We start from the raw sequence: 57671 nt of genomic DNA, 5'->3' as shown, positions 1-57671 counted from the left end.
TTATTCCTGGTAGTCGATAGTAAACTGCCATAAATATCAATACCAGAATTAAACCAGCCACTCCAGCAATAATGCTACGGCGAATGCTGTCTTGTCCGAGAGTAGCACCCACAGTGCGATTTTCTACTACTTCTACAGGAAACGGCAGAGAACCACCTTTAATTTGAATTGCTAAATCGCTAGCACTTTCAACATCAAAGTTTCCTGTAATTACCGCTCTACCGCCAGCAATACCAGTACTGGCAAACTCTGGTCCCACGACTGGGGAACTAATTAGTTCGTCATCTAAAAATATGCCAATACTGCGACCAGTACCAGCAAGGTTTTTGGTCAGTTCGGCAAATTTCTTGCCCCCTTCATCGTCAAAATTAATCGCCACTTCCCAACGATTGCCAGTGGCATCGGGTTGCGGGCGAGCATCTTTTAAACTAGTTCCCGTTAAACCTACCGATTGAAATAATTCGGCAATTGCCTGGTTAGACTGGCGTAAAGATTCCCTTAGTTTGGCTATCTCGGCTTGATTTTCTGCTGCTAGCTCTTGGGAATTTAAAATAGATAGCTGTAGCTGCTGTTGCTGTCTGACTTGAGATTCAGCAGCTAATTCTCCTTCAGTTCCTGGCTTTTGCTCTTTAAATTCTAATTTTGCCGTTCCTTGCAAACGTCTTTCGGCGGTTTCTGGGTCGCTTTCTCCTGGTAGCTGAATCGAAATTTTATCATCCCCTACAGTTTGTACGGCAGTTTCCGAGACACCAAATTCATTGATGCGATTTTCCAAAACTCGCTGTACGGCTTTTAAATCGTCTGGTTTTATTTCTTGTACTTCAGGAGTCGGTTTGACACGAATGGTTAACTGCGCTCCTCCTCTAAGGTCTAAACCCAACTGAGGTGGAATGGTTATTAAGGTAGCGATCGCCGCTGCCACCAACACCAAAATTAAAATAATATAGGTCTGTTGTTTTTGCATATACTCTCACCTACCCTAATTAAGTGCTATCATAAACCTTTTTGTTCCTGATTGTTCCTGAGAAAAGCGTATAGGGCTGAGGCTTAAGAATCGTCAAAAGCAATGAACCAATCTTTAGCTAACTCCAAGCGATCGCCGCTAGTATCTAGTTTACTTCTTAATAAGTTATTAATTTTTTGCCTGTTAATCGTAGGTGCGATTATAGTCTTATTCCCTTTAGGAATAGTTTTGGTTACTTCTTTTTCTACGCCTCAATCTACTAATGAGGCTATTACTTTAGACAATTACCGAGAAGCCTGGACTAGAGGAAAGTTTTTACTAGCTTTTGCTAATTCTACCCTGGTGGCTTTAGCCGTAACTGCGGGTCAAATTATTACTTCGGCTTTGGCAGGGTATGCTTTGGCTAGATTGAAGTTTTGGGGTCGGGAAGGAATTTTACTATTAGTTTTAGCTACTTTAGTCATTCCCTTTCAGTTATTGGTAATTCCCATATTTGTAATTTTAAAGTGGGGGCATTTAATTAACAGTTATTGGGCTTTAATTTTACCGACAACAGCCAATGGCTTTGGAATTTTTTTGATGCGTCAGTATTTTGCTAGCATTCCTATAGAGCTAGAAGAAGCCGCAACTATTGACGGTGCTAATCGCTGGCAAATTTTAACTCGTATTATGCTGCCCTTATCTCGTCCTGCTTTGATAACTTTATTTCTATTTACTTTTATTGGCGAGTGGAACGATTTATTTAAACCTTTAGTATTTACTACTCGACCAGAGTTAAGAACCGTACAGTTAGCTCTATCAGAATTTCAAGAACAGTTTACTAATAATTGGTCGCTATTAATGGCAGCAGTAGTTATCGCTACTGTTCCCGTTTTGACCTTATTTTTAATCGGACAGAAACAGTTTATTCAGGGTATTGGTACTACGGGAATCAAAAATTAGTCTCAAAAATATTTTAAAAGCGATCGCTTAGTAGTCGAATTGACCACAAAAATTACTGTGATTGCTGTATGGTGGAATTGCCAACGTCGATCGCTCGTAGCAGTAGAAAATTGATTACCGTCCTCAAGGCAATAATTGCCGCTAATTGCGCGATATCATTCCAGTCGGGAGCGATCGCAGTTTTGAGAATACTCGACCCAATTAGAAAACTCAGTCCTAAAGAAAAAGAATAGCCCATTGCCAGACGACTAGATTGAAAAGCAGTTGCCGCACCAGCAATAAAAAAAACATTTTGAGCGTAAATTACAAAACCTTTAGCAATACCGACAACAATACATAACAATGCTAGTAGTTGAGAAAGAATAATTCCCCAGCCATAAAGAGTCGGTACTAAATTTTCCATACTTGATTATTAAGGGAGCGACAAAGATCGTTAGTTAAATAGCGATCGCTAAATTTTAAAGTTAGTTTTACCTGGAGAAATTTAAATTTCCCAAAAACAATCTTATATTAGTTAATAAAATTGCACTATATTTGCCAGCCTAATTACTTAATCAATTGTGAACTTTCGCCATCTACCAGAAACTATCGCTTATGTTCGTATCACTCAACAATCTTTTCCGTTGGGCAAAATCGAAGGAGAGGTTCAGGCTGCTGAATATCAGTGGCAGTTTCAATGGCATTTTTGCCAAAAGCAACTATTGGTTCGACCTTCTTTGGGTAAGGCATTAATTAAAGAACCACTCGAACGTTTTTTAGAACGCTCTGATTATCAATTAGAAGCTGGTAGTGACTATACATTTACAGTTAGATCTAAAATCTAACTATTTATTAGCTTGGCAAACCCAAATAACGCTCGATTAACAAAATAGCGACAATATCGTCTACAGGACGGGGGGGAAGCCGCATTCCTTTGGGAATTAGTTTTTGCAGTCCTTGAGGAGGATATATACTCCAGTAGCGATCGCGTGCTTCTAAAGTACTATTTTTTTCATCTACTGCTATAACTTCGATCGCCTCAGACAGATTGGCTTCGATGTCGTGCTGCCAACTTTTGGCGGTAGTTCCATTACCAATAACTATTGTGATGATGGAAAATTGCTGACATAAGCGATCGATAGTAGCGATCGCTAATGATGATTCAATTACCTGATGATAAACTATGCGTCCGTTAGTTTCTGTTACGGCAATACCGCACTTGTCTCTTCCAGGATCGAACCCCAATAAATAGTTATCTGCGTTCAAAAGTCACCAACCTAATTACAGCACTTCTCGGTCGCATTAAGTATACTTTGGTTTAGTCAGGCAAAAGGCAAAAGGCAAAAGGAGCGGCGACCCCGCGCCGTCTTACGGCGCAAGGGAACGCGCCGCGATGCAAAAGGCAAAAGAAATTTAACCTATCTTTTCTAAGTTGGAATTTGTACTTAAGCGATCTGCAAACCGCTGTATTTATTTGCGATCGAGTTTATTTAAATATTGAAAGTCGTAAAGAAATAAAGTCTTGCGATCGTAGTTGATATTTTCTCAATCTATAAATTTTAAAATATTTTGCAGTTGAAAGTTGGTAACTCTCTTGGTGCAACCATTTTTATAGTGGTTTTGAAGATGGAAGGTTTAGCAATGAATACTGAAACTATAGTTCCAGTTATCGGGTGGCTTACCTGTCAGAAACTTTAGAAATTATGTCTCCCAGTCGCAGTCACGAATTAGACAAACAAGCGATCGCTATATATAAATAAAATCTAATTATCATTGCAATAAAACATCAGGCAATTTCTTTTTGTTTGGGATTATTGCGCCATAAGTTAGGGGTAGTTCCATGCAAACTTTTAAACTGACGAATAAAATAACCCGTATCTAAATAGCCAGTTTTGCGAGCAATTTGGGTTACGGAGCGATCGCTATTAAGCAGTAGTTTACGAGCTTTATCCATGCGTCGCTCGATAATCCATTGTTTGATCGTACGTCCAGTTTTTTGACGTACTAAATGAGTTAAATAAGCAGGAGAATAACCGAGTGTAGATGCTACTTCTTTAAGTTCTAATGGTCGATGATAATTTTCCTCGATAAATTCAAATACTTTAGTTATTTTGATACACTCAGGCAAATTATGAGATTCAAAAAAACTAGAATCAGCAGCATTGAAACGAGAATTATGCCATCGCTGTAATTCTTCTGTTCTTTTTAGTCTGGTTTTAATTGCAGATATCAGACGATCGACGCTACAGGGTTTAGTTAGATAATCTTCCGCTCCCAAATTCATTCCAAATCTACGATCGAACATCGTGACTTTAGCGGTTAAAAAAATAATGGGAATTGCAATAGTAGACAGCTGTTGTCGTAAAGCTGAAAGTACTTCATATCCGTCCATTTCGGACATCATAATGTCACAAACAATTAAATCTGGATGATGCTTTTGGGCTATATCCAAACCTGCCCTACCATTGTCTGCTTCAAACGCCTTAAATCCTTCAAACTTAAGACAGTTAAGCAAAACTTTTCTCGTTTGTGTTTCATCTTCTATGACTAAAATAGTCTTCATGTTTAGTTATCTTTTTTTAACCAAACTCAAATCTGTTACTTCTAATAAATACTCGAACTGAGCATCGAGTAGTAACAAAAGCTACCGTTATATCAAAAGTCAAAAGGAGCGGCGACCCACAGGGCGGATACGCCCAAAGACGCGACTAAGCGTCGCTTGCCTCTTTCAGAGGCTGTTCGGCGAAAGACGCAAGGGAATGCGCCGCGATTTAAAAGTTAAAAATTAAAAGTAAAATGACATCGCGATCGCATCGACAAACCGATATCGAACTCGCTAACTTACGTCGTCAACATCAACTCATCCTCGATTCTGTAGGAGAAGGGGTTTACGGCTTAGATTTGGAGGGCAATGTTACTTTTGTCAATCCTGCGGCGGCGGCGATAATTGGTTGGGAAATGGAAGATTTAATTGGCAAGTCGATGCACGCGGTTTTGCATCATTCCAAAGGCGATGGTGCTGAGTATCTTAGCAAAGACTGTCCGATTTATGCTGCTTTTAAAGATGGTGCAGTGCATCGAGTCGAAAATGAAGTATTCTGGCGCAAAGATGGCACTAGTTTTCCCGTAGAGTATATCAGCACTCCCATGCACGATGAAAAAGGTAAGTTAGTAGGGGCAGTAGTTACTTTTCGCGATATTACCCAACGCAAACTTAGTGAAAATATTCTCCAACAGACTAATGAAGAACTAGAGCAAAGAGTGAGAGAGCGAACCTCGGAGTTGAGTAGAGCCAATCAACAACTAAAACATCTTAATGAAGTTCGCTCTCGTTTTGTTTCAATGGTATGTCACGAATTTCGCAATCCTTTAAACAATATTGCTTTTTTAGTATCTTCTTTAAAACGCTACGATCGCCAGCTGGCTAATAGAGAAAAAATCGAGTATCTGTCAGATATTGAGATTAATATCGAACGCATGACCCAAATGACCGATGAATTGTTGGTAATTGGCAAAATAGATACCGAAAGAATCGATCTTCAAGTTTCTCAACTAGATTTAGTTGAATTTTGTCGAGAATTAGTAACAGAATTTCAGCAAACTAACCGCGATCGCCAGATTGAATTTACAAGCGATCGTACCAAACTTGAAGCGGCAATAGATAGTCGATTATTAAGGTCGATTTTGACTAACCTTTTGGCTAATGCAGTAAGATATTCATCGAGCGAAGGATTAATTCAATTCAAATTCTCATCAACTAAAGAATATATAAATTTAACAATTAGCGATCGCGGCATTGGTATTCCCCCTGAAGATTTGCCCAAAATTTTTGAACCCTTTCATCGTGGTAAAAACGTCAGCAACATTCCAGGTACGGGCTTGGGATTAAATATAGTCAAAAGATTTGTCGAGCTTTTAAACGGTAAGATAAATGTCATTAGTAAAATCAATCGCGGTACTGAAGTTATCATTCAGATTCCCTTCAAATAGATCGAGCAACAATAGAAAAAAAGCTTTCTCTGTCAATTTATGGTGACTTCTAGTTACAACTCCATTATCTGGGATACCGCCAAAATATTTTTCTATTGATTCTTTGAACGACTCTTTTGTCATTTGGGTAAACATCTTTATTTACCGATTTATTCTACTTTTCTGTTTGATGCGATTACCCCGAAAAGCGATCTAGCAAAGAGATTGCAACATATTTACAATAAGATATAAGCAAATGTACCAAATCAGTTAGAAATTAATGCAAGATTTTTTTGAAAATGTCTCTCGCTACCCTCGCTATTTAATTAGCGTTGTTTTAGGAATATTCTGGGCTTTTTTTAAAAGCTTAAAACCATTTTTACGCAATCCTGCAACAGCGATCGCTCTAGTCGGTCTGGCTGTGGCAAGTTTTGCGTTTCTCTATTTTACTTTAAAAGCAATGTTGGGTTTGAGTTAACCTTACTCTAGTTTGAACGAATATGATCCCTCTTAATGACGAAAACCCGACTTATACCACTCCGATTGTAGTTTATGCCTTAATTGCAATTAACGTAGTGGTTTTTCTTAATGAAATGACGCTAGGTTCGCAGTTAGATAGTTTTTTTCAACTCTATGCGGTAATTCCCGAAGAACTGACGGCTAGCTTTAGTGGAACGCCCCCAAATCAACCAGTTCCAGAAATAGTAACTTTAATTACCTCTCAATTTTTACACGGTGGATTCTTGCACATTGCGGGTAATATGCTGTTTCTCTGGACTTTTGGCAACAATATTGAAGATGATTTGGGGCATATTAAATTTTTAATCTTTTACCTGGTTTGTGGTGTTTTAGCTGGTTTGACTCACTGGTTTTTTGCGATGCAGTCTGCCGTTCCTACTGTTGGGGCTAGTGGCGCGATCGCTGGTGTAATGGGAGCTTATATAATTAAGTATCCTCATGCCAAAATTCTTACTCTGCTGCCTTTAGGATTTTTTATTACCACCATTCGCATTCCTGCCGTTTTCTTTTTAGGATTTTGGTTCGCCCAACAGGCTATTAGTAGCGTCGCTTCATTAGGCGTTGAAGATGCTATGAGTGGTGTTGCTTATTGGGCGCACGCTGGGGGATTTATTTTTGGGGCGATTTTAGGTCCTTTAATGGGTTTAATGAGCGATCGCCGCAGGTAGTTTAAGTTGCAAATAACAAATTTTTGGTAATGACAATTGGTATCTGGGTTTTAGGCGATCGCCTGTCTCAACAGCAGACAGCTTTAAAAAAATATGAGGGTAAGAAACAGGAAGTTGCGGTGATTTTAATTGAATCTAGCAACTATGCAAGGCAGCGTCTCTATCATCGGCAAAAATTAGTTTTAGTTTGGTCGGCAATGCGACATTTTGCTGAAGAATTGAAACAAGATGGTTGGCAGGTTACTTATGCGATCGCGGTAGATTTTATTACACCCCTGCAAGAATGGATTAAAGCCAAGAAAATATCTGAATTATCTCTAACCGAACCAAGCGATCGCTCGTTTACTGAGTTTGTCAAATCTTTAGAACTAAATTGCCAGCTAAAATTACTGCCCGACAATCATTTTTTATGGACTAAAGCAGAATTTCAAGCATGGGCAGATCAAGGTAAAAGATTGCTTATGGAGGATTTTTATCGAGAGGGCAGAAAGCGATTTAAGATTTTGATGGCGGGTAAAAAACCCGTTGGTGGCAAGTGGAATTTTGATAAACAAAACCGTCAACCACCAAAGCAAAGTTTAACTACTCCCGATCCCATAACTTTTAAACCCGATACAATTACTCACGAGGTTATAGATTGGGTAAATGCCAAAGAATTTTCTAATTATGGCGAAATTGAGCCGTTTAATTGGGGAGTTACCAGACAACAAGCCCTACAGGTTTTAGAACATTTTATTACTAAATGTCTGACTAACTTTGGAGCCTATCAAGATGCCATGATAACGGGCGAACGTACCATGTGGCATAGTTTGATTTCTCCCTATCTCAATCTGGGTTTACTAGAACCCGCAGAAGTTATCTCGGCAGTAGAAGCAGCTTACTATCGACAGGAATTACCCCTAAATAGCGTTGAAGGCTTTATTCGTCAGGTGTTGGGCTGGCGAGAATACATGAACGGTATCTATCATTACATGGATGCAAACTATGGCGATCGCAACTGGTTCGAGCATCATCATTCCCTACCAGATTTTTTTTGGGATGCTAATGCCACCAATATGAACTGTCTGCATCAAACTCTAACTCAGATTGAGGAGACTGGTTATGCCCATCACATTCAAAGATTGATGGTTTTAAGCAACTTTGCCCTAATTGCTGGTATATCTCCTCAAGAGATCGAAAACTGGTTTCACAGTGCCTTTATCGATGGCTATGACTGGGTAATGCAGACTAACGTTATCGGTATGGGTCAATTTGCCGATGGGGGCGTTCTGGCATCTAAACCTTATGCAGCTTCGGCAAACTATATTAATAAAATGAGTGACTATTGCAGCGATTGCAGCTATAATCGCAGCGATCGCACTGGTGAGAAAGCCTGTCCGTTTAATTTTTTCTATTGGGATTTTCTATCACGTCATCGCGATCGCCTAAGTTCTCTAGGCAGAATGAATTTGGTTTTGAGTCATCTCAAACGCATGTCTTCAGAGGAATTAGCGCAAATTCAAACTCAGGCTGAAACTTGGTGGCAGCAGCAAAAGTAAAATTTTATACCGCCAACTTCTAAAATTACAAGAAATCATTACAATCGCAAAAATTATCATTTCTTATTTTTAAAGATAGTTTATCTTGTCAATTCCCCACCATTTCCACAAACTATTTGAAAGTTTTCCACATTTTACCCAGACTTTTCCACAGGCAATGACGAATTAAACGGCTTTCGATCGCAAATGGGGGAATTTTTAAAGTTGCCACTTTGCACCATGACAAGCCAGTCTTTTGTAAAGTTGTGTAACAAAAAACGGTTCTTGTTACCTATTGTTTCGTCAAACGGCACAGCTTTTCCAAATTTTGTTTACGTTTTGTATCATTGACAAACCTACCCCTTTTAAGAGGAAAATAATTCGACAGACAAAAAATTACCAGCTTGGTTTGTCACTTTCCCCAGTAGTCGCTAATAATTCAACTGTCAAAGTCATGGGGTTTTTAGTTGGCGAACAAAGGGGGTAGATCGATAAAAACAGCGTAAATAAACCATTAAATCGAACAACACCCAATTATGAATCCAGCAGTCAGCATTTTGACAGAAATTCCTGAAGAATTACACAAATCTTTGAAAAATTATCTTGAAACCCATCCTAGTTGGGATCAAGACCGCGTTTTTGCTGCGGCTCTATCTTTGTTTCTGCTGCAAAACAACGGCGAACAGACTAGTGAAAGTTCTCAAAACTACCGCGCCTGTGCCAGAGTATATTTAGAAACACTGTTTCAGCAATCTTATTAGTAGGTCGAAATTCCCTGCATAATTTACTTACACAATTTTTCATTCTGTGACTCCTGAAAGCCCAAACAAACTAGTTATTCCCGAATTAATCGTAGGTTTGGGAAATCCAGACCCGAAATACGACAAAACCAGGCACAATATTGGCTTCGAGGCGGTCGATACCTTGGCTAATGCTTGGCAGATGTCTTATAAAGAAAATCGCCGCTTTCAGGGGTTGTTTGCTGAAGGATTGACACCAGCAGGAACTAAAGTTCGTTTGCTCAAACCCCTTACCTACATGAACCGCTCTGGGCAAGCTGTCAGAGCGGTAATGGATTGGTATAAGATCGAGCCGCAATCGGTATTAGTAATCTACGATGATATGGATTTGCCCGTGGGTAAACTGCGTTTACGCCTAACTGGTTCGGCAGGCGGGCATAACGGGATGAAGTCAATTATCGCTCACCTTAATAGTCAAAATTTTTCTCGTTTGCGCTTGGGAATTGGCAGATCGGATGGCAAAAAAGAAACTGTAAGTCACGTCTTAGGTAAGTTTGCTTCCCAAGAAACCGAAGTTATTGAAGAAATTCTCTACACATCGATAAAAGTAGTTGAGTCGAGCTTAAAAGAAGGAGTAGAAAAAGCTATGAGTCGCTACAATGGGGTTTCAGTATTCTTAGAATAGTATTAACTATTCGTTACCCTAAGCTTTAAGTAATTTTTCTGAGAGAGTTGCTATGACTCTTTTAAAAGGTGCGGTGTCATCTAAAATTCTCACTAGTATTAATGCTCCTTGAATCTGAATAATTGCATCTTGCGATCGCAATTGAGCTTGCTCTGGTTCAAATCCCGCTTCAATTAATACTTTAGCCAGGGTATCGATCCAAATTTGCAATAACTGTTTAACTTCCTGATGAAATAAGTTATCTGCCTCACCAAAAGACATAATTGCTAAAAAACAACTATTGTTGCCTTCACTGTAAAACTCGTTCAGGCTTTGACACATTCTGTCGATCTTTTCGTTGGGTTTGCCCAAATCTTTTAAGGGCTTTAAAACGGTTTTACTAAAAGAACTGCCAATATAGTTTAAGACAGCAGCAGCTATTGCTTCTTTGCCTTGAGGAAAGTAATGGTAAAGACTGGCTTTACCCAAACCTGTAGCTGTAGAAAGCATTGATAGAGTAGTTCCTTCATAGCCGTACTGTCTGAAAACAGGAATAATTTTGGCGATCGCTTTTTCTTTAGACATAAATAAACATTTTAACTATTGACTTTGTACCGAACGTTCGGTACAGTAATGAATAATATTGGTATTAAAATTAGCCAACTATGAAACTCTACGATCTAAAGCTTTCGGGAAATTGCTATAAAGTACGATTGTTTCTATCGTTACTAAAGATTAAATACGAACTGATTCCAGTCGATTTTATGGCTGGAGAGCATAAATCGCCTGAGTTTTTGCAGTTAAATCCCTGGGGACAGATTCCAGTACTAAAAGATGATAGTTTAGTTTTAAGAGACTCGCAGGCAATTTTAGTTTATCTAGCCAGAAAATATGGCGGTGAAACCTGGCTACCCAGCGATGCAGCAGAAATAGCACAGGTAGTTCAATGGTTGTCAACCGCAGCTAACGAAATTGCTCGCGGTCCTAATGATGCTAGATTAAACAAAAAGTTTGGCTTTAATATCGATTTACAAGCAGCACAGCAAAAAACAGAATCAATTTTAAACATCATCGAACCACATTTAGATCGACATCACTGGTTAGCATTAGATCGTCCTACTGTTGCCGATATAGCCTGCTTTCCCTATATTGCTCTAGCACCAGAAGGCGACGTGATGTTAGATAAATATCCCGCAATAAATCGATGGTGCGATCGCATCAAACAATTACCTGGTTTTATTACCATGCCTGGAATTGAAAGTAATTAGTTCAAATTAACTTAGATAAATATCATGAGGCGAAAATTTACCGAAATAGCCTTTACCCCTGGAGTCAAAACCGCTCAAACTCAGTATGGCTCGCGGGAAATGTACGAAAATTTTGTCAAACAGGGTATTACGGAAGATATTTTGACAGAGAAAGAAACCGAATTTATTCAATCGAGAGACAGTTTTTATCTGGGAACTGTTAGTAGTAACGGCTATCCCTACATTCAATTTCGCGGTGGTGCGCCAGGTTTTTTGAAAATTATCGATAAAAAGACTTTGGGGTTTGCCGATTTTAAAGGTAATCTGCAATATATCAGCGCTGGCAATTTAATAGACAACGATCGCATTTTTCTATTTTTAATGGACTATGCTAATCGTCGTCGCTTAAAGATTTGGGGACGAGGAAAAGTAGTAGATGCAAATAATGCTTCAGAATTATTAGGAAAGTTGGCAGTTCCAGACTATCCAGCAGAAGTCGAACGAGGGATTTTAATTAAAATTGAAGCTATGAGTTGGAACTGTCCGCAACATATTCCCCGTAAGTATTCAGAAGCGGAAGTAGCAGCCAAAATTGCGCCATTACAAGCCAGAATCAAAGAATTAGAAGAACTACTGTACGGATAAGGCAGTGCTTTGCCTCTACAAACTTCAAATTATTCCCTGGTTTTTCCCGATCGCCAAATAAACTAACTACACTAGTTTTAGTTCCGCGATCTCGAATGACACTATGACCGAATCTATTTTGATTATCGATGATGAAGAAGATGTTAGAGCGATCGCTCAAATGGGTTTAGAAATGGCAGCAGGATGGCACGTAATAACGGCTGGKTCGGGRAAAGAAGGATTACAGCTGGCTGAAAGCAAACAGCCCAACGTAATTTTACTAGATTTAATGATGCCCGATTGGGACGGTAAAGAAACTTTGAAACAGTTAAAACTCAATCGAAATACAGCAAAGATTCCCGTGATTTTGATGACTGCAAAAACTCAATCGGCAATTGCTGTAGAATTAAAACAACTAGATTTAGCTGGTGTAATTATCAAACCTTTTCGTCCTTTACAATTACCAGAAAAAATTCACAAAATTTTGATGTAGACTCGTGTAGCTAGAAGAGGCTGTTTAGTGATTTTGGCATCTGTAATTAAAAGAATGCCTTTTCCTCAAGGCAGCTTTATTCCCGATTTTTCTCCTGCTCCTGGATAAATATTAAAAACCTACCCCTGAAAGCAGGGCGTTAGCCCCTTGCGTGCTGGCTAAAAGCTTTTTTAACCTGGAGGCCAACTTAAGCGGCGACCCCCTAAAATATGTAGATGCAGGCGATCGACACTTTGCCCTGCTTGTTCGCCATTATTTATTACTACACGGTAGCCATCAGCTAAATTTTCTTGCTCTGCTACCTTTTTAGCTGTCATCAATAAATGACCCAATAAGGCGGAATCTTCGTTAGTAGCTTCTGATAAACGAGGAATTAGCTGCTTGGGAATCACTAAAATATGAGTGGGTGCTTGAGGATTGATATCTTTGAAAGCTAATGCCAGATCGTCTTCATAGACTATATCGGCAGAAATTTTGCGTTGAATAATTTTGCCAAAAATATCGCTCATAAACTAAATATTTTAATACTAACAGGCTAATTGTAGAACTTTGCACGACATTAACAGAAAATTGTTTGATAAATTAATTTTTGTTGCCAATTAACAAATAAGTAGTTTGTTTTTGGTTAGTTTGCAATTAAAACTAAGAAATGGAGACAGCCCGTGTTTGAAATCATTGCGATCGCAGCTTCAGCGGGCGGATTAAACGCTATCATTCAGGTATTGTCTCATTTACCAGCCAACTTTCCTGCCAGTATAGTTGTCGTCCAGCACCTCGACCCTAACAGCCGCTCTTTCATGGCGGATATTCTCAGTCGGCGTATTTTACTCTCGGTCAAACAGGCAGCAGAAGGCGATCGCCTGGAAAAAGGCAAAGTTTATCTCGCACCGCCCAACCACCATCTACTCATCAATCCCGACGGCACGCTTTCTTTGAGTCAATCGGAACTAGTTCATTTTGTACGACCCTCGGCAGATTTACTTTTTGACTCTGTAGCTGCTAGTTATAGAGATCGGGCGATCGCCGTAGTGTTAACGGGTACTGGTAAAGATGGCTTTATGGGAATTGAAGCAATTCATAAAATGGGAGGGATAGTTATCGCTCAAGATAAAAAAACTTCCAGTTATTTTGGAATGCCTGATGCAGCAATTAAGACGGGAATGGTAAACTTTATTTTGCCTTTACCCGAAATAGCCGATAAGTTGGTTGAATTGGTGATGGGGGAGAATTAGGCAAGAGGCTTTGAAATCCTAATTTCAAGGATTTAATAATTTGGCAAAAAGGAATGAAAATTGCTGAAAAATGTTATTTTCTTACAGCTTTTTCCAAAATTGGTTTCAGCTATCAATAAGCTTTCAAGTTAATTTACGCAAGCATCCAACGAATTTTGTTCGTTAGACGCTCGCATTTAAATTTTCGCCTTGCCTTCTGCCCTCTTCTAAAAGGTAAAGGTTGTTCTCAACGCACCGATAATAATGTCGTCATTATCGCTGTCTTGATTGGGGCTGACCAACCAAACTACACCAGGAGTAATAGAAATATTATCGTTTAGCTGATATTTGTAGAATGCTTCTACGTGCAGGGGAATGTCGTCTTCAACCTCCAAACCGCTATCGAGGTTGAGATCGTTAACGTAAGGTTCTGCACCAACTACGATTGCTGCCAGACTACCTTCTTTAACCAAGTCGGAGACAACTACCGCTCCTGCGTAGTTAAAAATTTCGGCATCGCCATCTTCTAAAATATCGGCATCGGTATAGCTAAACCAACCTCGAACGCTAAATGTGGTAGAAACATCGAACTGAAACTCTCCACCAAAGGAGTTGGTAGTTACAGGAGAATCATCTACCCCCAAACCGCGAAAGTTTGCAGCATTGGTTCCCGTACCGCCCCAAAGAAAAGAACCTCTAAAGGGTGAGGTATCGTATCCTCTAACATAGGTGGCACCTACTTTTAATGCTTCAAAGGGCTTGAAGACTAGCTGTCCTAAAGCCGAATAGCTACCATTAAATAAACCGTTGCCGTCTTCGGGATCGCTGGCAGTGGGGGCAATGTAGCCTGCTGAAATTTCAAATTTTTCACCCAGAGTATAATTTAGTCCCAAACCTGCCGAACCACCATCAATGCCCTGGCGATAAATGGGGTTACGTTCGGCAAATCTAGTCAAAGCACCATTGGCACCACCACCAACGTCTAAGCCTTCGTTAAAAGTTTCAGCATAGAAATGGTGCGCTCCCAAACTTGCCATAGTTGTAACCTGTAGATTTCCTTCTAACATCGGAAATACATAGTGCAGGCGATCGATGGTAATGTTGTTATCTGCTTGTCCATCAAAAGCAAAACGTCCTTCTCTAGTTCCCGTTTCATCCTGGAAAGAGTTATCAATATTCCCCGCAGTTAAGCGTGTAAATAATTTGTCTTCTCCTGTAAAGCTACTAACTAACTGTAAACGAACCCGATCTGTAAACACTACTTCAGAATCTAAATCGTCGTTGAGTACGCCGTCTTCATTAAGATCGGCAGCGGCACTATCACCAAAAGCGTTAGCTATAGTAAAAGCTACTTCACCTTGTAAAATGGTTGTGGTAGAAAAAGCGTTATCTTCTAAGAAAGCAGTTCTATTTTCTAGATTGTCGAGTCTGCCGCCCAAGCTTGCTAATTCCGCTTCAAATTCTTGAGTCAGACGACTCATAGTATCTAAATCTTCTTGACTTACCGCTCCAGAAGAAGCAATCAAACGCTCGATTTGAGTCAAACAAGCGTTCAAACCCGCAGCAAACTCATAGCGTGTTAGAGCCTGACTGCCACGATAGGTTTGATTGGGATAACCTGCAATACAGCCGTAGCGGTCTACCAAACTACGTAAGGCTTCATATGCCCAATCTGTAGGAGAAACATCTCGTAACTGATTGACGTTGGTAACTTGTTTTAAAGAAGGATCGATATCTGTTTCTAGTGCATTTTTTTCTTCCAAAGAATTATCGTCAGAAGCAGGATATTCAACGTAATTAGAAATTGCATCGGGATCGGATAAATCGACTTCCTGAGCCAATAGGGGAGCGGAAGCTAAGAAGACGGCACTGCATATTGCTGAAGTTTTCAGCCAGGCTAAATTTTTAATTAGAGTCATTATTTTTCAATCCTCACACCAAAAAGGATATTGTTAGTACAAAATAGATTTTTTTGAGGTTTTTGTTAATCGCAAAAAATCTAGTAGTTTATAGTTCTATCTATTGATTTATTGTTTTGTATTACTTAATACAATATTTTGGTTTTTTAGCGCTTTTGATGTAATAAAAGAATTGATATTATGCGTTTAATTAATATTTATAGATATAGCAGTATGCTTTGTGGTTAAAACACAAAATCATCAATGAGCAATTATCTCTCCTTAAAAGAAGAGATTTATTTAGATATTTTTTTTAAAGCCGCGATCGCGTGTAATCTAATTAGTTTATTGTTATTTTGAGTCAATTCATTTAATATCGGCGCAGCTTCAGAATGTTTTAATTCACCCAAAGAATTAGCCAGCAGTTGTTTTAACTCTGGCGAGCTACTTTGTCTTCCTTTTAGCTGCCAAAAGTCGATTAGTGTTCGTGCAGATTTACCAGTTAAATTAGACTTTGTAATTCTTCCTAAAACATTAATGATTTCTAAAGAGACTAATTCTAGCTCGACATTAGCAGAAATTTCACTATTAATTAAACTTTCACGCAAACAGTCAATCGCTAATTCAGTTTCGCTCCAAGCTAGGGCACGCACTAAATCTAACTTCAGACTTACAGGCGTATTGACAGATTTCAAAGGAGTAAATAAAGCTTGTACTGCCGAGTCGCTTTTCATTCTTCCCAAAGCTATAGCAGCGCGACTGCATACTTCTAAATTAAAGTCGTACAGTAAAGGTTGTAGATGAGCTATAAGATCTAATTCCTCACAAAGATCGGGACGAAACCCCAGGGCATTTGCTGCTTCTTTTCTGACTAATGATGAGGTGTCCTTTAAAGCTGCTAGCAGTAAGTAAGAAATGCGTCGATCGTGAAAACTGCCCAAAGCTTCAATTGCCATAGCTCTAATTTCTGGTTGAGGATCTTCAACTACTGTAATTAAAGGGTTAATAATTTCTGGACGACGGATATAAGCGAGAGATTTGACAGCCAAAGCACGATGTGGGGATTGTAATAATTTTACTAAGGCATCAATAGCCGCAATACCAATTTGAGTTAGAGTTTTACCAGCAGCGATCGCTAATTCTTCTATTTCTGTTTGCTGTATTAATTTGACTAAAGAGAGAATTACTTTTTGCTCGGAAAATTTTCCTAAAATATTACAGATAAACCAGCGCGCTTCGAGATCTACTGATTCGTCTTCTAGCAGGGAAATTAGTGGCAGGGTAATAGATTTGCCGAACAGAGGCAGAAGTTTGGCAACTTCCCACTGCTGTTGAAAGTCACCTTCGAGTAAAACTTGCAATGCTAATTTAGATGCTGTTTGCCAGTCTGTTTGGTTGGGTAAGCTTAACTCGGTTTTATTTTTAGAAACTGGTAGCTGTTGCAAATATTTATTTACTGCCGACCAATCGTGACAATTTGCTGCTTCCGTACCGCGCTTTAAAGTTAGTTCGACTGAAGTTATTGAATTAACTTGGTTTTCCGAGCTAAAGTTGGTCATGCGATCGCTACCTGCTAATGTTCTTAATTTTTTTGCCCTATTGATACAACATATCTAGATTTTGAGCATTGCTCAATACTTTTTATAATATTTGGTTTTGAGTATCAGCTTACCGACGAAATTATTGCTTAGATCTCAATTACTGGCGATCGCCAGACGAATTAAAGAAGGATAGTCCGCGCCAGATTTAATCGCTATAGTAATTATTTGCATATCAAGCGAACGAGTTTGACTAGGTGGCTTGCCCGTACCAGAATTGACGGGATAAGCAGGAAAACAAGCCGCGCTCAGACTGAGACGCAAGCTAGTTTGGGAAGGCATATAAATACAGGTAGTCTGTAGGGGAATAGTTATTGGCGACTGTGGTGTATCGACGCGAATATAACCTTGAGTAAAGTTAAATACTCTGCCTTGAGAATCTACTGTAGACAAGACCGCACACAGATCGAAACTCGGTGCATCGGCAGTGCAGTAAATTTCTACCGCTACTTCTCCTACAATGTGCAATCCAGATTCTAAAGGTGCAGATGTGTAGGTAAGCACATCCGTACGACAGTCTAAATCGGTGCGATCGCCAGAGCCACTGGGAAATACGGCGTGTCCTCCTCTAGCTGGTACGGGTCGCCAGGGATCGTGAACTAAAATATCTTCAGTATTGCTAAATTCTGTAACTGCTTCAGTTAAATCGGTAGCTAATAATTCTTGCGGCGAAGTAGATTCGGTTTCTGACTCGTATTCCCAAAGCATTCCTGCATCTTCTCGCATACTCGCCAAACCATCGCTAGCTAAATAATAGATTTTTTGGCTTTCTGGGAACTCATTAAATTCTTGCCACTGGTTACTACCCATTTCAAACAGACTAATAGGAGACTCGTTTAATACGCCTGTGTCTTTGCCTTTGAGAAAATAATCGAACCAGCGTATCTGTAGTTGGTCGATGGGGTTTTGCGCCTCAATGCCATAGTCAATTTGATTGAGTTTTCTTCCCCAAGGCAAATGCCCCCAGGGTCCTACGACTAGATGTTGGGGATATTGGCTTTTAGCTGCCATTGCTCGATATAAATTTAACGTGCCTCGTAAATAAGGATCGAACCAACCGCCAACGTGCAGCATAGGTAAATCTACATCTTGTAATAAATATTTTGGCGATCGCTCCTGCCAATAAGTTTCAGGATGAGGATTGTTTAACCAGGTATGATAAAAAGAGTCTAAAGCAAGTTCCTGCATGATTTTGGGATTGGCGGGTATAGAGTCGCCTAAAGGTAAATTTTTGGCAGCAGCAGCCAAACGCAGATAAGCTGCTTCATCTCCTTTAATTCTTGCCGTTTCTGCTGCTAGCTGAATCGCCCAGGCTAGATTGGCATACAGACAAAAAGCCTCATTTTCATAAGCCCAATCGGTATATAGATCGTAAGCTACCATTGCTGGCGCGATCGCTCTTAATACCTGGGGTTTATTAGCAGCAACATATAATTGAGTCATTCCCTGATAGGAAAAGCCATACATTCCTACTTCTTCCGTACTATTAGGCAATTGAGTTACCCAACTAATCGTATCCAAGCCATCATCAACTTCATGAGTAAATAAATCGAACTTTCCTTCTGAAGTTCCCCTCCCTCTAACATCTTGAATTACCACAATGTATCCTTGAGCAGCATACCAGCGCGGATGAGCGTATACTACCGTAGAGGCGATCGCTCTACCGTAAGGCTGGCGCATTAATAAAATCGGTAACTTTTCTGAAGTATCGGGGCGATAAATATCTGCATCTAACTTCACGCGATCGCGAGTATACATTGAAGCGGTTTCTTTGATGATTTTTGTCATTTAATAAATAAATTAGTTTTTTGATTTGGCATGAAGGGACAAGACAATGCCTTGCCCGTACGGCGATCGAATCAAGATAATGATAAAACGATCGCCAGAGCAATAGCCGAACACATAGTACTTAAAACAATACTGCTGCTGGTAAGGGCTTCATCTCCTCCTAATTGACCTGCCATAATGTAAGATGCGATCGCTGTAGGACAGGCGAGATATAGTAAAGCAATGGTGCGTTCTGGTGCGGTTAAATTTAACCAATTGGCGATAAATACGCCAATAAGCGGTGCGGCAAAGACTTTAAGTACCGTCGCTAAAGCTGAAAGCCCGATTCGACCGCTTATTTTAGTCTTGGCTAGAGAAGCACCAATACCTAATAGAGCTAAAGGTAGAGACATTTGCCCAATAGTTTGAGTGGTTTTGCTCAACCATAAAGGCAGAGAAATCCCCACAATAGCCAAGAGCAAACCCAAACCACAGGCAGTTAATAAAGGATTGGTAAAAGTAGAGCGCAGTATAGTACGCCAGGAATCATGCTTACTGCTGTTGCCTTTTATCAGTACGAATACAGCCGTAGCGTTATATAGAGGAACTAAAGGCGCGAAAGACAGCACTGCTAGAGACTGAAGTTGTTCGGCATTCATCGTTGCTATTGCCGAACTACCAGAAAAGCGATCAAGAGCATAACTGACTACAGGTAGACCGACGTAGGCTAAATTACCGCGAAAAGCAGCCTGAACGAAAGCTCCCTCCAATTTGCTCGAAATACCCAGCAAGCGAGACAGTAAATACGCCAAGATGACACAGCCCATGCCACCTCCCGTAAGCACTCCTGCAATTTTTAAAGCCGAACCACCAGCAATGGTGGCAGTAGCGGTTTTGTTAAACAATAGACAGGGCAAACCAACCCAGTAGACTAAGCGGTCATTTTCACGTACTAACTGGGGACTTAAAAATTTGGACTTGATTAAAACCGTACCGAGAATAATAACCAGGAATACAGGAGCGAGAGTATTAATGACGTACATGAATTAAATTATTAGTAAAGCCAAGCGCGTTGTAATTTGTCGATGGTCATACAAATTTAAAATACAAATTTTTGGCAATTGCTGCCTGATGTAATGTTGTTGTTATTGCCAAAAGCGATCGCGTCATTTACAGCGTTCGATGAAACAATTAATAATGAGTAATTGATAGATCGAAAATTAGAGAGTATGAGATGGAAATAACCTATCCTGAAGATTTGCAGTATCTAGACAGCCACGAATATGTCCGTATGGAGGGAGAAATTGCCACCATAGGGGTGAGTGCTTTTGCCATCGATCAATTAGGAGATATTGTGTTCCTCGAACTACCAGAAATTGGCGATGCGATCGAAGTCGGAGAGAGCTTTGGTACGATTGAATCGGTAAAAGCTGTAGAAGATCTCTATCCTCCCGTATCTGGTACGGTAGTCGAACGTAATGAAACATTAATAGATGCTCCCGAAGATATTGCCGAAGATCCCTACGGTGAAGGATGGTTGCTTAAGGTGCGGGTAGATAATCCCGATGAAGAATTAGTAGATATTCTCTCTGCTGCTGAATATCGCGCACAAGTAGAGGGAGAAGAGGATTAAGCAAATAATGTTTATTTCAAACTAGACAAATTTGCTAAGGTTTATTACAACAAACTTAATAAGTAAGTGGTAGCATCGGGTAATTTTTCGATGCGCCACTATTTTTCTAGTTAGCAATATCCTATGGTAAATTTAGACCTCAACCGCGATCCGAAGGCTGGGCTAACGCCCAATCGTCAAACTACAAAACTTCAAAACGACTCAGATATAAATACAATTGCCGCTACAGATGTTTTTGTCGCCAGACATATTGGTATAGATCGCAAGCAAATTCAACAGATGCTTGAGATTTTAGGTTTAAATACTATAGATGAACTAATTGCCAAAACCGTACCGCCAGCTATTCGCCTCAATAAAGCGTTACAGCTACCAGAAGCTTTAAGTGAAACAGCGGCTTTAGCCAAACTTCAAGCGATCGCCAAGCAAAATCAGCTATATCGCTCGTTTATCGGCATGGGCTACCACAACTGCATTACGCCAGCAGTAATTCTGCGTAACGTGCTAGAAAATCCTGGCTGGTATACGGCATACACTCCCTATCAAGCCGAAATCGCTCAAGGTAGATTAGAAGCATTGCTCAATTTTCAAACGATGGTTATCGAGCTTACTAGTTTGGAAATTGCTAACTCTTCATTGCTAGACGAAGGAACTGCCGCCGCCGAAGCCATGAGTATGAGCTATGGCGTTTGTAAGACTAAAGCTAATGCCTTTTTTGTAGATACAGGCTGTCATCCCCAGACTATTGAAGTAATTAAAACTCGCGCTAATCCTTTGGGTATTGAAGTAATTGTCGGCGATTATCGTAACTTTGACTTTACTACGTCAATTTTTGGTGCGTTGTTGCAATATCCTACTACCACAGGCACAATCGACGATTACCGCGAATTTATCGAGCGAGTACACGAACATAAAGCCTTAGCTACCGTCGCTGCCGATATTCTCAGTTTGACTCTCTTGACTCCTCCTGGTGAATTTGGCGCAGATATTGCTGTAGGCAGTACCCAAAGATTTGGCGTGCCTTTAGGCTATGGGGGACCTCATGCCGCTTATTTTGCTACTAAAGAGAAGTATAAGCGACAAGTACCTGGAAGAATTGTCGGTGTATCTAAAGACGCTAACGGCAAACCTGCTTTACGATTGGCACTGCAAACTAGAGAGCAACATATTCGTAGGGAAAAAGCTACTAGCAACATCTGTACGGCGCAAGTTTTGCTTGCGGTGATGGCTTCGATGTATGGTGTCTATCATGGGGCAGCAGGAATTAAACGTATTGCCGAACGAGTACACCAACTAACTTTAATTTTGGCAGCAGGATTAAAACAATTGGGCTACGAACTCGCATCAGAATCTTTCTTCGATACTTTAAAAATAAATACGGAGAATGCTTTAGAAATAGTTAAAGCGGCAGAAGCTAACGGAATTAACTTACGTTTGTTTGATGATAATGCGATCGCTATTTCTCTAGATGAAACCACAGTTGAGAAAGATTTAGAAGATATTTGGCGTATTTTTGCCAATACTGACAAATTACCTTTTACCCTTTCGGCTTGTAAAGATGTTTCCGAGAATATTCCCCCATCGTTACAGCGCACCAGTGACTATCTTACCGATCCAGTTTTTAACCGCTATCATTCCGAAACCGAACTGCTACGATATCTCCATCAGCTAGAAACCAAAGATTTATCTCTAACTACTTCGATGATTCCTTTGGGTTCGTGTACGATGAAGCTCAACGCTACAGCAGAAATGTTACCCGTTACCTGGGCTGAATTTGGCAAGATCCATCCTTTCGTACCGCGATCGCAAACTTCAGGCTATCAGCAGCTATTTAAGGATTTAGAAATCTGGTTGGGAGAAATTACGGGTTTTGCAGGTGTTTCCCTACAGCCCAATGCTGGTTCTCAGGGCGAGTATGCAGGATTGCAGGTAATTCGTAAATACCATCAACAGCGAGGTGAAGGACATCGCCACATCTGTTTGATTCCAGAGTCGGCACACGGTACCAATCCCGCCAGTGCGGTAATGTGCGGTATGAAAGTAGTAGCGGTCAAGTGCGATCGCGATGGCAATATCGACGTTCGAGACTTGCAAACCAAAGCCGAAAAACACCGAGAAAATTTGGCAGCATTGATGGTGACATATCCTTCTACTCATGGCGTATTTGAAACCGAAATTAAAGACATTTGCGCGATCGTCCATCAGTTTGGCGGACAGGTATATATGGACGGGGCAAATATGAACGCTCAGGTAGGCTTGTGTCGTCCAGGTGACTATGGTGCCGATGTCTGCCACCTCAATCTACACAAAACTTTCTGTATTCCTCACGGTGGCGGGGGTCCTGGTGTGGGACCAATCGGCGTGATGTCTCATTTGGTGCCTTTTCTACCCGCTACTACAATTCCCAATAGCAATTCTCAATCTATTGGCGCGATTTCTGCTGCGCCTTACGGTAGTGCCAGCATCTTGACTATTTCTTGGATGTATATCGCCATGATGGGTGCTGAGGGGTTGACCGAGGCTAGCAAAGTGGCAATTCTCAACGCTAACTACATGGCAAAACGCTTGGAGACATATTACCCAGTATTGTATAAAGGTAAATCTGGTTTGGTAGCTCATGAATGTATCATCGATCTGCGTCCTTTGAAAAAACGAGCGGGTGTAGAAGTAGATGATGTTGCCAAGCGATTGATGGATTTTGGTTTTCACGCTCCTACAATTTCTTGGCCCGTTGTCGGTACGATGATGATCGAACCTACCGAAAGTGAGTCTAAAGAAGAGTTAGACCGCTTTTGCGATGCCATGATTGCCATCTATCACGAAGCAGAAGCGATCGCCAATGATGAAATCGATCCTGATAATAATCCTTTAAAAAATGCTCCCCATACTGCCGAATCTCTCATCTGTGGCAAATGGGAACGTCCCTACACTCGCGAACAGGCGGCATATCCCACTCCTTGGACGAGAGAACATAAGTTTTGGGTTTCAGTTAGCCGCATAGATAATGCCTATGGCGATCGCAACCTGGTTTGTTCCTGCGAGGGTATGGAAGCTTTTTTAGATAATGAGTAGTAAAAAGGGGCGATTTGCGAATTGCCCGTACGAGTTTTATAGCCCAAATTACTTTGGACATCTTGGTTGAGAAAAGTTATACTCCTATCGGATTTAAAAACTATTTTTAAGCGGTATGGTAGCGGTAGCAATATTAGCAGCGGGAAAAGGCACGCGGATGAAATCCGATTTGCCAAAAGTATTGCATTCACTAGGTGGACTAACTTTAGTAGAACGAGTTCTTAATAGCTGTAGTTTGCTCGATCTCGAACGACAAATAGTAATTGTTGGCTATCAGGGGGAAAAAGTCAAACAAGCATTGCGCGATCGCGCCTCGGTAGAGTTTGTCGAACAAACAGAACAACTCGGTACGGGACACGCCGTACAGCAGATAATACCTAAGCTGGAAGGCTATATCGGAGACGTGCTGGTTTTAAATGGTGATGCTCCCTTATTACGTCCAGAAACTTTACAAAAGCTGGTAAATACCCATCAAACACAGCAAAATTCGGCAACCTTGCTTACTGCCCAATTACCAAATCCCCAAGGATACGGACGAGTTTTTTGCGACGATAACGATCTAGTCGAGTCAATTATTGAAGAACGCGACTGTACGGCCTCGCAAAAACAACATCGTCGAGTTAATGCAGGCATTTACTGTTTTAATTGGCAGCAATTAGCAGCAGCACTACCAAAACTTTCGACCGATAACGATCAACAGGAATATTACTTAACTGAAGTAGTCGATTATCTCGATCGCGTCATGGCAGTTGATGCCGACGATTATTTAGAAACTAACGGCATTAACAACCGCCAGCAGTTAGCGGCAGCTTATGATATTTTGCAGCAGCGAATTAAAAACGACTGGATGCACGCAGGAGTAACGATGATTAACTCCGACTCAATTACCATTGACGAAACTGTAAAACTACAGCCCAATGTAATTATCGAACCTCAAACCCATTTAAGAGGCAATACGGAGATCGCGGCTGGAAGTCGCATTGGTCCTGGCAGCCTGATTGAAAATAGTAAAATTGGGGAAAATGTCAGCGTACTTTATTCGGTTGTCAGCGACTCGGAAATTTCTGCCAATACGCGCATCGGTCCTTATGCCCATCTTCGAGGCGGTGCCAAACTAGGTGAAAACTGTCGAGTGGGTAATTTTGTTGAAATCAAAAAAACTACTGTCGGTGCTAACACTAACGCCGCTCATCTATCTTACTTAGGCGATGCTACATTAGGCGATCGCGTCAATATTGGTGCGGGTACGATTACTGCTAACTATGACGGCAAACAAAAACATCACACCAAAATTGGCAACGACTCAAAAACAGGTTCTAATAGCGTTTTAGTCGCTCCCCTTACTTTAGGAGATAATGTTACCGTAGCGGCAGGTTCGGTAGTTACCAAAAACGTTACCGATAATGCTTTGGTTATTGCGCGATCGCGCCAAAAAGAAATACCAGATTGGCAACCTAATTGATGAAGAAAAAAGTTCGAGGGAAGATGTTTTCTTCTTCCTTTTTTAATCTCTAAAGAATAAAAGAAGAAGACTTCCCACCCCGACCAGATAAAATCGGGCATTGAATTGTCAAAAAAAAACTCTTTAAAATTTATTTTTCGTAGATAAATAATAAATCCCATATTTTTCAGGATTTAAATTGCTTAATTTAGTTTTTAATTACTTTTATTGTTTCAAACAATATTACCAGAGCGATCGCAATAGATTTGCCAAAATTTTTAATCCCTAAAAATTATAATTATTTTAATTAATTTTCTCATTGATGACTAGCTTTTTGCTGCTGGTTAGTAGTGAACGATATTCCTCCTAAAAAAGGCGGAGCCTGCGTTTACTGCATTCGGTAGTTAGTTGTTATATAGGGTTAGAGCTAATTAAATCTCGATTATTCATACCTATGATTTTTTTTAAATAACTATAAAAACTTTATATGTAAAATACTCCTGGAAATTGTCTAGTAATTACTGTATATTAGCCAGGTACGATTTGGAGATCGATCTAATCTTTTAATCAAGATAGTGCTAATATACTCAAAATTTCAAAATTTTTGGCAAGTGTGTTAACAGTATCGGGTAAAAACTCAGAAAAAAATTTTGTGGTAATTTTGTATTAGGAGCTAAAAATGAGTGTAGCAATTGTCACAGGTTCGGCTGGTCTTATCGGCTCAGAAGCAGTAAAATTTTTCAGTCGCTTGGGAATGGATGTTGTAGGCATTGACAATGATATGCGTCAATTCTTTTTTGGCGAAGAAGCTTCAACAAAATGGAACCGAGAGCGTTTGGAAAGAGAACTTGATAACTACAAACACTACGACGTAGACATTAGAGACTTCTCAAAAATCGAGCAAATATTTCAACATTTTGGTAAAGATATTGCCTTAATTATTCATACAGCCGCTCAACCCTCTCATGACTGGGCAGCTAGCGATCCTTTTTCTGACTTTTCGGTAAATGCCAACGGTACGTTAAATTTATTAGAGGCAACTCGTCATCATTGTCCAGAGGCAGTATTTATTTTTACTTCTACAAATAAGGTTTATGGAGACTTACCAAATTATTTACCTTTAAATGAACTAGAAAAGCGTTGGGAAATCGACTCGGCTCATAAATACTCGACTGGAATTGCGGAAAACATGAGTATCGACCAGTCCAAGCATTCTCTTTTTGGTGCTTCTAAAGTTGCTGCTGATGTATTGGTACAAGAGTATGGTCGTTATTTCGATCTGAAAACAGCTTCTTTTAGAGGAGGTTGTTTGACTGGTCCCAATCATTCGGGAACCCAACTACATGGTTTTTTGGCTTATTTAATGAAGTGTGCGGTAACTGGCAAACCCTATACAATTTTTGGTTATAAAGGCAAACAGGTTCGCGACAATATTCATTCTTCAGACCTAATTGCTGCTTTTTATGAGTTCTATCAAAATCCAGGCGTTGCTGAAGTGTACAACATTGGTGGTGGTCGTGAAAGCAACTGTTCGATGTTAGAAGCAATTGAAATGTGTCAGGAGATTGCGAGCAAAGAGTTTAATTATTCTTATTCAGAGCAAAATCGCAGTGGCGATCACATTTGGTATATTAGCGATTTAACTAAGTTCAAAACTCAATACCCTAACTGGTCGCTCAAATACAACGTCAGACAAATTTTAGAAGAGATTTATGAATTTAATGTAGAAAAATGGACGAAAGCTTAATCTAGTCTTTTTAGACATTAGCTAGAGAGATTTAATACGTTACATTTTTGGGTCGATAAAAATTAAAACTTTATTAGAACTAGAGACTAGAGCCTATAGTCGCCATAGTCTCTAGCAATGTTTTTTACTCAATCTCTAGAAAACACGGCAGCAAAAACTTCAAGCAAATTACTCCCTTAGAGGAAACAAAGATTTACCAAAACCCGATCGCATTTAAGTCATTAGCTCTAAACCTCATTCGTCATTACTCTCGTCTACAGAATGTTCGCCAATTCCCAACTGTTTTTTTGTTTGCTTGAGTTGCTTCCAAAGAGATTTGATATTTTTGTAAGCTTGGTGAGGAGAGATCTTGCCGTTGGTTTCCAAAGCACAGGTATAGCCTACTCGTTGAGAAAACTCCTGTAAATTGGCATTAAAAACTAAATTTTCAGGACGAACTTTGCCATTATAACGATGATGTGAATATAAAAACTTGTTTTTGTCAGTCATAATATTTCGGTTATAGATAAAAATTAAATAGATAGATCTTAGCTTTGTTGGTAATTTTTTCTCAAGCTTTTTTAACCTAATTTTAAAGAAAATTTATTTTAGACTTTACCTACTGTGTTTCTATTTTCTGTTTCCCTGCCACCCACTCATTATCAAGCAGCAGGTAAAAACTAAAAAATTGGCAACCGCAGAATTCTGCGGTTGCCAAGAAGATTGAATTATTAAAGCAAATTGCGATTTGCTTTTTCTAAAAGCCAAACTGGTTTAGTTTTTGACTGCCACTTTGGCTGGTTGCGGCATTACTACCTTCTTTGCCAAACCAAGTAGCCGCAGTACCTGTATGGAAAACCAGGTAATATCGACTTCCCACCAGCGCAAACCTGCTTTAGCAACACGAGGATGAGCGTGATGATTGTTGTGCCAACCTTCACCATAAGCGAGAACGGCTACCCACCAGAGATTGCGAGAGCCATCATCTTGAATGGGAAAGTTGCGATATCCTAAAAAGTGAGTGGCAGAGTTGACAAACCAGGTACTGTGCCAGAGGACGACCGAGCGAAGGAAAATGCCATAAATTACAAATGACCAACCGCCAACAGCAAAAAGGAGCAAGCCTAAAGCAACCTGTAGCCAAACAAAGTTACTATTCAACCACCGATAGTAAGGAACTCTGTCGATATCGGGAGCATATTTTTTATAAGATTCGTATTCAAAAAATTCTGGCTTTTGATATATCAGCCACAACATATGACTCCACCAAAATCCTTTATTAGCAGAGTGGGGATCTTTATCATCAACTTCAGCATGGGCGTGATGCAGACGATGTCCTGCCACCCAGAAAATCGGTCCTCCCTGCAAAGCTAAGGCACCAATAGTTACCAAAATATATTCCAGCCATTGAGGAACTTGAAAACTGCGATGGGTCAATAAACGATGATAAGCCAAGCAGATGCCAATACTACCACATAACCAGTGAAGAAAAATTGCTACTCCTAGAGCCGACCAGGAAAAGAACCAGGGTGCTGTTAGTGCCAGAACATGAAAAGCTCCAAACACCGAAATATTTAACCAGGATAGTTTAAATTCTGGCTTGGTTGAAGGAGCAATCATTTGTTGTGTAGTCATTATAAATATTCCTCATATGAATATATAAAATTGGGTTTGTAAAGGCGATTGGCAGAGCCAGCGCGCAGAGCGCGATCGCATCTTTAACAAGAGCTATATTTCGCTGCTTGTTTGAGTTGTTGTTTATTTTGCAAGTGTCACTTACATTTCTAAAGGTAGCAGTTATTATATTAATAGTGCAAGCGTTACTTACATTTTCTTTCTTTAGTCTTATACATATCGTCCGAAGCAAACAAATAAGAGAAATGGCAACTACCCAAACTTTTGATTATGCCTAGCAAACGAAAATCGACCAAAGCTCGTTTAATTGAAGCTGCATTAGATTTATTCGCCGAAAGAGGAGTTACAGAAACTACTACTAAAGCAGTTGCCGAACGCGCCAATGTCAATGAAGTTACTTTGTTTCGCAACTTCGGCAATAAATATCGCTTGTTACTTGCAGTAATCGAAGATTCGGCAGTATTTGCCAAACTAGTTCACGCTTTGGTAGAAAAAGCCAACAGTAAAGAAACTGTAGCCGAATTTTTACAAGAATATGCCAAAGAAAGTTTGAATACCCTTGAAAAAGCTCCCGATCTAGTTCGCTCTGTAGTAGGAGAAGCAGGCAACTACCCAGTAGAAAACCGTTTGGCACTGGGAAAGGGATTTGCTGAAGCTAATAAATACGTAGCAGATTGTCTGGCAGAAGCGATCGCCGCTTCGGGAGCGGAAAGCCATTTTAGCGCCGAACAAATTGTCAGTTTGCTAAATAGTTTTTTGTTTGGTTACTTTACGATTAAATCTACTGCTGAAGGCTATTTGCTATGGGATAATGACGATGAATTCATCGAGAGCCTGACTGCCTTATTTTTGCAGGGAATTATTGCCGCTAAAGAGCATCCTGCAACTACTTTAAAATTTGAAGCGATAGAAGATTTACCCGCCAATTTAGTGCGATCGCTCTTGCTTCAGGCAAAAAAACTGGGAAAACAGGAATATGCCATAGTTTACGTACTGTTTGGTGCTGGTTTAACAGTAGAAGAAATAATCAATCTGGAGCGATCGCATTCTTTAGTCGAACCCCAACAGCATCTTCTACAAATTAACGACGGCGCAGTACGGCGCGTTCCGCTCAATCACTGGATAATGGGATTTCGCTATGGTTCGCCAACTGCTAATCCTCTAACCAGGTGGCTTAAAAATCGCAAAGACGAGCGAGCGGCTTTATTTATCAATGACTCGGAACAACCGCTCTCAGAGTTAGAATTACGTAATATTTGGCAGCTTGTAGCGGCAGATTTACTAACGCCTTTGGGAAAAGTCCCTACTGTAGAACAAGCACGTCAGACTTGGTGTGTCGAGATGTTAACCAAAGGTATCGGCTTGGAAGACCTAAGTATTTTGAGCGGCATGACCATCAAACAACTGCGACCATACGCTCAAATTGCTAGAGAAAAAGCGGCGATCGAACAAGCTACAAATTTAGACCGCAAACCATCTATTTAAAGCAGGGGGAGTTGAGGGCAGGGGAAGACTTTTTTAAGTAGCAAGTAGCAAGTTTTCTGTTCCCTATTTCCCGTTTTCTATTTCCTCATAGCTTCTTAATTAATACAGTTCCATAACCTTAGTAATATTTAGGCGCGATCGCACTTCTAAAGTTAGAGAAGAGCTATGTCCCAAATTATAATGCTGCGCTGCGGCACAACCAATCATGGCGGCATTGTCGGTACAGAGCTTTAATGGGGGAAAATAAACCTGAAGCTCGTGTTTTTGCGCTGCTGCCAGTAAATGCTCTCTCAAGCCACTATTTGCCGCTACACCACCACCAATAGTAATAGTTTTGACTCCATAATCTAAAGCACATCTAACGCTACGCTGAGTCAAAACTCGCGCCACCGTTTCTTGAAAGCTCGCTGCTAGGTCGTTAACGGGTATTTCGCCTCGTTTTTCTAGTTTTGCTATCAGCCTCATTACTGCCGTTTTCATGCCGCTAAAGCTAAAGTCATATGGATGAAAGCCACCATTTGGTAGAGATATCTTGCCTTCTGGTAGTTTGAAAGCTTGAGGATCTCCCTGACGCGCTAGTTTATCAATGACAGGACCACCTGGATAACCTAAATTTAGTAATCTCGCCACTTTGTCAAAAGCTTCTCCTGCGGCATCGTCTCTCGTCGAACCTAGTAGTTCGTATTTACCATAATCTTTGACATGAATTGTGCTGGTATGACCGCCAGAGACTAAGAGACACATAAAAGGAGGCTGTAATTTGGGTTGAGCCAGATAAGCAGCATAAATATGACCCTCTAAATGGTGTACCCCCAAAAATGGCTTATTGTGGAGCATAGCCAGGGTTTTAGCTACGGCAACACCAACTAGTAAAGCACCTACCAAACCAGGAGTACAGGTGGCGGCGATCGCGTCTATTTGCTCCCAGTCTAATTGCGCTTCTTTTAGAGCGCGATCGATTTCGGGGTTAATAATTTCTAAATGTTGGCGCGAAGCTAATTCTGGTACTACGCCACCATATATTCGGTGTAATTCAATTTGCGAAGATACAATACTACTTAAAACTTCACGGTTTTTTACAATTGCTACCGCAGTTTCGTCACAACTTGTTTCGATCGCTAAAATAGTTGCCATCCTTTGATAATGTCTATCTAGAAGAACATCTTGGTTCGATTTACGGGCGACACAAACCCTCGAAATAAATTCGAGGGACGCGCCCTCACAAACACGATTATCCTGTAACTAAAGGAAACAGATTTATGCAAAGATTATTTGCTTTAATACTTGTTGTCACCTTGTGGTTTGGCGTTATGCCTGCTGCCAATGCTGCTGAAGAGGTAGCAAATCTAACACCCTGTGCGGAAAACCCTGCTTACCAACAAAGAGCGCAAAATTTCCGTAACACTACTAGCGATCCCAATTCTGGTGCTATGAGAGCCGAACGTTATGCTGAAGCTCTTTGTGGACCCGAAGGCTATCCACATTTAATTGTAGATGGTCGCTGGTCTCATATGGGAGATTTCTTTATTCCCAGCGTTCTCTTTCTTTATATCGCAGGCTGGATCGGCTGGGCTGGTCGCTCTTACATAATTGAAGTTAGAGACGATAAGAAAACAGAAATGAAAGAAATCATTGTCGATGTACCATTGGCACTGAAAAAAATGATTGCCGAAGGTCCACTATGGCCAGTATTGGCTTTTGGTGAATTTACCAGCGGCAAATTAACCGCTAACGACAACGAGATTCCCATATCCCCTCGTTAGATTGTCCCTTAGTTTATTTAAATGGAGAATATTTTATGGAAGGATTACAAAAGTTTCTTTCGACAGCACCAGTTTTGATTATGGTTCTGCTAACGGTTACAGCCGGAATTTTGATTGAGTTCAATCGCTTTTTCCCCGATTTGCTGTTCCACCCTTTAAATACCTAGTAGAGGGAGTTTTTGGCGATCGCATCGCTAAAAAGGCTAATTGAGTTTATGGAAGACGGCGATCGCCGTCTTTTTTTTAAAGTCTTTCAGCGATCGCTGAGAATTTTGCTACTACATTTTCTATAAACCTAGTCGATTGATTGTTAGAAGAAGTTAACTCGAAACTTGTCATTCTATGATGAACCAATCAAATTCAAATAGATTGATAGTAAGAGGCTGGCGTTGGCATTTGCCTCCTAAGCCTTGGCGATTTTTGTTTATTACTGTATTAGTCATCGGAATATTTTTTCGCTTTGTCAATCTCGATCGCAAAGTCTACTGGTTAGATGAAGTAATTAACTCAATTCACAGTGCTGGTTATTCAAAAGAAGATGTTGTCGAACGGGTAATAGCTTGGAAAGATAAGAATATTACGATTAGTGACTTACATAAATATCAATATCCCAATTTAGAAACTAACTCTCTTGATGTAATCAGAGTGTTAGCAACTACCGAACCTCAAAGCCCTCCTCTTTATTACTTATTTTCTAGATGGTGGACACAGTTGTTCGGCTCTTCAGTTAACGTGCAAAGAAGTCTATCAGCTTTTATAAGCTTGTTAGCATTTCCTAGCATGTATTGGCTCTGCTGGGAATTATTCGGCTCATCGCTAGCAGCATGGATCGGGGTAATTCTTATTGCTATTTCTCCTTTCCATCTTATCTATGCCCAAGAGGTGCGAATGTATGTACTATGGACGGTAACTATTTTAGTCTCTAGTGCTTCACTGTTACGAGCAACTCGACTGCAAAGAAAACGAGATTGGGTTATTTATGCAGTAAGTTTAACTATAAGTCTCTATACATTTCCTTTGTCTATTTTGGTTGCACTCGCTCACGGAATTTATGTAGCAATAGCTGAAGTTCCCAATTTTTTCAAGCGTAATACTCGTAGTAGAAAAACGTCGCTTCAAATTAGTAAAACATTCCTTAATTATTTTATCGCCTCAATAGTCAGCATTGTTGCCTATGCACCCTGGATAGTTTTTCTGTTCCAGATTGATGAAACAAAAATGGGAGCTTGGAGACAAAGTATATTAACATTTTCAGATTTATTAAAGTACTGGCTCATCCAAACATCTCATATTTTTGCCGATATAAATCCTGAATACCGTACTGTTATCGAAAAGTTATACGATCCTTTGAATTTCTATCCAATGATTTTTATCTGGGCGATCGTATTGTATTCTCTTTATTTTTTAATTCGTAATTCTCCTAAATCAATTGGGACGTTTATATTGTCTTTAACTTTAACTACAGCTTTAGCACTAGTCTTACCAGATTTGATTTTAGGAGGTAGACGCTCTACTGTTACAAGATATTTAATCCCTTGTTACATAGGAATTGAGCTATGTATAGTTAATCTAATTTATTATCGAATTGCCGGTCGGATAACTACAATCTTGCCTAAAAAAATTTGGCAGTATATGTTTGCAGTAATTTTATCATTAGGAATTATTTCCTGTTCGATAATTTATACATCGCAGTCCTGGTCAAATAAATTTTTCAACTATCAAAACGTTCCTATTGCCGCTGTTATTAATAATGCAGAAAATGCTTTATTTATTTCTAATTTCGATTCGGCAACTAAATTAGCAAATTTAATTTCAATAAGCCATAGTATAAAAAGCAAAGTTACAATTCGCTTATCAGATAAACTCTATCTTAGAAAAAGCGATCGCAATTTTAAAAACATATTTTTACTCAATCCTCCATACGAATGGCTAAACTCAATTGAGAAAAAAAACGAGTTTGAAGTCGAAAAAATTTATCGAGGAAAAGCCTCAGACGACACTACTTCCGAATTTAATTTTAGTCTAGTGCGTATTCTGTAACTAAATGCCGAGCTTTTCTGGCAAAAATAATAATTATCAATAACGCGGACGGTTTTCTGCTTTATTAAAACTGCCCGATCGCTTTGATATTGTTTTCCTAGCACTAAAACAATATTTATTATTGCTCGATTAAAAAAAACTCAATTACAAGCTGCTAGAATTGAGACTTTCTGCTTCTTCTGGTGTCTGAGGAAGATGTAGTCCGCATTCTTGCTTGAGACCATGAAAACGTGTATCGCGATCGCTTTCGTCATCTGCCATTAATGGACGGCTGGAATGCCAGTCTCCAACCGTTACATAACCGCGATCGAAATAAGGATGATAGGGTAGGTCGTGTTTGGTTAAATATTGATAAATATCTCGCGAATTCCAGTTTAAAATCGGATAGATTTTATAAATGTCTCTTTGTAGTTCGATGCGGTCTAGGCTTTCGCGGTGTTGAGTCTGATCTTTGCGTAATCCAGCCAACCATGCCGTAGCCTGAAGTTCTTTAAGAGCGCGCTGCATGGGTTCGACTTTACGGATGCGATCGTAGCGATTTAAAGCGTCTAAATCTTCTTGTTCCCACAGCTTGCCGTAAAGTGCTTCCATTCGCGCTGGAGAGAGTGAAGATTGATAGACTTTAAGATTCAACTTTAGTCTTTTTGTTAGTTCTTCGGCGAAACGATAGGTTTCTGCTGGTAAATAACCCGTATCTATCCAAATTACTGGCAAGTCGGCAACGACACTAGTGACTAAATGCAGCATTACTGCCGATTGAATACCAAAGCTAGTCGTCATGACCAATCCCGCACCAAAAGTATTAGCACTCCATTCAACCGTAGTAGTTGCTTTAACATTTTTAAGTTTCTGATTTGCAGCGAATAAATCTACTTTTGGGGCGAGAGATATAGCAGTTGTCATAAATTATATTTCCCTGGGGAACAAATATATACAGTTAGCCGCTTCGACTGAACCAACGATATACAAGTTTGAATATATCAAATTTTATTGTGCCACAGTATAAAGTCAAATCCGTAGAACAATTTTTGCGAAGACACCGAACTGTTAATTCGGTTATCTCCAACAAAAATACCAGCTGTAGCGATTAAAAGAATTTAGGTAGTAACTGCGGTGGGCCATAAAGACTGCAACTCTTTGGGAAACATTTGAGCCACTTCTTCAATTTCTCCTGCCGTTACCCAATCTGAAAGGGTAGCGAATACTCCTTTGAGCAAAGTTTCAATTTCGATCGGATAGTCGCCTTCTGGAAGATTATCGCGTACGTTCTGGATATATGCCTCAAAATCGCGTTCTTTAGTAGGAGTATCGCTGGGTTTCCAACCCTCGTAGTAAAAGCCAGCGAGTAGAATGGGAAGTTGCGCTCCTAACTGAGCGGCTTCTTCTACGGGCAGGCGATCGCGCAAACTTTTAAAGGCGGCTCTAATACCTATAAATACAACATGCTTGTCTTCAATACCGATCTTTGCTCCCACGTCGTTAATAAACTGATTGGTTTTTTGTAAGGTGCGATCGAATACTGTCAATCCTGTAGCAGACATAAATAATTAACTGATGTGTGTGATTTTCTCTGTTATCTTGACAAAACCAGTTTTTGGCTTGCTTCTACCTAAATGTAGATTTATTAAGCTGGTGAAGAAAAAAACGCGAGAGTCAACTACTAGAAACTCTCGCGTTATTAAATGGACTAGCTCTATAGCAGAAACTATACTTTAGCTACTTCCTCTTGTTTCGCCATCAGTTTTTCATAGGTTTCGCGCATTTTCAAACCAACCAATACTTGGAACAAGCCAGTACCATTTTTAGAACCAGGGTACTCTTTATGCTTGAGAATTAATTCGGTCATTTCGCCGTAGTGATCTGTACCCGTTTTACTAAGATGGCTTTCGATATAGATCATTTCTTCTAAGTTATCGAATTGACCATCTACTTCTAAAATCGATACTTCGTGACCGTAAAAGCTATCGGGTCCATAATACATTTTGATTCCTGGATAGGCACAGGTAAGTTTGCGTCCGCAGGGTCGCCAATCAATAGTAGAACCTTCATCAAACAAATAAACAGGCTCGAAAGTTTCTACACCTTCTTTTTGGATCAGACGTACTTTGATTAAATCGCTTTCTTTAGCAGCTTCTGGATCTAGAAGTTCGGTAGGCCATACCTGAATGACTACATCGGCATATTCTCTTTGAGGTTCGATGTAAGCTTTAAAATCTGGTTCACGCGATTTAATTGAAGCCATTACGTCTTCGTAGGTATGTCCCCTCTCGGACATATCACGCTGAACTTTCCACTGAACTTTAACTTCGTCGCTAATGTCGAGATATACGCCAAAATCTACCAAAGAACGGACTCGCTCGTCGTAGAGAGGATGAAGACCTTCTATTACTACGACTTTGTTAGGCTCTACTCGTTCGGGAGGATCGAGTTCGCCAGTTTCATGGTTGTAAATTGGTTTGTCGATCGCTTTGCCTTCTTTGATAGCTTTGATTTGTTCGTACATCAAGTCAAAGTTATTGGCTTTAGGATTTAAAGCAGTAACTTTAGCTTTTTTTCTGCCCTCGCGATCGAGGCTATGATAGTCATCTAAACAGATTACAGTCATAAATTCTTCACCAAATAAATCTGTCAGACGACGGAGAAATGTCGATTTGCCACAGCCAGAGTCACCTGCAACTCCAATAAGTACCACTCGGTCTAAATCGGCGGTCATAAATTTCCTCTTTTACAAAACTAAACTAATCTTTTGTTTTTCTTTATATAAGCTAGCTTATCGCTCCTTGCCGTACGAAAGCAAAAAATCTACCTTCGACGCTAAAGACTACTGTTAAATGCCAAACTCGAAGCTCGATTTAAAGCTAGTAATTGTATTTAACATTAACTGCTATTATGAAAAGATATTATCAGATGGTATTGCTCTCTACAAGAAAGATTGTCAACAATCTAATCCGAACAATTGGTTAATTTATTAAAAAAATTAAAACTGATGCAAGAGGCACAAACTAACTAACGCAATCGAGCTATTGTATAACCAAGGTTTGAAACTCTATCGTCTTAAATGGAATATAGAATACAGGAAAAAATTTATTATAAATTAAACTGTAGCAGTCTCTCAGTGATAGGCTATTAATACAGTACAGCCGCTCTAAAATTATTATTTTTAGTATTTTTACTAAGTCAGAGATTATTCCGTCTTAAACAGATGGAGTCTTATGGACGGCAGTGACTTGAAAGAAGGCTGACTCAGTTAGCTAAAGCAATGTTTCTAACGACGGAGCTATTAGTTAACGGTTCTGAGGCTTCTGGCCTCCCTGCGATCGCGAACGAGCGATCGGATTTTGGATACTTCTTCGGCAAACGCGTTCGGCTCTGATTTCGTCAGAATCAGTTTTGCTTTTGATGCAAGATGCTCGATCGCTGACAATAATTATCTCAAGAACGGTTCTGTAAAGTATTTATTAGACTGAATTTAAATTGGGGGATTAATTTCCAATCGATGTACAACTCCAACGCAGCAGCATTAAGCAGCAATACGGAATATAAAAATCGCTTATTTGTATACGAGGTAGCAGGATTATCTCAAAACGGCAACAGTAGCGATATTCAGGCTCCTATTCGTAATAGTGGCACCATTTATATTACTGTGCCTTACAACCGCATGAATCAGGAAATGCGGCGGATCAACCGTTTAGGTGGCGAAATTGTCAGTATTAAGCCTCTTAACGGCGAATCAGCCAAAGAAGCAAATAAAACTGGCTCAAAACAGCAAACCAACAGTAACAATGGTAAATCAATGACTCAAGCGAAGGAAGAAAAGAAAAAAGTTCCAGTCAATATATATAGTCCTAGAGATCCTTATATGGGTAAGTGCGTTGAAATTTACGATCTAGTAGATGAAGGCGGAATTGGAACTTGCTGTCATATGACTTTCGATATCTCTGAAGGAGATCTTTACTATTTAGAAGGACAAAGTATCGGTATTATTCCTCCAGGAAAAAATGAAAAAGGCAAGCCTCATAAATTGAGACTTTATTCGATTGCTTCAACTCGACATGGAGACAACCTAGATGACAAAACCGTATCCTTATGCGTTCGGAAACTAGAATACGATCATCCAGAAACGGGCGAGCATGTCGAAGGGGTTTGCTCCAGCTTTTTGTGTGGACTCAAGCCCGATGACGAAGTAGCAATTATGGGACCTGTAGGAAAGGAAATGCTGCTTCCCGATGATGAAGATGCCAATATTATTATGATTGCTACGGGTACGGGGATCGCTCCATTCCGTGCTTATTTATGGCGCATGTTTAGAGAAGGCGATCTCAACCCCGACTATAACTTCAAAGGCTTTGCCTGGCTATTTTTTGGTATTCCCAAAACAGAGAATATTCTCTATAAAAAAGAGCTAGAAGAAATACAGAAAAACCATTCCGATAACTTCCGCATGGATTATGCGATTAGCCGCGAACAGAAAAATTCCGAAGGCGGCAAAATGTACATCCAACACCGTATTGCCGAACATGCCGACGAACTGTGGAAATTAATTCAAGATCCCAAAACTCATACCTATATTTGCGGACTTAAAGGTATGGAAGACGGTATCGATGAAGCTTTAGCAACCGCAGCTGAAAAAAGCGGTACCAATTGGGAAGAATATCGCAAGCAAATGAAAAAAGACGACCGCTGGCACGTAGAAACTTACTAAGGTTTTAGACACTAGCCGATCGCATTTATATCCAGGAAGCACAAACTTTCCTGAAAGTTTTAAATTTACAGCGCATCTACTATCTATATAGTTAGACGCGCTATTTTTTTGCTATGCTGAGGCGAAAAGCAAAGCGCCGTAAAAGCTACAAACACTGTGGTCAAAACCAGACAACGAAAAATTTTAGGAATCGATCCGGGAATTGCTATTGTCGGGTTTGGTACCATTGTCTGTCAAACAGCAGATCTGAGCTTGACTACCAGTTCTCCGATTAAACAAGTTTGTCAAGCCAAATCATTGAGATCTCCTAGCCTACTGGATTTTGGCACAATCGAGACACCTGCTAAAACTCCATTTGGCGATCGCCTCTGCACGATCTACGAGGATTTGCAAACTTTGATTGCTGAAATTCGCCCCGATTTGGTAGCAGTTGAAAAGCTATTTTTTTACCGCATGAGCCATACGATAACTGTCGCTCAGGCAAGAGGTGTTTTGATGTTGGTGCTGGCACAGGCAAATATACCTTATGTCGAGTTTGCCCCGCCTCAAATCAAGCAAACTCTAACAGGGCATGGCAATGCCCCCAAAATCGAAGTTCAAGAAGCGGTAGCCAGAGAATTAACCCTCGATTTTATTCCTCGTCCCGATGATGCAGCAGATGCGCTGGCGATCGCCCTGACGGCTTGGTTTCACGAATCTACAATATCGTAAGACCGCTTTATATGACATTTTTCACGTAAGTATGACATTTTTTACGCAAGCAAGATTTATTTTACAGATACAACTCCAATTGTGTATAATCACTGAAAAATCCAATTCACTATGTTATAAATATAAGATTTTTATTAGGTGTAAATAAAGCAATTTAAGCCTCATTTAGTAATAAATTTTACTAGTAACTTACTAAACACTTAAGTATCTAACAATCAAATCTACCGCTAAAATATATTGCCAATTGTCAAAAGCCAAAAAACAAATATTCCCACGAGAACTATCTATACAACTGCAGGCTAACACTTTGACCGAAGCCTATGAAATGAGTTTTATTTGCTCAATTAATCAATTAAGAAAGCAATCCAAGTATGCTGGAAAACTATACATCTACCACTAGCGAGCAGAGTAGTAATTTCTTCAGCCAAGAAGTTGATAAAAGCCGTGTGGTCAGGGATCTTCGCTCTCCTGGCTTTTTTAAAATAGCCATTCATCAGCTTATATATTTGGCTAAAGTACTAATTCTAATTTTGCTCGACAATTTGGGTTTGGCTGTAGCATGGCTAATCTCGGAAAATATGCGATTTTTGGCTTCTGAGAAGATTACTATTGATAACAGTCCGAACGATTTAATTATTCCTGCCATAATTCTCAATTTATGCTTTTTTATAACCTGCGGTTTATATGGCAAAAACGATCGCAGCAGAAATTTTATTGATTTGATTAAGGCAATTACTTTTACTCACATAGTTTTGCTGTCGGTTGCTTTCGAGTACTGCGATCCCAACTGCTTTTATCAGTTGCTAGCGGCATGGTTTTTGACTGTAGTGCTAACTAGCATGCAGCGTCTATCACTATTTAGTTTGGTATCTTATTTGCGCCGCCAGTATTCTCCGTTGAGATTCAAAATAATGCTGTTGGGCGATCGCGAAGATATTGCCAAAACCGAAGCTCTGTTGGAAGGCAATACTATGTTTCAAGTAGAAGCCAAGCTGGATTTATCAGAGTTTCGTCAACGTGACGGATTGACTATTGCTTTAGATAAGATCGATTATCGCAACATAGATGAAATCTTTATTTGTTCCTGGGAGCAAATTAAAGAGTCAACAAGCCTGTTTTGGAAGTTAAAATGCACTGGAGTTGATTGGCGCATTATCCCCATCAACTTCAAAGTACCCCAACACAGAAAAAACATCGTTACGGTAAAAGGAATCCCCACAATCAAATTCCACAATCCCACACTTATTGGCATCGACTTTTTTAGCAAACGTGTGTTCGATCTTGTGGTTTCATCACTACTGCTATTAATTTTAGGATTACCAATGCTGATAATAGCCTTGGCAATCAAACTCGATTCTTCAGGTTCGATTTTTTACAAGCAAACTCGCGTTGGCTTAAAGAATGAGCATTTTCAAGTCTGGAAATTTCGCACGATGGTAGAAAATGCCAGCCAGCTACAGCAACAGCTAGAAGCGCGAAACGAAATTAAGGGAGGCGTCTTATTTAAAATGAAAGACGATCCTCGAATTACTAGAGTTGGTAAGTTCTTACGCAAGTACAGTCTTGACGAATTGCCCCAATTGTTTAACGTGTTGCGGGGAGAAATGAGTTTGGTAGGTCCTCGCCCTTTACCAGTTAGAGATGTAGCAAAATTTTCTCGCAATCATTTTTTTCGTCACGAAGTTTTACCAGGAATTACGGGACTATGGCAGGTAAGTGGGCGATCGGATACAGATTCAGAAAATGTTTTTAACTTAGATTTTGAATATATTCAAGATTGGTCTTTGGCATTAGATTTTAAAATCTTATTGCGAACTGTAGGAGTGGTGTTCACTAGCAAAGGTGCTTACTAGCGAGGTAAGAAAATATGCAAAATATTTTAGTTACAGGGGGAGAGGGTTACATTGGTTTTCATGCCGTTAGAGAACTCCAACAAAGTGGTTTTCGAGTAATAGTTTTAGACAATCTGGTTTACGGACACCGACATATAGTACAAAAAGTCTTAGAAACCGAACTGATTGTTGGTGATGTCAGCAATCGCGCTTTATCAGACAAAATTTTTCCTGAATATACCTCTTTAGAACAGTGAATCTCTCATGCCTGGCAGTGGCATCTACAACAACATGGTCAACCAATAACAACCTGAGAATAATTTATAAGCTATTCAAAGTATTATGAAATAATTTGTTAACCAACTTAAATCAACAAAAAAAACGAGGATAGGGCTGAAGAAATTTTAAAAGTTTTGATTTTAGATATTATTGCATCTAACTCGTTCCAGCTAGTTTAAAAATTCAGACGTGGGGATAGTAAAATTTAATGGATTCTAACGCACATTTAGATGAATATATTGATTTTCAGAAATACTGGCTAGTTCTGAAGCGACGCTGGATACCTGCCGCAGCTATTTTTGGTGGTGTAGTAGGTCTTTCCATTTTATATGCCCTATCACTGGCTCCAGTTTATCAAGCCGAAGCCAGATTATTAATTAAAGCCGATCGCAGTGCCAAACTCACAGGTTTAGAAAACGGTACGGGAGAAATTGAAGGTTTGACTACCGATAGCAATCCCCTGGCGACAGAAGCTCAAATAATACAATCTCGACCCATCGTAGATAAACTGATTGAAGAGCTAAATTTGAAAGATGACGAAGGCGAACCTTTAAAATATAAAAAATTTGCCGAGAAATTAAAAGCTACTCCCGTTACGGGAACAGATTTATTAGAAATAACCTATAGCAACGAAGATCCAAAGCTGGCAGCAAATATCGTCAATAAAGCGATCGAACTATATATAGAAGACCATACTTTAAATAATCGTTCTGAAACTGCTTCAGCCCGAAAATTTATCGAACGTCAGCTACCTCAAGTTGAAACTCGTGTTAGAGAAGCAGAAGAAAATCTTCGACGCTTTAAAAATCAAAATGGCATTGCTAGTTTAGACGAAGAAACAACTGCAAATATTGGTTCGCTATCTATGGTTGCCAATCAAGTAGATGAAATAGAAGCGGAACTAGAAAATGTTAATGCTCGTTACGAACGGCTTCAAAGTCAGTTAAATATGAGTTGGCAAGAGGCATCAGCCGTTAGTTCCTTAAGTGAATCTCTAGCAGTACAGAGAGTTTTAGCGCAGCTTCAAGAAGTAAAAGTAGCACTGGTACAAGAGCGCAATTATTTGTCCGACCTGGCACCACAAGTTATAGCTCTCAAAGAAGAAGAAGCGGATTTGACTGCCCTGTTAGATCGGCAGATAGCTAACACTTTAGGTAGCGAGCAGCAGGCTTTGGTCGATAATGTTAATATTTTAGGTCTAGGAGAGCTAAAGCAAGCGCAAATTGCCGAGTTTGCCAACTTAGGACTTAAAAAAGAAGGATTAGAAAAGAAACTCAGAAATTTAAAAAATACCTACGACTCCTACCAGCAAAAGTCCGATACTCTGCCTAGTTTGCAGGAACGACAAAGAGAACTCATGCGCCGCGTAGAAGCTTCCCAATCTACGTATCAAACACTGTTGAGTAAGTTGCAAGAAACTCAAATTAGCGAAGAGCAAAATATTGGCAATGTTCGAGTAGTTTCCGAAGCAGTTGTTCCAGATGAGCCTGCAGGTCCTAACAAAATATTGATTGTAGCTGGTGCTGGAATATTTGGAGCTTTACTCGGTGCTGCGGTTGCCTTTTTACTAGATATAAAAGATAGAACGATTAAAAACACTCACGAAATAGAGTTAATGCTTCCCTATCCTTTGTATGGTATTGTTCCCGACCATAATAAGATTGCTGCCAAAAAACAGTTTTTGCTACCAGATAGCTCCTTTCAGAACACGCCACTATTGACAACTAGCAATTTTTCAGTGTTGCCGATTGAAGAAGCATATCATAATATTCAAGTCAATCTCGAACTGCTAGATTCTAATATAGCTAGCAAAGTTATTGTCGTTACTAGCGCAACTTCGGGTGAAGGTAAATCTTCAGTTTCGGCTAATTTAGCCAAGGCAAAAGCTCAGTGTGGGGAAAAAGTTTTGCTAATTGATGGAGATTTACGCCGTCCGATGCAACATAGAATCTGGGGCATTTCTAATAATAATGGTTTGACAGAAATTTTAAAACAGCAGGTGGAATGGGAAGAAACTATACAAAATGTAATGCCCAATCTTGATGCGATCGCTTCGGGATTAATTCCAGAACATTCAGTATCATTGCTTAACTCTCCACTAATGAAAGAATTAATTGTCAGTGCAGTTGGTTATTACGATCGCATTATTCTCGATACGCCTCCCTTAATTGGTTTAGCGGATACTAAAATTTTAGGCAAATTAGCCGATAGCATGTTATTTGTCGTCCGTCCTGGTGTAGCAAGTTATGGTAGCATTGCGGCAGCTAAAAAAGCTGTAGAGACTTCAAATTTGAACGTGCTGGGAATTATCGCTAATAGTGTAGATCTCGACCGAGAACCTTATGGTTACGAAGTTTACTATCCAAATAAAAGGTATTTGGAAGCAGCAAGTTAAATCTCTTGCTGCCTGAAATGAATATTTCCAAGCTTTATTCTCTATTTCTTTAGCATCTAATTTTCACGAAAATGCTGGGAGCGATCTATATGCTTCAGGTAGCCAGATTAAAACTACATTTTAGATTTTCAAAGTTGTTGTATAAATTAAAATAAACTACTAAATTTAAGTAGATATTTTGTATAAGTAATATTTTAGCTTTAACAAACAAAACAAGCAGCAATATAAATCTTGAAGACTTAACAAATGTTTCTTCCAAAAAGAAGATTTCCCGAAAAATCTATATTAAATATAGCCATTGCTGGCGGCTCTAATTCACTTATAAGAAATGGTTATACAAAATATTTAAATGATTCAATAGGTCAAATAACTGGAAGACAAACACGTTTAAATTATTATGCAGTAGGAGGTGTAACTAACGTACACGCCTTAGTTCAAAATTATAGATATAGTATTGAAGTAAATAGCGATTTAATTTTTTATGAATATTGTATCAATACTAGACACGCAATCGAAATTAAAAAGTATTCTCTCGAACTAGCTGGAAAAGCTTTAGAAGGATTCATTAGAAGAGTAAAAAATTTAAATCCTCAATGTATTATTATTATACTTATTTTTGGCGTTAATTTAGATGATTATTACGAGAACGACTGTGATGTATCAAATCTGTATGAATTAATAGGTAAACACTACGATATTCCAATAGTTAATTTAACTAGTTTACTAATTAAAGAGCGAGGAATTGATTTTACAAAGTCTCTTTATAATAATAAAGATCATGCTCATTATACTAGACCTTACGGAGTTAAAGTTGTAGCTGACCGAATAGTAAAATACTTAAAAAACTTAGGAATCACTGAAGTTTTAACCTCGAAGGATTATCGCCAAAAAACAGAACTTGAAAATCTGTCAAACATACCCAAACTATATCAGGATAATTTTGAGCAGTTAGCATTTTTAGATTGTTTTCAAGATAATTGTTTTACAGGAAACAAACCAAAAGTATCCGTCTATCAAAATTCTGTGTTTAAAGAACAAAATTATACGATCGATCGAGAAACATCCTTAAATTTTTTTTTAAAGGGAAGATTAGCAGGAATATATATAAAGTCCGATCTAAATGATGGCTTTTTCAGAATAAACTTTAACTCTCAACAACTTGTAACAAGCTCTTTTTCATCTTGGAATAATTATATTAAATCTCAAAATATCAGCTTTATTTCTTTACCTCTATTAAAATTTTCTCCCTCTACCGATTTTAATAAACTAAGTATATCTATATGCCCAGATTATCCCGAAAAATTTGAACTAGACATCTTCAAAACCGTTCCGATGAGAAACAATCCTAATAAATGGAAACTTAACATTATTGGAGTAGCATACATCGGAGAAATATCTTATCTATCTAACTCCTAGAATACATGTAGACACAGATCCAAAGAGATAACATTAATAACACTTCAGAAATTAAAGTAGCCCAAATAGCACCATGCCATTGATATAAGGGAATTAACCAGAAGTTAAGTATTCCATTTAAAATCGCGATCGCTACCTGCATTACGCTTCTGGTACTTTGATAGTTCGCTCCAGTCAGTGTAGAGGCAGCAAAAGAACGTACGGTACTAAAAAAAATAACTGGAGAAAGCCACATTAAAGCAACAACTGAGTCAGAATAGTTAGCTCCAATTAATTTAGGCAACAGAGGTGCAAAAATAAATATACCAGCTATTGCCAGCAAAGAATAACCTGTGGCTAGTGGTAATAATTTTTTACATAAATTGAAGCTACTTTTTATTCCCGCAGTTCCCTGTTGAAAAAAATCTCTAAAAGAAGCTATCAATATCGACTGTAATGGTATTAAAGCTACACTGAGAATATTGTAGGCAGCTCCATATATTCCAGCAGCTTGGGCAGTAGACATTTTAGCCAACATAGATTTATCCAAATCATTATAAATATTTTGAGCGGATACATCTATAGAAAAGGCGAATCCTTGACGCAATTCTTGAGTAACTTCAGGCAACTTAAATCGAGGATATCCGATTATTTTTACTACTAAAATGCAGCTTATTATAGTTGTAACCAAGGTTGCCAAGCAATATAGTATCGACCAAATAAGTAAAGTCGGGAATTCAAAAAAGACTACAAACGCCAGAGAAGCTAAAAATCTATTGATTGAAAGAATTACAATAACTCTGGCTGCATATTTTAACATTCCTACCGATACAAAAGCATCTCTGGCAAGATCGCTGACCTTCATTAAAATAAGGTTTGCTAAAGCCAAGAAAAAAATTGAATAGATAGAAATACCAGAAATAGGAGATACACTGAAGACAATTAAAACTATTAAGATAAATATAGAACCAAAAATTAGCGTCTTGAGAATTGCCGTTCCCCAAGACTCGCCAAATAAACTTTGATTTCTCGAAACGTTTTTAATCAGTATTTCACCACTTCCCCAACTAGCGAAAGGAATAAAAATAGAAATAAATGCAATTACACCAACGTATAAACCATAGCGTTCGGGACCAAAGGTACGAGTTAAAATTACAAAGTAAATTAATTGAACGAATAATCGAAATGCGAAAGACTGAATGAGTATGCGCGTATTGTTTAAAATAGTGTTTTGAAAAAGCTTATTCCAAAGCTGCCGAACCTTGTTTTTATTCATTAAATTTTGTATTTACTTTAGTTAAGTTGAGTGAATAAATAAACGCCATAGAAATTATCCAGTTAATACTATTAATAGTCAAAAATGAAACTTCGGTAAAGTTAAAAAATACAGTATATGAAAAAAAAGAAAAGATCCATAACATTCTTAAATCTTTCGATATTAAATAATTAAATAGAGCTTTACCTATATTTTTAAAATATCCTACAACAAAAATAAAACATCCTACGAATCCTATGTTCAACCATAATTGAATATAGCCATTATGCGCGTGAACTGGTCCCCAGTCTTGTACTTGCCATAAAAGCTCTGTCTCCTGGTGTGAAGCCGAGAAAAACGAACCATAACCATAGCCAAACCAAAATTTTTCTCGCATAAATTTCCACAAAATACCCCAGAGAATAGTCCTTCCAGATAAGGTAATGTCTCTATTGTTAGCATCTAAAAAAGCATTAAAATTGATTGCTATAATAGATAAAAGCCCAAAAGCTAATAGTAAAAATATTAAAATCAGTAATACTCCAGTTTTAGATTTTAAGGATAAATATTTAAAGTTTTGAAATATAATAAAAACTATTATTACGCTCAACAAAGACGTAGCAGAATCTGAATAATATACTAATATCACTGATAGTAAACAACATAATTGCATAACAAACTTATATTTTTTTGCTGTTTGAGCGAGATAGTAAAAGGTCATAAAACTAATAAACATATTTCCACCTAGTCCGTTTTTGTGGAGATAAATTCCCTGCCAAGCTCCAACAATTGCATCTGTATTCATAACTCCATATTCTGGCAGCAAAAACACAAACATATAATTTAAGATTATGGATATACCGTATGTCCAACCCATTAGTTTTAGTTGGCTGTCAAAACTATAGTGAGAACCAAAGTAAGTTGCAAAAATAGTAGAACCAACTAAGGCAAAAATTTTTCTAAAAGCAATATCTGGAACTGAAGACCAGGAAACAGAAACTATTGCTAAAGTGACTATTAACAAAATCCAAATATTTTTTTTGATGGCATAAAAAGTTTCTTGCCAACGAAATACTAATAGAAAAAAATTTACAAAATAAATTAATAAGCCAATAAAACGAAGTAAAGCACTATCTTTATCGGGACTCGATTCAGACTCTTGTCCAAAAACAAGCACAAAAAATGCTTGGGAGAAGAAAAACAGCGAAATAGATACAAATGCATTTTCTAAAAACTTTAATAGTTTGCTCATAAACAAAAACTTATAATAAAAAAATTATTTATTTTGAACGAACTAGGTGATTGTACTCTAATTATTTTTTTAGATTTTATATAGTACATACTTTTCCTGAAAAATACTGATGTCGTTTTTTATATAGAGAAAGCTATGCTTTTTAATGTAAAGTTAGTTTCAGCTTAAAAGATAACTCGATGACTAACAGGGAACAGAAAATTAGACGACGTTCGTTATTATTAGGATTAAGTGCTCTAGGTGTTACTCATTGTGTTAATCTTGCTAAAGACTATAGAACATCTGAAGTAGAGATACAACAATCGAGTGAATATTTAGATACCATAGCCTCATTTGAAAGTACAAAGAGTTTGCAGCAGCTTGCTGCTTCTAAAGGCTTGATTTATGGTGCTTATCCTCAAAAATCGTACGCTAATTTTGTAGGAGGCAAACCATTTAAATCCACTTATATCCGAGAATGCGCTTTATTAGTTGCAGGATTTTTTGGAGTTTCTGTCGGTCCTGTATCGAAAAACACCTACAATTTTCGGGAAGCCGATTCTTTTTTTAATTTTGCTGTCAGACATAAAAAAAGATTTCGAGGTCATCCTTTAATATGGAATGAATTTAATTCTCCTTGGTTAGTAAACAAGTTTAATGCCTCTAGTACTACCTCGTCTGACATTGAGGCTATTTTGATCGATTCTATAGAAACCATGGTAGGACGTTATAAAGGACAAGTTCATTCATGGGATGTAGTTAATGAAATTATAAATCCCGATGATGGACGAACTGATGATTTAAAAGATACTCTTAAAAGTGGTATTAGAGGTGAGTATTACAGATCTTGGCTGCACTTTCTAGGTCCAAATTATATCGATCTGGCATTTAGAGTGGCAGCAAAAGCCGATCCTAAAACAATGCTTACTTATAATGACAATTCCATCGTGTATGATTTTAATTGGCAAGAAAGAAGAAGAAGAGCAGTTCTCAATACTTTAGAAAAATTAAAAGCTAACGGTACGCCAATTCATGCTTTTGGCATTCAGTCTCATTTGAATGCTAGTTGGAATCAGAATTTTAACGAACGCAAGTTTAGAGATTTTTTGAGCGATATTGCTAGCTTGGGACTAAAAATTATTATTAGCGAATTAGATGTTATGGACCATGAATTGCCTGGCAACATTTCAATTCGCGATCGCCGAGTTGCTAGAGCTTATTATCAATATCTTTCTGTAGCATTAGACGAACCAGCAGTAATTTCGGTTATTAATTGGGGATTGAGCGATAAATTCACCTGGTTATCATATTTTTCTCCCAGAGCCGATGGAAAACCCGTTCGTCCTCTGCCATATAACAAATACATGCGCCGCAAAAGAGCTTGGCAAGCTATAGCTAGAGCATTTAGCGAAGCTCCCAAGCGACCAAAACACGAACAATTCGATCTGATCCCCCAAAGTAAAATCGGTTGATTTGAAGTTTTTACGTCAGCAAAATATTTATTTTTAACTATTACGTTCGACAACACCTTTAAGAAAATTAGGTAAGAATTTTTCGGGTGCTAAAAACTGTTGATAAACCGAACGATTTTCTCTTTTCATTTCGCGAAATTCGCGATCGCTTGTCCGCTCGAAATGTTCTAAAATTATGTCTGCTATTTTTGATAGAGAATCAACAGGAATTTTTATGATATGTAGTTTATCTTCATAAGGAATTACTACATCGGTGTCAATAACCACTGGTATACGACCTGCATTTAGAGCCATATAAAACCGTCCTGAATAATTACCATTAGCTCTCACGCATAAAGCATAGTCGCTCTCGAGCATGTTTTTGATAAATAAATTTTCTAGTAAATTTCGATTGGAATTGTCTCGGTCGTAGTAATCGTCTAGATGATTGGTAATATCAAAACAGCTATCTATTCTTGGATCTGCTTCGAGCAAATTTATTGCTATTGCTCTAAGTTTGTGACTCATACCTTTTTTCAGTCTGATATCAACTCGGCGCGCAATAGCACCTTGAGATAAAACCGACTGAGCTACTGACAAAGGTAAAACTTTCCCAATCTTAAAAAGTTTACCAATAGATGATGTGGTTCCACAAAAACCAACCGCAGGTTTTGAAGATTTAAAACCTATATCTAAAGATTCTAGTTTATCTTTAGTTTTGCCATCGCTCCAATATGGACATTCTGTTTCCAAGGTTTTTTTCAAACTTTTATATAGACCAGAACGTAAAATGTTAGCTGTTGATATGTCTAGAAATACATCTGAATCACTAGTAGCATCAATGACTAAAGGCTTGTTGTATTTAACGGCTTCTTCAGCAGCATCAAACACTGAAGCATCAAAAGCTAGAGTTTCTGGATTAAAAACTTTGTATGGATAGATAGCTACTTGGCAATTTTGTATGGAACTAACTTCTGTCCAGTTGTTTTTTGTAATAAACTCTTCAAATATTTTGTCTCTGTTTTTTGGTCTGAGAGACCATAGTATTTCTACACGAGTATTTTCAGCAGCATTAAAGGTATAAATTTTCATAGTAGACTAAAGCGTAAACAAAACAACCGTATCGATCTATTGAAAATCAACTGCACTGGTTATTAGATGTGACCTTGCAGTGCAACCCCGCGCTGTCGTTTTTACAAGGCTAGGTTTTATTACTAAAGTGAGTAACAGCTTAAAAAGAGTGCATAAGTGAACATTAGCACCAAAAACAATTTACAGGAAACAACTTGTCAGTCAAAAAACAATATTTATATAAATATAGGTTTAGAGGTACTTATGTCAGGAAGTTGGTAATTTTTTACTTATAAAATTAAGTTATAAGGCTGGTAATTCGGTTTGATTAAATTTGCTTGAGAACAGTTATTGAGACTTAAACTGAGAAGCATTCAAACTGGGTATTCTTAAATCAGTGGAATTTACTTTAATGCCTTTACTGTTCCCTGTTCCCTTTCCTGGATTACCAATTTAAAAACATGATAGCTTGTTAGATATCCTTTAAAGATTTAAGCTATACTTTTTAAGTTCGAGTTTCGTATCTCGCTAATTTGAATACTGCTATAGCTATATTTATTTTTCGATTTTGATTTATAAAGTTTTAAAAAGCTTATTTTTATTATGGTTGATAATACTAAAAAAATATTTTTTGTTTGGAAAAAATATCAACGAAGACCTGAAGTTCTAGCACCTTTAGTCAATGCAGAGTTAAAATTTATACCACATTTGTTTAAAAGCAAATATTTGAGAATATTTGACTATTTGTTTAAATTAGTGGTAAATATCAGTCAAATTGTCCGACAAAAACCCGATTTTGTTATCGTTCAATGCCCGCCAACTTATAGTGCTTTGCCTGCTGCCTTAACAGGAACTCCTTACATTATTGATGCTCACAATCCGCTCTTTCAAGTAGAAATGTGGCAAAAGCTACCTGGAGCAAAATATTTGATTCAAAATGCCAAAGCTATTATCGTTCATAATCTAGAAATGTATGAGTTGGTCGAAAAAAAATATACATCCATCCGTCTGTTTAATATTTCCGATCCCATAAAATTTATTGCTGCTGACGACCGCCGACAACGAGACAGCAAGCAAATACTGGTAATTGCTTCTTTCGATCCCTGGGATGAACCAGTAGAACTTTTATTAGAGGTTATGGAAGATTTGACTGAATATAACTTTATAGTTACAGCAGATATCAATAAGTTATCAACTAATATCAGAGAAAAACTTCAGCAGTTAAAAAACGTTCGTTTGACTGGGTTCTTACCTGTTGAAAAATATCACGACATGTTGTGTTCTAGTTTAGCCGCTCTCGTTTTAACAACCAGTGAAGCAACTCAACCGAGCGGTGCCTGCGAAGCTCTATCTTCTAATACACAATTAGTAATTAGCAAAACATCTCTTACTGAAAAATTATTTGGAGAATGGGCAACTTTAGTAGATAATTCTTCAGAATCAATTAAAAAGGCTATAAGAGACTTAACACCTAAAAAAATCGATCTAACTGTATATCGCGATCGCTGGAATTTGGCGGTTGAACGAGAAATTTTAGAACTGGTTGAATATATTGACGAGTTTAAACATCAAAATTAAATATTTTAACCTTTACTATCAAAAAAAAATTTACTTATAACAATAGATTTACACCAATCTTGAATAAAGATTATCTGGTAAATAACTTACTGATAGTTTTTTTGCAGATGCTTTTAGACGATCTAATAATTGAGTGTCGTCCAAAACTTGACTGACGATCTTGACAAAATGATAATAATCGTCAAAAAATAAGCTAGAATCGTGAAATTCTGAAGAAACATTATATTCGCGAGGCAACATTCCTGGTTTAGCTGCTCTCAGCATGTTAAAAATCATACCCGATTCTTTAGTTTGACCGTAAACTTCAGTATTGTTTTTGCTAATAAATTGATTGTTCAGCAGTAAATCGCAATTTGCTATACTTGCGTCAAACTCTTTGCCATAAACAAATGAGTCATGATAATAAACTTGATATCCTGAATCGACTAAATTTGAAATTGCTGCTTTCATTTCTGGTTTTTCGCGCTCTGTAATATATCCTAATAAATGCAAAAATATGCGATCGCGCAAAGTTTCAGAATTTTGTTGTAGAGCTTCAAACAAACTCAAATAGTCACGTTTGGCTTGCGAAATTACTCCAGGTATGCAAATTTTTAGTCGCTCGTTCTCTTGGGAACGATCTTCCATTCCCTCATAAATGGCAAACGGAAAAACTATAATCGGAGATTTGCATGAGTATTTGATTAAAGTGTTTTTTTGTCCTTCACTATGAACTATTAGCTTGAGCTTGTAATAGCGATCGTAGTCATGAAGTATTTTTTTTCTTAGTAGTCGATAGTAGAGATAGTCTCTAACAGTCCTGGCGATTATGCGAGAGTATTGCCGATTTTGATCTTTATTTTTTAAGCTGAGAAGCAAAGTTTTTTTGGCTCGCTCGAAGTCGTCATTATACCATTCTTCACACTGATGTATGTGCAGAAACATTTCCTTAGTTTGCGGTTTAAATCGAGCAAAATCGGTAAAATTATCAAAAATAGTACAAATATGTATGCGGTCAAACGAAATATTTTCTATGTCTTTGAGTAGTTTGTTTAAAGAGCAATTTTTGTCTAATACCACCACACTAGAATTTTCTGGTAAGCCATTTTCATCGAGGGCAAGCTTAATTGCTGATAAAGTATAGACAATTATTTTATTATTTTTATCGCTAGCATAGGTTTTAAGTAGCCCATTTACTGCTGAATAATGATTGGGTTCGCTGACTTCAATTATTCCAATAAGCATGACTATAAAATTACCAACTTGAATATGTATATAAAATGAGTTGTATAGAACATAATGCTGTTACCTCTTTCAAACTATTTATACTTTATATGTTAAATAGTTTGGCAAAAACAAAATAAACAAAATATTAAATTTAATTCAACGAAATTATTGAAATTTATTGCTATCTTTAATCATGAATCACAAAGGTTTTCATGGCAGCTATTAAATACAAGATTTCGCAACATTGATTTTAAATCTTTTAAAATTAGCCATAAGATTCAATTGTTTCTTTGCCATTAGGCATGGTGGGAACAAATTTTCTCCACCCCAAATACTGTAATAAAATATTCCACAAATAAAGAGGATTGAGATACATATATCGTTTCCATAAACGATTTGGCTCTTGAACCAAACGATAAAGCCACTCTAGACCAGCGTTCTGCATCCATACAGGAGCTTGTGGCAGAGTTCCCGCATGAAAATCAAAAGCGGCACCCACAGCTAAAATAGGTATATTTAAAAGATTGCGATATTCATAAGCCCAAGTTTCTTGTCGCGGACAGCCTAAGCCTAAAAAGACGGCATTTGCCCCTGAAGCTTTGATGCGTTCTACAAGTTCTAATCTTTCTTTTTCGGTTAATTTACGAAATTTAGAAGGTTCGACTCCAGCAATTTTTAGTTCGGGGTATAGTTGTTTAAAATTTGCCACTAGCTTGTCTAAAGTTTCTGGTTTGCTACCGTACAAATAAATACTCAATCCTTGTTTGGCAAAAGATTCGGCAACTTTTAAAGTTAGATTGGGTCCATAAACGCGATCGGGTAGTTTCTGATTGTAAAGCCAAGACAATGCCCAACGGACTGGTTGACCGTCGGGAACTACTAAATCCAAACCATTTAAACGCCTCGCATGTAGTGAATCCAAAAATCCTGTCATTACTCCATGTACTGCCAAAGCACTAACTGAATAAGAGTGTCGCTCGGCAGCAGCTGAAACTATACTTTTTACAGCACTTTCATAATCTACTGCGTGAATATTGATACCCAAAACAGAGTATTTACCTTTGTTAATCACTTTTAATACTGACGCTAAAATAATAAAATTTAGTGTATAACACAAATATTTTTTTGTTAATTTTAGCTCCTTACTAAACTTTGTCTGGTTGGTGGGTCGTTTTTTTACAAGCTTTTGTATATGAACAATCAGCCTGACAACAATATTTATACTTACAATTGTTGAGTAATACAAAATTACTAATAATAAAACTGATTTTGTATTAAATCAATTAGATTTGCTCAATTGTCGTTACAAAAGTTGCACGCGTAAAATTATTTCATACTTTTGCCATTTTCAGTGTATTTACCAAAACATTATTCATAAAATATTATAAATACAATTAAATATTTTTCCTTAACCATTAGATTGCGATCCGAGCCATATTCATTTAAAGCGTAAAATAGGTTTTGCTTGACTAACAGCGAGCCAAATGTCTTTAGTTGCTCGTACAGATAACAAAACAGTAATTGCCAATACCTGCCAAGTTAGAATAGTAACGATACTGCGTTCTTCAACTAATATTGCTGCCAGCAAAAGTTCAAATATTAGCAAGCGACACAATCGATCTGGAAATTCGCGTGGGTATGTTATTACTTCAGGTTGCCAACGATAAATAATGTAAGGTATGGAGCGTGAGATTATCTGGGCGACAAACAGCATGGCACCGATTTGATTAGTTATAGCGATCGCCACAAAACCCAAACATTTGGTAGCTTGCAATAAAGGATAGAACCAAATTCTTGTTAGTTTATCGACGTGGTTAAAACTCCAAAATATTACACGCACCAAAACTAGTAAAGCGAACCACGATCCTAGCTTGAGGGTTAGTTCGTTAAATGGAGCTATATTTAGTTGCCAATCGACACTTGCATAATTGAATTGAATCTGACTTAATTCTAATAATATCAATCCTGGAATTGCCAGGCACAAAGCCCAAATCCAAGGCTGAATCAGAGGTATTTTAAATTGAGTTTGTCTGTAGCGATCCGATAGAACGGGTTTTTCTTCAAACTGTTCGCCAATCTTATCGTTTTCCCAATAGCCGATCTCGTAAATGCAATTAAAAGAAACAAGCAATAACGCCATGCTCAGTGAGTGTATTGCGGGATGGTGACTCAACCAGCTAAATCCTAAAATTAAAATTGCTAAATCGTCAGTTAGTACTTGTTTGACAAAATGAGACTGACTAGGACGTTTGATTCGTTCTGAGTAAAAAAAAGGCAGGTACACACCAGCCATCATTGAGACTTTTTTAGTTTCTGGCCAGTTTATCAAACAGGGTTTTGCAACTAAAGAAAGAAGCGGTAAATCATTTATGGAATCGGTAATAAAAACGGCTCTATCGATCGCATCAGAACCGATTCTTGCTTCTACTAAAACTTGTTTTCCTACAAATCGTTCGTAAGGTCCCTGCCAAAAACTGCAAGTAATCAGATCTTGTATTTTTAGAGGAATGTTCTTTAGTATAGGACGAATAATAAAGCCAAAACCCAAAGAGGCAATGATTATTTGACCTGTAGATTGAGTCAAAGCTTCATTAAGCTTGGTATTTTGGTAAAGGCTAGCCAGTCGCCTGGCACGCCATTGCCAAATAATTGGTGTCCAGGGAAAAAGAACCGTCGCAGTTACTACTCTCAACCAATCGCGCGATATTTCTCCCTTAAATTTTTCTGGCAACCAGTTCCAAGGTTGAAGATAATTCATTAGAGCGAGCAAAGCCACTCCGAAAACTCGCGGATATAAAGTATTAAGATATTCTTGAGTTGAATTGCTTAAAAAAAGGGTTTCATCAAAGTCTACAATAACTGGTTTATTGCAGACTTCATGATTTAATAAATCAATCGCTCGCTCGCTCGATTTAATGCAATTTTCATGACATTTTTTAGTCATAAATTTTTTCTAACTTCGTATGTTTTATCTATAAAGCAGCAATTTAAAAGCTTAATTTAAAGGATGAATAACACTCCAGACCGCAAAAAAGCTCTATATTTGGCTTCTCAAAGCTTAATAAATTCAATAAAAGATTATATTATATTACAATTTTAAAATTTTCAATATTATATATAATTTGGTGACAATTTTACAGCTAACAATGTAATTAAAAACACCAAAATACAATTAATTAAAGTATTTTATAATAATTGTTTGAAGCATCTTATTTTAATGTTAATGGCGCTTTGAAGCACGTATTTTTTGTGTAAATTAATTATTTATATAAACTAGTTAAATAAATTAATTGGAAAGAAAGTAGCAAAAATTAGATAATGCAATGTTGTGTGTAGTTACAGATTCTCAAACAAAAAATACCTGAAATGCTTGACTTCTAGTTTTAACTGACGAGATCGAGCGGTGCGATCGCAAAGTCATACCTACTAAGCAAGGTAATGTTCGCTGCTGTGACCATTAGTCAAGAAGCTTCTTTTTTTGGTTTCTTGTCGGTAGGAAATTCCGATACGATTCTAAGGTCGCGAATTAAACTACGAATGTGCAATGCACCATCAAACGCTTCTGCCGATCGCTCTTCATGAACTTTTGCCAGACTTGTAGCACCCTTTTGAGCATAGTTATCGCTCATATTTTTTAAGAGGCGAGCGCGTTCTTCTAAGGTTCTCAAAGCTATCCACAGTGCTTTTTCTGTTGCTTCACTCTGTTCTTCAACTAAGGTACGATTTGAGAAAGCATGACCGATATGACAACGATAGCGAAGCAGCGAACCATTCTTCATTTGCCATAAAGGTCCTCCGCAACTAGGACAGCTTTGGGCAACAGGCTTACCAATTCGATCCATAATTGCTGGTTTGGTTATTGCATTTTGGGCAATAGGTACTTCAAGCAGTAAATGTGCGGGTACCTCTTTTATCACAGGGGGAGTTTGGCGAATTCGTTGTTGCAAAAGAGCGGCTATATCATTTAACGGCACGACCCAATCTACTTTTACGTTAGAAATTGCACTTTCAGGCATACTGCTATATGCAGCATCTTTGGGATCTTGCACGATAGCCGTACCACCACAAGCCTTAATCGCCTGTAGTCCTGCAGTACCATCATCTAACATTCCCGTTAATATTACTCCTGTAGCGTAAGAAGTATAAGCAACGGCTGCCGAACGAAATAACGGATCGATAGCGGGACGCATACGATTTTCTCTTGGACCGCGTATCACCCTAATGCGATCGTATTCTAGTATTTGATGAAAGTCGGGTGGTGCGATATAAATATGACCAGGCTCGATTCGCTCTCCATCCTCACTAAATGATACTGAAAGTTGCCCCGCTTTCTTTAAAATTGTAGGTAAATTACTAGGAGCTTCGTTAGAAATATGTAGCACAACATGTATTGAAGCGGGAAAGTTTTTTGGTAACTGGCTTACAAGTGTTTTTAATGCCTGAATACCTCCAGCGGATGTGCCTATGGTAATAACGTGATGATTTTTCAAGGGTATTTTAAATCTACTTTTGAGTTTACTCGCTCTAATTAAAGTTTATGGTAATTTTTCCCAGAAATTATGATTTAACTACCCAAAAAATTTTTGAGTCGAGATCTGCTCTTTTTTAGTATCTATAATCGAACAAAGTGTATCTTAAGGGACTGACAATCACTGTATTTATTGAAAGCAAAATTAATTTGTTCTCAGGAAAATTTTAAGCAAGCATCAAGCAAACTTAGAGAGTATTAGTTGAGTCGGTAAAGCGGAATCGAAATCCATACCCCAAGTCTGTCAATGAATAAATATATAAAAATCGGATTGTTTGCAGTAATTAGCTTAATTATTACAACTGCGCCAGTGCAAGCCCAGGAAATAGGAACTGCTGGCGGATTCGATCCCCAGGAATTATTAAGAAATGTCTTGCAATGGGTCAACGATCTAGGAGCAATTGGAGCATTAGCATTCATAGCAATTTATATCATTGCGACAGTG

The 57671-nt window shown here is 38.4% G+C and carries 52 protein-coding genes and 1 pseudogene (2 of these 53 cut by a window edge); 30 read left to right on the top strand and 23 right to left on the bottom strand.

The features are described 5' to 3' along the window. A protein-coding gene (gene secD, locus KV40_RS01385; protein ID WP_036477155.1) for a protein translocase subunit SecD crosses the window boundary here: on the bottom strand, window positions 1–964 show its 5' portion. 446 nt of this gene lie to the left of the window's left edge; 964 of the gene's 1410 nt are visible here — the first part of the coding sequence; its start codon is at window positions 962–964; the stop codon falls past the left edge of the window. A gap of 102 nt (window positions 965–1066) precedes the next feature. On the opposite strand from secD, the gene KV40_RS01380 reads away from it, so the two are divergent. Beyond that, the gene (locus KV40_RS01380) at window positions 1067–1906 is read left to right on the top strand and encodes a carbohydrate ABC transporter permease (RefSeq protein WP_036477153.1); all 840 of its coding nucleotides are present in this window, start codon (window positions 1067–1069) and stop codon (window positions 1904–1906) included. A gap of 52 nt (window positions 1907–1958) precedes the next feature. On the opposite strand, the gene KV40_RS01375 is transcribed toward KV40_RS01380, so the two are convergent. Continuing rightward, window positions 1959–2309, bottom strand: coding sequence for a DUF1622 domain-containing protein (locus tag KV40_RS01375; RefSeq protein ID WP_052055246.1), 351 nt, complete (start codon window positions 2307–2309; stop codon window positions 1959–1961). Between the two features lie 157 nt (window positions 2310–2466). Between KV40_RS01375 and KV40_RS01370 the strand changes: the two genes are divergently transcribed. After that, the gene (locus KV40_RS01370) at window positions 2467–2730 is read left to right on the top strand and encodes a DUF3146 family protein (RefSeq protein ID WP_036477151.1); all 264 of its coding nucleotides are present in this window, start codon (window positions 2467–2469) and stop codon (window positions 2728–2730) included. 7 nt (window positions 2731–2737) lie between these two features. Here KV40_RS01370 and KV40_RS01365 read toward each other — a convergent pair whose 3' ends face one another. Then, the gene (locus tag KV40_RS01365) at window positions 2738–3151 is read right to left on the bottom strand and encodes a pre-16S rRNA-processing nuclease YqgF (RefSeq protein ID WP_036477149.1); all 414 of its coding nucleotides are present in this window, start codon (window positions 3149–3151) and stop codon (window positions 2738–2740) included. A gap of 392 nt (window positions 3152–3543) precedes the next feature. On the opposite strand from KV40_RS01365, the pseudogene KV40_RS37150 reads away from it, so the two are divergent. After that, a pseudogene (locus KV40_RS37150) lies at window positions 3544–3630 on the top strand (Uma2 family endonuclease); the annotation flags it as partial. 41 nt (window positions 3631–3671) lie between these two features. Here KV40_RS37150 and KV40_RS01360 read toward each other — a convergent pair. Continuing rightward, window positions 3672–4448 carry a response regulator gene (locus tag KV40_RS01360; RefSeq protein WP_036477147.1) on the bottom strand — a complete coding sequence of 259 codons (777 nt, stop codon included), beginning with the start codon at window positions 4446–4448 and terminating at the stop codon, window positions 3672–3674. 233 nt (window positions 4449–4681) lie between these two features. Between KV40_RS01360 and KV40_RS01355 the strand changes: the two genes are divergently transcribed. The 6 genes from KV40_RS01355 to pth all read left to right on the top strand — a co-directional run bounded on the left by KV40_RS01355 (window position 4682) and on the right by pth (window position 9983). Then, window positions 4682–5875, top strand: a complete 1194-nt coding sequence (locus KV40_RS01355) for a PAS domain-containing sensor histidine kinase (RefSeq protein WP_036477145.1) — start codon at window positions 4682–4684, stop codon at window positions 5873–5875. Between the two features lie 259 nt (window positions 5876–6134). Then, the gene (locus tag KV40_RS01350) at window positions 6135–6332 is read left to right on the top strand and encodes a DUF751 family protein (RefSeq protein WP_036477143.1); all 198 of its coding nucleotides are present in this window, start codon (window positions 6135–6137) and stop codon (window positions 6330–6332) included. Window positions 6333–6354: 22 nt separating this feature from the next. Continuing rightward, window positions 6355–7041 carry a rhomboid family intramembrane serine protease gene (locus tag KV40_RS01345; RefSeq protein ID WP_036477141.1) on the top strand — a complete coding sequence of 229 codons (687 nt, stop codon included), beginning with the start codon at window positions 6355–6357 and terminating at the stop codon, window positions 7039–7041. A gap of 29 nt (window positions 7042–7070) precedes the next feature. After that, entirely contained in the window at window positions 7071–8579 is a 1509-nt protein-coding gene (locus KV40_RS01340; protein WP_036477140.1) for a cryptochrome/photolyase family protein, read from the top strand. Window positions 8580–9094: 515 nt separating this feature from the next. Continuing rightward, entirely contained in the window at window positions 9095–9319 is a 225-nt protein-coding gene (locus tag KV40_RS01335) for a DUF2811 domain-containing protein (RefSeq protein WP_036477138.1), read from the top strand. A 46-nt stretch (window positions 9320–9365) separates the two neighbouring features. Then, complete coding sequence (pth, locus tag KV40_RS01330; RefSeq protein ID WP_036477135.1) at window positions 9366–9983, top strand: aminoacyl-tRNA hydrolase; 618 nt, start codon at window positions 9366–9368, stop codon at window positions 9981–9983. Window positions 9984–10001: 18 nt separating this feature from the next. Here pth and KV40_RS01325 read toward each other — a convergent pair whose 3' ends face one another. Further along, window positions 10002–10547 carry a TetR/AcrR family transcriptional regulator gene (locus tag KV40_RS01325; protein WP_036477132.1) on the bottom strand — a complete coding sequence of 182 codons (546 nt, stop codon included), beginning with the start codon at window positions 10545–10547 and terminating at the stop codon, window positions 10002–10004. An 80-nt stretch (window positions 10548–10627) separates the two neighbouring features. Here KV40_RS01325 and KV40_RS01320 point away from each other — a divergent pair, with 80 nt between their 5' ends. The 3 genes from KV40_RS01320 (at window position 10628) to KV40_RS01310 (ending at window position 12326) form a co-directional block, all read left to right on the top strand. Continuing rightward, window positions 10628–11230, top strand: coding sequence for a glutathione S-transferase family protein (locus KV40_RS01320; protein ID WP_036477130.1), 603 nt, complete (start codon window positions 10628–10630; stop codon window positions 11228–11230). A gap of 24 nt (window positions 11231–11254) precedes the next feature. Continuing rightward, window positions 11255–11854, top strand: coding sequence for a pyridoxamine 5'-phosphate oxidase family protein (locus tag KV40_RS01315; protein WP_036477127.1), 600 nt, complete (start codon window positions 11255–11257; stop codon window positions 11852–11854). 103 nt (window positions 11855–11957) lie between these two features. Continuing rightward, window positions 11958–12326 (top strand): response regulator, encoded by a 369-nt coding sequence (locus tag KV40_RS01310; protein WP_036477124.1) that lies wholly within the window; start codon window positions 11958–11960, stop codon window positions 12324–12326. Between the two features lie 170 nt (window positions 12327–12496). Here the strand turns inward: KV40_RS01310 and KV40_RS01305 are convergent, their stop codons facing one another. Continuing rightward, a complete protein-coding gene (locus KV40_RS01305) occupies window positions 12497–12835 on the bottom strand; it encodes a histidine triad nucleotide-binding protein (protein WP_036477122.1) in 339 nt (112 codons plus the stop codon). A gap of 153 nt (window positions 12836–12988) precedes the next feature. On the opposite strand from KV40_RS01305, the gene KV40_RS01300 reads away from it, so the two are divergent. Continuing rightward, window positions 12989–13558, top strand: coding sequence for a chemotaxis protein CheB (locus KV40_RS01300; RefSeq protein WP_253274122.1), 570 nt, complete (start codon window positions 12989–12991; stop codon window positions 13556–13558). A 206-nt stretch (window positions 13559–13764) separates the two neighbouring features. On the opposite strand, the gene KV40_RS01295 is transcribed toward KV40_RS01300, so the two are convergent. The 4 genes from KV40_RS01295 to KV40_RS01280 all read right to left on the bottom strand — a co-directional run bounded on the left by KV40_RS01295 (window position 13765) and on the right by KV40_RS01280 (window position 19843). Then, a complete protein-coding gene (locus tag KV40_RS01295) occupies window positions 13765–15456 on the bottom strand; it encodes an iron uptake porin (protein ID WP_036477114.1) in 1692 nt (563 codons plus the stop codon). Between the two features lie 275 nt (window positions 15457–15731). Further along, window positions 15732–16994, bottom strand: a complete 1263-nt coding sequence (locus KV40_RS01290) for a HEAT repeat domain-containing protein (RefSeq protein WP_081942716.1) — start codon at window positions 16992–16994, stop codon at window positions 15732–15734. 135 nt (window positions 16995–17129) lie between these two features. Next, a complete protein-coding gene (locus KV40_RS01285; protein ID WP_036477111.1) occupies window positions 17130–18821 on the bottom strand; it encodes a CocE/NonD family hydrolase in 1692 nt (563 codons plus the stop codon). A 71-nt stretch (window positions 18822–18892) separates the two neighbouring features. After that, window positions 18893–19843 carry an AEC family transporter gene (locus KV40_RS01280; RefSeq protein WP_036477109.1) on the bottom strand — a complete coding sequence of 317 codons (951 nt, stop codon included), beginning with the start codon at window positions 19841–19843 and terminating at the stop codon, window positions 18893–18895. A 191-nt stretch (window positions 19844–20034) separates the two neighbouring features. On the opposite strand from KV40_RS01280, the gene gcvH reads away from it, so the two are divergent. The 4 genes from gcvH to KV40_RS01260 all read left to right on the top strand — a co-directional run bounded on the left by gcvH (window position 20035) and on the right by KV40_RS01260 (window position 26690). Continuing rightward, window positions 20035–20433 carry a glycine cleavage system protein GcvH gene (gcvH, locus tag KV40_RS01275; protein WP_036477106.1) on the top strand — a complete coding sequence of 133 codons (399 nt, stop codon included), beginning with the start codon at window positions 20035–20037 and terminating at the stop codon, window positions 20431–20433. A gap of 123 nt (window positions 20434–20556) precedes the next feature. After that, on the top strand, window positions 20557–23502 hold the full coding sequence (gene gcvP, locus KV40_RS01270; RefSeq protein WP_036477103.1) for an aminomethyl-transferring glycine dehydrogenase: 2946 nt from the start codon (window positions 20557–20559) through the stop codon (window positions 23500–23502). A gap of 115 nt (window positions 23503–23617) precedes the next feature. After that, entirely contained in the window at window positions 23618–24964 is a 1347-nt protein-coding gene (gene glmU / locus KV40_RS01265; protein ID WP_036477102.1) for a bifunctional UDP-N-acetylglucosamine diphosphorylase/glucosamine-1-phosphate N-acetyltransferase GlmU, read from the top strand. A gap of 658 nt (window positions 24965–25622) precedes the next feature. Beyond that, the gene (locus KV40_RS01260; RefSeq protein ID WP_036477100.1) at window positions 25623–26690 is read left to right on the top strand and encodes an NAD-dependent epimerase/dehydratase family protein; all 1068 of its coding nucleotides are present in this window, start codon (window positions 25623–25625) and stop codon (window positions 26688–26690) included. Between the two features lie 234 nt (window positions 26691–26924). Here the strand turns inward: KV40_RS01260 and KV40_RS01255 are convergent, their stop codons facing one another. Both KV40_RS01255 and KV40_RS01250 read right to left on the bottom strand, forming a co-directional pair. Then, window positions 26925–27179, bottom strand: a complete 255-nt coding sequence (locus KV40_RS01255) for a hypothetical protein (RefSeq protein ID WP_036477099.1) — start codon at window positions 27177–27179, stop codon at window positions 26925–26927. A 264-nt stretch (window positions 27180–27443) separates the two neighbouring features. Continuing rightward, window positions 27444–28304: a fatty acid desaturase gene (locus KV40_RS01250; protein WP_036477095.1), complete on the bottom strand. Its 861-nt coding sequence runs from the start codon at window positions 28302–28304 to the stop codon at window positions 27444–27446. Window positions 28305–28574: 270 nt separating this feature from the next. Here KV40_RS01250 and KV40_RS01245 point away from each other — a divergent pair, with 270 nt between their 5' ends. Continuing rightward, window positions 28575–29789: a TetR family transcriptional regulator gene (locus tag KV40_RS01245; RefSeq protein WP_036477093.1), complete on the top strand. Its 1215-nt coding sequence runs from the start codon at window positions 28575–28577 to the stop codon at window positions 29787–29789. A 99-nt stretch (window positions 29790–29888) separates the two neighbouring features. Here the strand turns inward: KV40_RS01245 and tsaD are convergent, their stop codons facing one another. Continuing rightward, window positions 29889–30923 carry a tRNA (adenosine(37)-N6)-threonylcarbamoyltransferase complex transferase subunit TsaD gene (gene tsaD / locus KV40_RS01240; protein ID WP_036477090.1) on the bottom strand — a complete coding sequence of 345 codons (1035 nt, stop codon included), beginning with the start codon at window positions 30921–30923 and terminating at the stop codon, window positions 29889–29891. Between the two features lie 125 nt (window positions 30924–31048). Between tsaD and KV40_RS01235 the strand changes: the two genes are divergently transcribed. The 3 genes from KV40_RS01235 to KV40_RS01230 all read left to right on the top strand — a co-directional run bounded on the left by KV40_RS01235 (window position 31049) and on the right by KV40_RS01230 (window position 33592). Next, a complete protein-coding gene (locus tag KV40_RS01235; RefSeq protein ID WP_036477088.1) occupies window positions 31049–31552 on the top strand; it encodes a photosystem I reaction center subunit III in 504 nt (167 codons plus the stop codon). Window positions 31553–31587: 35 nt separating this feature from the next. Further along, window positions 31588–31719, top strand: coding sequence for a photosystem I reaction center subunit IX (gene psaJ / locus KV40_RS32950; protein WP_072013749.1), 132 nt, complete (start codon window positions 31588–31590; stop codon window positions 31717–31719). 175 nt (window positions 31720–31894) lie between these two features. Continuing rightward, window positions 31895–33592, top strand: a complete 1698-nt coding sequence (locus KV40_RS01230; RefSeq protein ID WP_081942715.1) for a glycosyltransferase family 39 protein — start codon at window positions 31895–31897, stop codon at window positions 33590–33592. A gap of 144 nt (window positions 33593–33736) precedes the next feature. Here the strand turns inward: KV40_RS01230 and cysH are convergent, their stop codons facing one another. The 3 genes from cysH to KV40_RS01215 form a co-directional block, all read right to left on the bottom strand. Next, window positions 33737–34495: a phosphoadenosine phosphosulfate reductase gene (gene cysH / locus KV40_RS01225; RefSeq protein ID WP_036477085.1), complete on the bottom strand. Its 759-nt coding sequence runs from the start codon at window positions 34493–34495 to the stop codon at window positions 33737–33739. 194 nt (window positions 34496–34689) lie between these two features. Further along, entirely contained in the window at window positions 34690–35133 is a 444-nt protein-coding gene (locus tag KV40_RS01220; RefSeq protein WP_036477083.1) for a DUF2267 domain-containing protein, read from the bottom strand. A gap of 164 nt (window positions 35134–35297) precedes the next feature. Beyond that, a complete protein-coding gene (locus tag KV40_RS01215; RefSeq protein WP_036477080.1) occupies window positions 35298–36305 on the bottom strand; it encodes a phosphoribulokinase in 1008 nt (335 codons plus the stop codon). 783 nt (window positions 36306–37088) lie between these two features. Here KV40_RS01215 and petH point away from each other — a divergent pair. From petH to KV40_RS01185, 6 genes are all read left to right on the top strand, one after another. Continuing rightward, window positions 37089–38294, top strand: a complete 1206-nt coding sequence (gene petH, locus KV40_RS01210; protein ID WP_036477079.1) for a ferredoxin--NADP reductase — start codon at window positions 37089–37091, stop codon at window positions 38292–38294. 156 nt (window positions 38295–38450) lie between these two features. Next, window positions 38451–39005 carry a crossover junction endodeoxyribonuclease RuvC gene (ruvC, locus tag KV40_RS01205; RefSeq protein WP_036477076.1) on the top strand — a complete coding sequence of 185 codons (555 nt, stop codon included), beginning with the start codon at window positions 38451–38453 and terminating at the stop codon, window positions 39003–39005. A gap of 371 nt (window positions 39006–39376) precedes the next feature. Beyond that, window positions 39377–40858, top strand: a complete 1482-nt coding sequence (locus KV40_RS01200; RefSeq protein ID WP_052055244.1) for a sugar transferase — start codon at window positions 39377–39379, stop codon at window positions 40856–40858. A 14-nt stretch (window positions 40859–40872) separates the two neighbouring features. Continuing rightward, the gene (locus KV40_RS01195; protein WP_036477074.1) at window positions 40873–41094 is read left to right on the top strand and encodes an NAD-dependent epimerase/dehydratase family protein; all 222 of its coding nucleotides are present in this window, start codon (window positions 40873–40875) and stop codon (window positions 41092–41094) included. A 230-nt stretch (window positions 41095–41324) separates the two neighbouring features. After that, window positions 41325–43511: a polysaccharide biosynthesis tyrosine autokinase gene (locus tag KV40_RS01190; protein WP_036477072.1), complete on the top strand. Its 2187-nt coding sequence runs from the start codon at window positions 41325–41327 to the stop codon at window positions 43509–43511. Window positions 43512–43757: 246 nt separating this feature from the next. Further along, window positions 43758–44927 (top strand): SGNH/GDSL hydrolase family protein, encoded by a 1170-nt coding sequence (locus tag KV40_RS01185; protein WP_036477070.1) that lies wholly within the window; start codon window positions 43758–43760, stop codon window positions 44925–44927. On the opposite strand, the gene KV40_RS01180 is transcribed toward KV40_RS01185, so the two are convergent. Both KV40_RS01180 and KV40_RS01175 read right to left on the bottom strand, forming a co-directional pair. Further along, entirely contained in the window at window positions 44917–46182 is a 1266-nt protein-coding gene (locus KV40_RS01180; protein WP_036477068.1) for an oligosaccharide flippase family protein, read from the bottom strand. The genes KV40_RS01185 and KV40_RS01180 overlap by 11 nt on opposite strands. After that, entirely contained in the window at window positions 46175–47413 is a 1239-nt protein-coding gene (locus KV40_RS01175; RefSeq protein ID WP_036477065.1) for an O-antigen ligase, read from the bottom strand. The genes KV40_RS01180 and KV40_RS01175 overlap by 8 nt, the downstream gene beginning before the upstream one ends. Window positions 47414–47592: 179 nt before the next feature. Between KV40_RS01175 and KV40_RS01170 the strand changes: the two genes are divergently transcribed. Next, on the top strand, window positions 47593–48864 hold the full coding sequence (locus KV40_RS01170; RefSeq protein ID WP_052055243.1) for an endo-1,4-beta-xylanase: 1272 nt from the start codon (window positions 47593–47595) through the stop codon (window positions 48862–48864). Window positions 48865–48897: 33 nt separating this feature from the next. Here the strand turns inward: KV40_RS01170 and KV40_RS01165 are convergent, their stop codons facing one another. Then, a complete protein-coding gene (locus KV40_RS01165; RefSeq protein WP_036477062.1) occupies window positions 48898–49935 on the bottom strand; it encodes a hypothetical protein in 1038 nt (345 codons plus the stop codon). A gap of 582 nt (window positions 49936–50517) precedes the next feature. Here KV40_RS01165 and KV40_RS01160 point away from each other — a divergent pair. Continuing rightward, a complete protein-coding gene (locus KV40_RS01160; protein ID WP_036477060.1) occupies window positions 50518–51492 on the top strand; it encodes a hypothetical protein in 975 nt (324 codons plus the stop codon). Between the two features lie 48 nt (window positions 51493–51540). On the opposite strand, the gene KV40_RS01155 is transcribed toward KV40_RS01160, so the two are convergent. The 4 genes from KV40_RS01155 to KV40_RS01140 all read right to left on the bottom strand — a co-directional run bounded on the left by KV40_RS01155 (window position 51541) and on the right by KV40_RS01140 (window position 57188). After that, on the bottom strand, window positions 51541–52716 hold the full coding sequence (locus tag KV40_RS01155) for a hypothetical protein (protein WP_036477057.1): 1176 nt from the start codon (window positions 52714–52716) through the stop codon (window positions 51541–51543). A gap of 247 nt (window positions 52717–52963) precedes the next feature. Then, on the bottom strand, window positions 52964–53770 hold the full coding sequence (locus KV40_RS01150; protein ID WP_036477055.1) for a WecB/TagA/CpsF family glycosyltransferase: 807 nt from the start codon (window positions 53768–53770) through the stop codon (window positions 52964–52966). A gap of 366 nt (window positions 53771–54136) precedes the next feature. Next, complete coding sequence (locus KV40_RS01145; protein ID WP_052055242.1) at window positions 54137–55642, bottom strand: HAD family hydrolase; 1506 nt, start codon at window positions 55640–55642, stop codon at window positions 54137–54139. A 517-nt stretch (window positions 55643–56159) separates the two neighbouring features. After that, window positions 56160–57188 (bottom strand): chemotaxis protein CheB, encoded by a 1029-nt coding sequence (locus tag KV40_RS01140; protein ID WP_052055241.1) that lies wholly within the window; start codon window positions 57186–57188, stop codon window positions 56160–56162. Window positions 57189–57473: 285 nt separating this feature from the next. Between KV40_RS01140 and KV40_RS01135 the strand changes: the two genes are divergently transcribed. Then, window positions 57474–57671 carry the start of a TVP38/TMEM64 family protein gene (locus tag KV40_RS01135; protein ID WP_052055240.1) on the top strand. Its footprint extends 534 nt past the window's final position, so 198 of the gene's 732 nt are visible here — the first part of the coding sequence; it begins with the start codon at window positions 57474–57476; the stop codon falls past the right edge of the window.

This window comes from Myxosarcina sp. GI1, assembly GCF_000756305.1.
Taxonomy (GTDB): domain Bacteria; phylum Cyanobacteriota; class Cyanobacteriia; order Cyanobacteriales; family Xenococcaceae; genus Myxosarcina.
This window is presented reverse-complemented; position numbering and strand designations above follow the sequence as displayed.

Coding starts and splice junctions, on each gene's coding strand:
- KV40_RS01380 (WP_036477153.1), top strand. CDS start 1,067: ATGAACCAATCTTTAGCTAACTCCAAGCGATCGCCGCTAGTATCTAGT.
- KV40_RS01375 (WP_052055246.1), bottom strand. CDS start 2,309: ATGGAAAATTTAGTACCGACTCTTTATGGCTGGGGAATTATTCTTTCT.
- KV40_RS01360 (WP_036477147.1), bottom strand. CDS start 4,448: ATGAAGACTATTTTAGTCATAGAAGATGAAACACAAACGAGAAAAGTT.
- KV40_RS01355 (WP_036477145.1), top strand. CDS start 4,682: ATGACATCGCGATCGCATCGACAAACCGATATCGAACTCGCTAACTTA.
- KV40_RS01350 (WP_036477143.1), top strand. CDS start 6,135: ATGCAAGATTTTTTTGAAAATGTCTCTCGCTACCCTCGCTATTTAATT.
- KV40_RS01345 (WP_036477141.1), top strand. CDS start 6,355: ATGATCCCTCTTAATGACGAAAACCCGACTTATACCACTCCGATTGTA.
- KV40_RS01340 (WP_036477140.1), top strand. CDS start 7,071: ATGACAATTGGTATCTGGGTTTTAGGCGATCGCCTGTCTCAACAGCAG.
- KV40_RS01335 (WP_036477138.1), top strand. CDS start 9,095: ATGAATCCAGCAGTCAGCATTTTGACAGAAATTCCTGAAGAATTACAC.
- KV40_RS01325 (WP_036477132.1), bottom strand. CDS start 10,547: ATGTCTAAAGAAAAAGCGATCGCCAAAATTATTCCTGTTTTCAGACAG.
- KV40_RS01320 (WP_036477130.1), top strand. CDS start 10,628: ATGAAACTCTACGATCTAAAGCTTTCGGGAAATTGCTATAAAGTACGA.
- KV40_RS01315 (WP_036477127.1), top strand. CDS start 11,255: ATGAGGCGAAAATTTACCGAAATAGCCTTTACCCCTGGAGTCAAAACC.
- KV40_RS01305 (WP_036477122.1), bottom strand. CDS start 12,835: ATGAGCGATATTTTTGGCAAAATTATTCAACGCAAAATTTCTGCCGAT.
- KV40_RS01295 (WP_036477114.1), bottom strand. CDS start 15,456: ATGACTCTAATTAAAAATTTAGCCTGGCTGAAAACTTCAGCAATATGC.
- KV40_RS01290 (WP_081942716.1), bottom strand. CDS start 16,994: ATGACCAACTTTAGCTCGGAAAACCAAGTTAATTCAATAACTTCAGTC.
- KV40_RS01285 (WP_036477111.1), bottom strand. CDS start 18,821: ATGACAAAAATCATCAAAGAAACCGCTTCAATGTATACTCGCGATCGC.
- KV40_RS01280 (WP_036477109.1), bottom strand. CDS start 19,843: ATGTACGTCATTAATACTCTCGCTCCTGTATTCCTGGTTATTATTCTC.
- gcvH (WP_036477106.1), top strand. CDS start 20,035: ATGGAAATAACCTATCCTGAAGATTTGCAGTATCTAGACAGCCACGAA.
- gcvP (WP_036477103.1), top strand. CDS start 20,557: ATGGTAAATTTAGACCTCAACCGCGATCCGAAGGCTGGGCTAACGCCC.
- glmU (WP_036477102.1), top strand. CDS start 23,618: ATGGTAGCGGTAGCAATATTAGCAGCGGGAAAAGGCACGCGGATGAAA.
- KV40_RS01260 (WP_036477100.1), top strand. CDS start 25,623: ATGAGTGTAGCAATTGTCACAGGTTCGGCTGGTCTTATCGGCTCAGAA.
- KV40_RS01255 (WP_036477099.1), bottom strand. CDS start 27,179: ATGACTGACAAAAACAAGTTTTTATATTCACATCATCGTTATAATGGC.
- KV40_RS01250 (WP_036477095.1), bottom strand. CDS start 28,304: ATGACTACACAACAAATGATTGCTCCTTCAACCAAGCCAGAATTTAAA.
- KV40_RS01245 (WP_036477093.1), top strand. CDS start 28,575: ATGCCTAGCAAACGAAAATCGACCAAAGCTCGTTTAATTGAAGCTGCA.
- tsaD (WP_036477090.1), bottom strand. CDS start 30,923: ATGGCAACTATTTTAGCGATCGAAACAAGTTGTGACGAAACTGCGGTA.
- KV40_RS01235 (WP_036477088.1), top strand. CDS start 31,049: ATGCAAAGATTATTTGCTTTAATACTTGTTGTCACCTTGTGGTTTGGC.
- psaJ (WP_072013749.1), top strand. CDS start 31,588: ATGGAAGGATTACAAAAGTTTCTTTCGACAGCACCAGTTTTGATTATG.
- KV40_RS01230 (WP_081942715.1), top strand. CDS start 31,895: ATGATGAACCAATCAAATTCAAATAGATTGATAGTAAGAGGCTGGCGT.
- cysH (WP_036477085.1), bottom strand. CDS start 34,495: ATGACAACTGCTATATCTCTCGCCCCAAAAGTAGATTTATTCGCTGCA.
- KV40_RS01220 (WP_036477083.1), bottom strand. CDS start 35,133: ATGTCTGCTACAGGATTGACAGTATTCGATCGCACCTTACAAAAAACC.
- KV40_RS01215 (WP_036477080.1), bottom strand. CDS start 36,305: ATGACCGCCGATTTAGACCGAGTGGTACTTATTGGAGTTGCAGGTGAC.
- petH (WP_036477079.1), top strand. CDS start 37,089: ATGTACAACTCCAACGCAGCAGCATTAAGCAGCAATACGGAATATAAA.
- KV40_RS01200 (WP_052055244.1), top strand. CDS start 39,377: ATGCTGGAAAACTATACATCTACCACTAGCGAGCAGAGTAGTAATTTC.
- KV40_RS01195 (WP_036477074.1), top strand. CDS start 40,873: ATGCAAAATATTTTAGTTACAGGGGGAGAGGGTTACATTGGTTTTCAT.
- KV40_RS01190 (WP_036477072.1), top strand. CDS start 41,325: ATGGATTCTAACGCACATTTAGATGAATATATTGATTTTCAGAAATAC.
- KV40_RS01185 (WP_036477070.1), top strand. CDS start 43,758: ATGTTTCTTCCAAAAAGAAGATTTCCCGAAAAATCTATATTAAATATA.
- KV40_RS01180 (WP_036477068.1), bottom strand. CDS start 46,182: ATGAATAAAAACAAGGTTCGGCAGCTTTGGAATAAGCTTTTTCAAAAC.
- KV40_RS01175 (WP_036477065.1), bottom strand. CDS start 47,413: ATGAGCAAACTATTAAAGTTTTTAGAAAATGCATTTGTATCTATTTCG.
- KV40_RS01170 (WP_052055243.1), top strand. CDS start 47,593: ATGACTAACAGGGAACAGAAAATTAGACGACGTTCGTTATTATTAGGA.
- KV40_RS01165 (WP_036477062.1), bottom strand. CDS start 49,935: ATGAAAATTTATACCTTTAATGCTGCTGAAAATACTCGTGTAGAAATA.
- KV40_RS01160 (WP_036477060.1), top strand. CDS start 50,518: ATGGTTGATAATACTAAAAAAATATTTTTTGTTTGGAAAAAATATCAA.
- KV40_RS01155 (WP_036477057.1), bottom strand. CDS start 52,716: ATGCTTATTGGAATAATTGAAGTCAGCGAACCCAATCATTATTCAGCA.
- KV40_RS01145 (WP_052055242.1), bottom strand. CDS start 55,642: ATGACTAAAAAATGTCATGAAAATTGCATTAAATCGAGCGAGCGAGCG.